Raw genomic sequence first — 57,671 nt, 5'->3', positions numbered from 1 at the left:
CACCCGCGCGAACCTCGTCACGAACTCGAAGGACCGCTACGAACTGCACGACCTCGTCCGCGTCTACGCCCGCGAACTCGCCGGCCCGGTCGAGACCCGTGCCGCCCTGCACCGCGCCGTCGACCACTACCTGCACAGCGCACACCACGCGGACAGCCTCCTCGGCGAGGACCGCAGGCACTTCACGATCGCCGCCGCCCAACCTGGGGTCAGCCCCGAACTCGTCGCGGACGAAGAGCAGGCGTGGCAGTGGTTCGAGACGGAGAACCAGGTCCTGATCGCCATGAGCGCGCTCGCCTCGGCCGAGCGGTTCGACGTGCAGGCGTGGCAACTGCCGTGGTGCCTGCACCTGTACTTCGACCGCGAGGCCCGCTGGCGCGAGTGGAACGCCCTGCTGACCACGGCACTCGAAGCAGCACAACGACTCGGCGACGACGACGCGGTCGCACGCATGCACCACCTCGTCGCACACACGTGGTTCCGGTTCACCGACTTCGACCGATGCACCGCGCACCTGCACAGCGCGTTGGAGCTCTACGGCCAGAACGGGAACAAGAGCGGAGCGGCACGAGTGCACCGCAGCCTCTGCGCGGTGTATGAACGCCTGCGGAACCTGGAGGCGTCGGTTCACCACGTCGAACTCGCGATGGACCTCTTCGCCGAGGTGGACGACCGCATGGGCCTGGCCAGCGCGATGGGCGACTTCGGCTGGAACCTCGGACTGCTCGGCCGCCACGAGGAGGCACTGAGAACGTGCCGACGCGCGATGGAACTCAACCGCGAGCTCGGCAACCGGTTCGCCGAAGCCGAAACACTCGACAGCATCGCCTACAACCTGCGCAAGCTCGGCGAACTGGAGGACGCGGCCCACCACTACCAGCTGTCGGTGGAGGCCGCTCGCACGTCCGGCGACCGCTACGGCGTCGCCGTCACGCTGGTCTCACTCGGCGACGTGCACCTGGACCTGGACAACAGCGAGGACGCCCGCAAGGCGTGGACCGAGGCGTTGCGGACGTTCGAAGACCTCGGACAGCCGGACGCCGACGCCGTGCGCGCCAAGCTCACAGCTCTTTCAGGAGCTTCTTCATCCGGTTGATCTCGTCGTCCTGCGTGGCCACGACGTCGTCCGCCATCTCCTCGACCTGGACGTTGGCGCCGGCCCCGCGCACGTCCGTCGCCATCTTGATGGCACCCTCGTGGTGCTTGATCATCAGCTCCAGGAACATCCGGTCGAAGTCCTTGCCGCGCGCGGCGCCCAGGGCGTTGAGCTGGTCCTGCGTGGCCATGCCCGGCATCGAGGCGTGGTCACCGTGCGTTCCGATGGCGTTGAACGTGCGCTGCCACTGCTTCATCGCGCCGATCTCGGGTTCCTGACTGAACCGGATGCGGTCCGCCAGGCCTTTCACCGTCTCGTTCTGCGCACGTTCGGGAGCGAACCTCGTCATGGCGAGCGCCTGCTCGTGGTGGGCGATCATCATCGCCACGTACTCACGGTCAGCATCGTTCGGCGGCTGCTGGATCACGCTGCTCACGTCCGAAGGCGCCACGGTGGGCGCCGAGCCGCCGGGCGTGTCCGGTGCGATGACCGGCGCCGCCTCCGGCTCCGACGTACAGCCTGCCAGCAGGGCGAATGCCGCCACGATGACGAGAACCCCAGAACGCATGCTCCGGACAATACCCTCCGAAAGACGCTGGCCCTTAGCAAGGCGAAAGGGTCATACTCCCCCTCACCAACCCGTACCGAGGGGGTACAGCTGTGACTTCTAGCGCAACGGCCCGGCGGCGCAGAGCGCCGTTGGCGGTTCTGGGGGCGCTCGCGCTGACGCTGTCAACGTTGACCGCGCCCGCGTTCGCCGAGCCCGACCTTCCCGCTGACGGCAAGGGACTGTCGGAGGCTCAGCTCGAGGCGCAGGCGGAAGGCGTCAACGGCATTCCGGGCGTCGACGAGATCAGTCGTAGCCGCAACATGGTCCTGGTCTCCCACCTGGACAAGCAGGCTCCGCTCGACTCGACCCAGACCGACATCGCGTTCCAGGACAACTACGCGTTCGTCGGCAACTACAACGGCTTCACCATCTACGACGTCCGCAACCCGAAGGCGCCGAAGATCGCGAGCTCGGTCCTGTGCCCCGGTTCGCAGAACGACATCTCGGTGTACGGGAACCTGCTGTTCCTGTCGACCGACTCGTCCCGCAGCGACAACTCCTGCGCGAGCGTCACGAAGCCCGCCACGGAGAAGGACGCGTGGGAGGGCATCAAGGTCTTCGACATCAGCGACAAGAAGGCCCCGAAGTACGTCGCGGCCGTCGAGACCGCCTGCGGTTCGCACACCCACACGATGGTGCCGAGCAAGAACAAGAAGGACGTGTACCTCTACGTCTCTTCCTACTCGCCCAACGCCACGTTCCCGGACTGCCAGCCGCCGCACGACAAGATCTCGATCGTCAAGGTTCCCGTGAAGAACCCGGCCTCGGCCTCGCTGCTCAAGGCGCCGGTGCTCTTCCCGGACGGCGGTAACCCCGGCCAGCCCGGCGACATCGAGACCGGCTACACCTCGGCCACCACCGGTTGCCACGACATCACCGTCTACCCGCAGCTCGACCTCGCGGCCGGCGCGTGCATGGGTGACGGCGTCCTCTGGGACATCTCCAACAGGGAGAACCTGGTGGAGATCAACCGCGTCCAGGACGACAAGCACTTCGCGTTCTGGCACTCGGCGACCTTCAACAACAGCGGCACCAAGGTCGTCTTCACCGACGAGCTCGGTGGCGGCGGCGCGGCGACGTGCAACGAGAAGATCGGCCCGAACCGCGGCGCCAACGGCATCTACGACATCGTGGGCAAGGGCAAGAACCGCAAGCTGGTCTTCAAGTCCTACTACAAGATCCCGCGCATGCAGGGCGACTCGGAGAACTGCGTCGCGCACAACGGTTCGCTGATCCCGGTGCCCGGCAAGGACATCATGGTGCAGTCCTGGTACCAGGGCGGCATCTCGGTGTGGGACTTCACGAACTCGGCCAAGCCGCGTGAGATCGGCTTCTTCGAGCGCGGCCCGATGCCGAACCTCCAGGGCGGCGGCACCTGGTCGACCTACTGGTACAACGGCTACATCTACTCCTCGGAGATGGGCCGCGGCTTCGACGTGATCGACATGCGCGACCCGCGCACGTTCGTGGCGAAGCTGTTCCGCACGGACGAGCTGAACGTGCAGACCCAGGGGAACTTCTACCGCGGGTAGACGCTTCCCTCTCAGATCAGCGCGGTTGCCGGCGTTCGGCAGCCGCGCTGACTGCTGTCAGGACCAAGGTCACCGCCACACCACCGAAAACGGCCCAGACCGGCGAGCCGACGTCCATCGCCCACGCGGCGACGACGGCGGTGAGCCCGTAGCCCGCGCCGGTCACCGCGTACATCATCGAGAACCCCGCCGCGTGCGCGCCGACCGGAAGCCGTTCGCGCAACGCGAGGCTGCGCGTCACCAGCACGCCGGACTGGAACAGCCCGGCCGCGAGCAACGCGCCCGTGATGCCCGGCAGGTTCGGGAACAACGCCAGCGCGCCGACGCACGTCGCCGTGACGACGAGCAGCACCAAACCCTGTGTGCGCAACGATCCCGGCCACGGCCGCAGCCCGTACAGCACCGCGCCGAGCGCGCTGCACGCCGCGAAACCCATGAGCAGCGGTCCGATCCAGCCGATCCCGATCCCCCGGTGCTCCAGCAACGCGGGCAGCACCAGTTCCGCGACCGCCAGCTGTGCCAGCGCCGCCGCACTCACGAGGTAGATCGGCCAGGCCGACGCCACGACACGAGGTTTCGCCGTGCCGGAACGGGACGTCACGTGCCCGCGCGGCAGGATGAACACCAGCCAGGCCGCGACGACGACCAGCGACACCGACACCACGACGGGCGCGCGGTGGTCGACGCTCAGCGCCAGCACGGTGACCAGCGCGGGCGCCACCGCCCACACCACCTGCGTGATCATGGCGTCGAAGCCCATCGCCTTGGGCACCAGCGAGTCCGGCACCAGCCCGAGCAGCATCGCCCGCAGTCCGCCTGGCGTCGTCGACGGCCCGGCGCCCGCGACGAACGCCGCGACCGCCAGCACCGTCACGTTCTGCGTCAGCGCCAGCGTCGTGAACGCGCCCGCGCCGACGACCAGCCCGATCGACAGCTGCCCGCGCATCCGCGACGGGTCGAGGAAGAGCCCGAGCAGCGCGGCGCCGAGGATCTCGCCGAGCACGTAGACGGCGACCAGCGACGCGGCCAGCACGTACCCACCGGGCAGTCCCCTGGTCAGGAACACCATCATCAGCGGCGTCATCGACATCGGTAACTTCGCGGCGACCGTCACCACGGCGCACGCCAGCACGTCCCGGTTCGCGAGGTCGCGGTACCCGGCAGCGGAGATCGTCATCTATTCGCCCAGCTCCTGGAACAACGTCAGCTGCAACCCGGCCGGCGCGGCCAGCCGGGCGTTGAGCGAGTTCCACGGCGTGCGCGTCGGTTCCGCGATCACCTCGGCACCGGCGGCTTCCAGCGCGCGGGTGGCCGCGGCGGAGTCGTCCACCTCGAAGGCCACCCGGACGTGCCCGGCGACGCGCTTGCCGACCTCGACCTGGTCGATGTACTCGGCGTGCGGCGGATCGGTGATCTCCAGCGTGGCCCGGCCGGCCTCCAGGATCGTGACCCGCCCGCCGTCGGACGTGAACGCCGCCCGTTGCTCGAGGCCGAGCACGTCGCGGTAGAAACGCAGGGCCTCTTCGTAGTCGTCAGCGGTGACGACCAGGCGGAGTTCACGGACACCGGTCATGGCGACGATCATCGCACCACTCGTGTCAGAACAAGGCGAACCCGGCGAAGTACCGGCCTGACAGGATTGCTTCTGTGCTGAACGAACTCGATCAGGTGGACTGGGCCCGGCTGACGCACGCCTACGGAGCCGCCGACGACGTGCCCGATCAGATCCGCGATCTGGTGTCGCCCGACGCCGAGCGCCGGCAGGAGGCGCTGTGGGAGCTGCACGGCAACATCTACCACCAGGGCACCATCTACGAGGCCACGGCGTACGCGATCCCGTTCCTGCTGGAAGTGCTGACGGCGCCCGAGTGCGACGAGCAACCGCAGCTGCTGGGCCTGCTCACCTCGATCGTCGTCGGGTCCGACGAGATGTGGCTGCCCGGCGGGCTTCCCGTCGCCGATCACCGCGTGGCGGCCGTCGGCGGCGAGGCGGTCCTGGCCGCCGCACCCCGTCCCGGCGACGACGACTTCGACGAGGACGAGGCGGACTACGGGTACGTCGAGGGCCTGTCCGACGAGGACCGGAACCGAATGTTCGCGCACGTCTGGGTGCGGGCCTACGACGCCGTCCGCGCCGGGGTCCCGTTGTTCCGGGAACTGCTGAACTCGGAACCATCGGTGCGGTGCATGGCCGCGTACGCGCTGGCCTGGTTCCCCGAGGACGCACCGGAAAGCCTGCGAGCACTGGCGAACGTCACCGAGGGCGACGAGGAGGGTGTGGTGGTGGCGACCGCGTCGGTCGCGATGGGCCTGCTCGGCGGCCGTCCCACCGTCACGCTCGACGACCCGCGGCCGATCGCCCGCTGGGGCGCCGCGATCGCTCTGGCCACCGTCGACGGCCGGGATGCGACCGACGACGTCGTGGACGAACTGATCTCAGCCGCCGCCGGTGCGCTTCCCGACAGCGACAGGGTTCCGTTCCTCGAAGGCAACCTCGCCGCCTACGCGGGTGGCGTGCTGCGGCTGACCGGCGACCGGCACGCCGCCAGGACGTTCGACGCGCTGCTGGAGCGCGTCCCGTCGGTGTCCGGCAGCAGCGCCTTCCACGTCGTGAAGGAAGCGCTGCACCTGGCGTTCCCGGCGGGAGCGCTCCCGTCAGGCACCGGCTACCCGTCGCTGGACGACCGGCAGCGCCGCCTCGTCGACGGGCTCGCCGGCTCCCCCGGCACCTGGCTGATCGACGGGCAGAACTTCGGCAACTTCAGCATGCTGGTCCGCGAGTACGGGCTCCCCGCCTCCAGCGAGGCGATGCGGAACTACGCCGCCACGCGCTGATCGGCCGACTGCACCAGCCGCGTCGCGATGCAGAGGACCAGCGCGATCCCCGCCGTGACGTGGATCGGCGCTGGTCCGAACGTCGCCGCCAGCACCGCGAGCGCCCCCAGCGGCAGCAGGTACTTGCGCACCCCCGCCTGCCCGGGGCAGTCCTGCACGTACCAGACGCACAGGAGGAACACGGCCAGCGGCACCGTCGTGAACGCGGCGACCGTCGTGCCCGGCGCGTGCGCGATGTGCAGGTCGTAGTCGACGCTGGCGGCGAGACCCGCGCCGAGGGCGGCGATGGAGCCGAGGATGAACAGGTGCGCGTACCCCCACAGGAACGCCTTCTTCAGGTTGAGCAGGTGGGACGGCGCCTCGAAGTAGATCCACCACACCGAGAACACGATGATCAGCGAGGCCGCGGCGAGCGAGATGAGGTTGACGCCGCTGTCGAAGCCCTTCTGGAACGCGAGGGTGGCGGCCAGGATCGATTCGCCGAGCACGATCAGCGTGAACAGGCCGTGCCTCTCCGCGATGTGGTGCGGGTGCCAGGTCGTGGCGGTCGTCCGCTCGGCCCAGGCCGGGATCAGCAGTTCGGTGAGCATGCCGAGCACCCAGAGCGCGAGCGCGAGGCCCGGCGGCACGAAGAGCCACAGCACCCACAGCACCTGCATGGCCGCGATGCCGCCCGCGTACCGGTACGCGCACGCCTTGTGCGCAGGGTTGTCCCGCGCGGCACGCAGCCAGTGCGTGACCATCGCGAGCCGGATGACGACGTAACCGCTGACGACGATCCGGTAGTCCTGGTGCTCGAAGACCGCCGGGATGCCGGCCGCGATGACCAGCACGCCGGCGATCTGGACCATCGTGATGATCCGGTACAGCGTGTCGTCGTTGTCGAACGCGCTGGCGAACCAGGTGAAGTTCAGCCACGGCAGCCACAACGCGAAGAACGCCATGCAGAACGCCAGCAGGCCGGCGCCCGCGTGGTTCTCGGACACCGCGTGGTGCAACGAGGCGGCGGCCTGGGCGACCGCCACCACGAAGCTGAGGTCGAACAGCAGCTCCAACGGCGTCGCGACCCGGTGGGTCTCCGCCGTGTCGCGCGCGAGGAGCTTCTTGATCATCCCGGCACCACCATGATTCGTGATTCGCTGAGGTCGAGCGCGACCCGCGTGCCGGGCTGGTAGGCGGAGGCGGTGTTGGAGGGCTGGTCGATGCGCAGCACCTGCTCCCCCACCCTGACCGAGATCCGCGTGACCGGCCCGAGGAACGACTGGGTCAGCACGTCGCCCACGATCTTGCCATTGGAGTCGCCGTCGTGCGCGGAGACTCCGATGTCCTCGGGACGCACGATGACACGAACGTCGCTTCCGGACGGCTGGTCGTGCGACGCGGCCACCGTGACACCGTTCACCACGACGGTCTGGCCCTCCGCCTTGGCCTCGACGCTGTTCGTGACGCCGACGAACTGCGCCACGAACGCCGTCGCCGGCTCCCGGTAGACGACGGACGGGGTGTCGAGCTGCTCCAGCCTGCCGTGCGACATGACACCCACCCGGTCGGAGACGGCGAGCGCCTCCTCCTGGTCGTGCGTGACGAACAGAGTCGTCATGCCGAGCTCCGTCTGAATGCGACGGATCTCGTCCCGCAGGTTCACGCGGACCTTGGCGTCCAACGCGGACAGCGGCTCGTCCAGCAGCAGCACGCGCGGCTGGATCGCCAGAGCGCGTGCCAGCGCGATGCGCTGCTGCTGACCACCCGACATCTGGTGCGGGTAACGGCCGCCGAGGTGGGCGAGGCCGACCAGTTCCAGCAGCTCGGAAGTCCGCTTCGTGTCGCCCTTGCGCAGCTTCAGGCCGAACGCGACGTTCTGCGCCGCGGTCATGTTCGGGAAGAGGCTGTAGGCCTGGAAGACCATGCCCATGTCCCGCTTGTTGGCCGGGACCTTCGTGATGTCCTTGCCGCCCACGGTGACCGTGCCGGAGTCGGACGTCTCGAAGCCCGCGACGATGCGCAGCGCCGTCGTCTTGCCGCAGCCCGACGGGCCGAGCAACGAGACGAGCTCGCCCTCGGCCAGTTCCAGATCCAGACCGTCCAGAGCGATGTTGCCGCCAAAGGACTTGCGCAGGCCCTTGAGTTCCAGATGACCCATGTGCTTACTCCTCGACCACGGTCTGACGGCGCCGCTGGCCGACGTAGGAAAGTGCGAACAGGAGGACGAACGCGAAGAGCAGGCACAGCAACGACACCGCGATGGACACACCCGCGTTGCGCTTGCCGAGCAGGTTGACCTGCACCTGCAGCGTGTCGAAGTTGAGCAGCGACGCGATGGTGAACTCGCCGAGCACCAAGGCCACCGACAGCAGCGAAGCACCGATCAGTGCGACGCGGATGTTCGGCACGACGATCTTCCACAGCACCGTGAACCACGACGCGCCGAGGCTGCGCGCGGCTTCGGCCAGCGTCTTCAGGTCGATCGCGGCGAGACCGGCGTCGACCGCGCGGTAGGCGAACGGCAGCACCAGGATCGTGTACGCGAACGTCAGCGTCAGCGGTGAGTCGCCGAGGAAGAAGTTCACCCACGCGTAGAGCGGCGCCATGCCGACCACCAGCACGATCGCGGGGATCGCCAGCGGCAGCAGGCACAGGAACTCGACGAGCCGTTGCAGCTGGGGAAGCCTGAGCCGGATCCACGCCATCGTCGGCACGAGCAGCACCAGCATCAGCACCGCACTCGTCACCGACAGCAGCAGCGAGTTGACGAGCGCCTCCATCAGGCCCTCGTCGTCGACGATAGACGTCCACGACTCCAGGCTGCGGCTGCCGCCCTTGCCCCGCGTGGAGAACTCCGCCATCGCGATCAGCGGCAGGATGAAGTAGACGCCGAGGATCAGCAGGATGATCGTGCGCAGGACGCGCTGCTTCACTAGCGAACCCACTTGGCCACCCTCTTCTGCAGCAGCACGTTCACGCCCATCGCGATGCTGACCACGATCACCATGCCGAGGCCCAGCGCCTTGCCCAGGTTCTCCTGGCCGAGCACGACCTCGCCGGTGAGGAACCCGCGGATCTGCAGCGGCACGATCGGACTGCCCTGCGAGACGAGCGCGGCGGCCGTGGCGTAGGCGCTGAAGGCGTTGGCGAACAACAGGAGCAGCGCACCGAGGAACGGCGGCGTCAGGATCGGGCCGCCGACGTGCCGCCAGTACGTCCAGCTCGAGCCACCGAGGCTCGCGTTCGCCTCACGCCACTGCGGGCGCAGGCCGTCGAGCGCGGGCAGGAACACGATGACCATCAACGGGATCTGGAAGAACGTGTAGACGAGCGTCAGGCCGGGCAGGTCGAACAGCCACGCGCTGCCGGCGAACAGGTCGATGCCAACGTTGTCACGCAGGAACTTCGTGACGAGACCTTCGAAGCCGACCGTCGCGAGGAACGCGAACGCCAGTGGCACGCCACCGAACTGGGCGAGCACACCGCTGCCCGCGACGACGATCCGGCGCAGCATCCCGTCGGGGTTGCCGACCGCGATCGCCCACGTGAGCAGCGCGCCGAAGATCGCGCCGATGACCGCGGTGAGCGCGGACAGCTCGATGCTGCGCACGAAGGCGTCGAAGACGACACCCGTGAACAGGGTCGTGAGGTTGTCGAACGTGAACGCGCCGTTGGAGTCCTGGAAGGCACCGAACAGCACGAGCACCGTGGGGTAGACGAGGAAGGTGCCGACGAACGCCAGGAACGGCACCGCGACGAGCCAGGCGGCCACAGATGGCCGACCGGCGGCCCCACCCTTGTTCGGGGTGGGACCGCCGGGCTTTGCCGCCGCTACGGGAGCGACTGAGGTCATCCGATGGCCTGCGCCCAGGTCGCGGTGAGAACGGCCTTGGCCTTGTCGGCCTGCGCCTGCGTCTGGAACACCTGCTTGCCCTCGGTCTTCGGCAGCTTGTCCTTCGCCGCCTTGTCCGCCTTGTCGCCCATCTTGTCCAGGCGCACCGGGCGGGACATGCCCTTCAGGTACAGGTTCTGGCCCTCGTCGGAGTAGAGGAACTCCTGCCACAGGCGGGCGGCCGCGGGGTGCGGCGCGTCCTTGCTGACGGCCTGGTTGTAGTAGGCGCCGATCTGCGCGTCGGCCGGGACGACGACCTTCCAGTCGAGCTTGCCCTTGAGCTTCTCGGTCTGGGCGGCGTTGGTGTAGTCCCAGTCGATGACGACGGGCGTCTGACCGGACTCGATGGTCGCGGGCGACGGGTCGACCGGCTGGAAGTTGCCGGCGGCCTTGAGCTGCTTGAAGAACTCGACACCGGGGGCGATGTCGTCGGCGGAACCGCCGTTGCCCAGCGCCGCCATCATGACGCCGGAGAACGCGGCACCGGCCTGCGTCGGGTCGCCGTTGAGCGCGACCTTGCCCTTGTACTCGGGCTTGAGCAGGTCCTTCACGCTCGTCGGCGCCGGCACCTTCGCGGCGTCGTAGCCGATCGACATGAAGCCGCCGTAGTCGCCGTAGTACGCACCGTCCGCGTCCTTGAGCTCCGCGGCGATGTCGTCCCACGTGCTGACCTTGTAGGGGGCGAACAGGTCCTTGTTGGCCAGCGCCACGTTGAGCCCGAGGTCGAACACGTCCGGCGCGCGGTCGTTGCCCTTGAGCTGCTTCGCGGCGTTGATCTCCTCCTGGCTGGACGCGTCCGGCTGCGCGGAGTCGACCTTGACGCCGTACTTGGCCTCGAAGGCCTTGATGATCTCGCCGTAGTTCGCCCAGTCCGGGGGCAGCGCGATGACGTTGAGCTTGCCCTCCTTCTTGGCGGCCTCGACCAGCTTGTCCATGCCGCCGAGCTCACTCGCCGACTTCGCGGTTCCGGCAGCACCAGCCGGCGTCTCCTTGGCGGGCGGGGCGCCACAGGCGGCCACCGCCAGCACCAACGCGCCGACGCCAATCAACTTCGTCGTGACGTTCCCTCGCTTCAGCACCAGCGGAGGATTGGCTCGGGATGCTTTCGTTGTCAAGCCAGCCGCGCCGGTTGAGACCTTCTCGACTCCTACCGTGAATTCTCGGCGTCCCGGGGGTTGCCGCCGAATGCTTCGCGGGCTTCACTCAGGTGTTGTGCCGAGATCCCGGTACCGGGATCGACGTGGATGAGCGCGGTGGTCAGGTGCCGTCGCTTGTGGACGAACTCCTCCCGGCGCGCGGAGTGGAGCCCGAAGTCGTCGTCGAACCAGACGAAGGGCCGTTCCCACGCGTAGCGCGCCACCGCGATGGTCGACCGTCCGCCTCACGCGTCAGGTGGACGTTCGCCCGTTCGGGCCACACCACGCCACCGGCTCCGCCACACTGATCGTCGTGACGCAGCCGCCCTACCAGTCCGGACCGCCGCAGGAGCCACAGCAACCGTGGGGTCAGCAGCCGCAGCAGGCATGGGGGCAGCCCCACCCCGGCATGCCGCCGATGCCTCCCGGCCCTCCGAAGAAGAAGTCCCCGGTGGTCTTCGTCGTGCTCGGTCTGGTGGTCCTGCTGCTCGGCACGGCCGGCGTCCTCGGCACGGGCCTGCTCTGGCCGGGCTGGATGAAGTCGAAGCCGTCCACGAACTCCGCCCCGGTCGACCAGTCCACGCCGGAAAGCACCGCGAAGGCCGTCGAGGACGCGCTCAACCGGCGCGACATCGACCAGTTCGTGAACGTGCTGGTGTGCAGGGACGGCCGCAACAAAGCAGAGAACAAGGACATCTCGCAAGCCGAGGAGATCCTGTACCGGGACGTCCAGCCGCTCGACCCCAGGAAGAAGAGCGACGCCAAGCCGGTCTTCAAGGTCGACGAGGTCCGCAAGATCAAGCCCAGCGACCCGGTCTACAACGACGAGAACAAGGACTCGACCGTCGCGATCATGTCCGTCGAGTACCCGACGGACAGCGGACCCGAGAAGCGGCGCGGGGTGCTGGCGCTCTTCCAGGAGGACAACAGGTACGTGGTCTGCGAAATGGGCTTCGTGCCGGTGGCCGACGCCCAGGAACCGCCGCAGGACCCGGACCCGAACAGCCCGACGGGCCGCGTGCAGGCGTTCGCCAAGGCGATCAACGCCAAGGACATCGCGGCCGCCCGTCTCTACATCTGCTCGACGGCCCGCGCGGTCAACACGTGGGCCGAGAAGGCCATCGCGGCGGGCGGGCAGTTGCGGCTGCACGACAAGGTCACCACGACCAAGGCGGAGGACTCCGGCCAGGCCCGCCTGTGGTACACGCTGAACGGCACTGAGACCAGGGCGGGCGGGTTCCTGAAGAAGGAGTCCGACGGCTGGTGCCTCTTCACGTTCAGCAGCGACGCCAAGTAGTCGAAAACGCCCGTTCCTGTTCGTATAGAGGGCATGTTCACCGACGAAGAGATCGCCTACCTGCGCGAACAGCCCCTGGCCCGCCTCGCCACGATCAACGAGGACGGCTGGCCCGACGTGGTGCCGCTGGCGTTCGAGTACGACGGCACGCACCTCTGGGTCGGCGGTGCGGGTGACCAGGTCAGGAACACCCGCAAGTTCCGCAACATCACCGCCGGCCGCCGCAAGGTGTCGCTCGTGGTCGACGACCTGGTCTCGTTCAGCCCGTTCGTGGCGCGGGCGATCCGCGTCTACGGCACCGCCGACGACCCGGAGGCCCGCACCGGCATCGTCGGCCCCGGCGTCTACTGCCGGATCACGCCCACCAGGGTCTGGGCGTGGAACATGGCGGGCGAACCGGCGGGCGAGACCTGGTACGAGCCCCGCCGGTCATGAGGCCCTGCGGGCCGAACACACCGCCGCACTCCCCCACCGGGCGCCGTAGAGCAGCCCAGGCAGCAGTTGCCGGAACCGCAGGTGGACCTCACCGGCCCGGTCCACGGCCTGCTGCAGCCCGTTCGGCTCGACGTCGGACCGCTGCAGCACCCCGTCGAACGCCCGCACGAGCCGCTTGCGGTCATGCTCGAACCGCACCCGCAGGTCGAACACGTCGCACGGACGTACGGGCACGTGCAACACGCACGGGTGCATGGCGTCGCGATGAGCGAACCGGTAGCGGACCGCGAAGTCGTGGGTCTCACCGCGCACCAGTGGCTCGGCCGGCACGAGCGTGAAACCGCGACGGTCCACACCGCCACGTTCCCGCAGCGTGCCGCCGTACAGCAACTGCACGTCCACGTCCCGTTCCAGCACCGGGAACAGCGAGGCGAACTCCAGCGAGTCCACCCCGTCCTGGTCGACGAAGACCTGGTAGCGCTCCAGCACCTCCGGCTGCCCGCGGTCCAGTGTCACCGCGACGCTGAGCTCCACGGTGTGCCAACCGCCGTCGTCGCGCCGCACGGTCGTGGCGGCGAGCTCGGCCAGTTGGTCGACCGCCTCGTCGACGCGGCGGCGCACGGTGCGGGAGTCGCGATCGATCTCCGCCGCCACCCAGCTGACGCGCTCCTGGTAAAGCGGGTGCCGGACGTCGGGGGTCAGGCCGAACGCCGCGCGTGCAGGCAACTGGAGGTCCTCCGGGAGCTGCTCGACCAGCTCGGTGAGCCGGGTGACCAGCTTCTGCTTCGCGGCGATCGACCCGTCGGCCCTGGTGATCCCGCAGGCGGCCGCCAGCGCCGGGCCGATCTTGTCCGCGATCCGTCCGGCGTGCACGCCTCGTCCTTTACGGAGGGTCTTCAGCTCACGGACCAGGTTCTTCATCATCTCCGCTCTCCTCCCCTTGCTCGCTCACGTGCGGCGGAGTCAGGTTGCGGCGGGCGTGTGGACGAGAAGTGGACACACCGTGGATCGGTCAGACGTGCTGCGGTCGCAGGACGGTCCGCGCTACTGAGGACGCCAGCGCGATGCCCAGGCGCACACCGTCGCCTCTGAGGAAGACCCGCGAGCTGCCGATGCGGCCGAGCGCCTGCTGGTCAACCGCCCCGAGCCCGAACGCGACCATCTCCGGGCACAGCGTGGTGGCGGTGAGCCTCGCGAGCGCCGTGGGCCATGCCGGATCGGTCGCCCTGCCGTCGGAGACGAAGAACACCAGCGGTCTTCGCACCTGGACCCGCTGTGTCTTGAGGCGGTTCACGTCGCGCTCGATGATGGTGCGCACGAGGGTGAACGCGGAACCGAAGTCAGAACCCGACTCCTCGCACGGCGTGATCTCCTCGGCCGGGTCGAGCGCGGGCAGCAACGGCCGCACCACCAGCGGGCTTTCCGCGAAAACGACCACGCAGAGCCGAATCTGGGCCGTAGCGTGCCGATCCGCGTGCACCACGCCGCGGAACTCGCGCATCCCGGCGTTCACCTCGTCGATGTGGTCGCTCATCGAGAACGACACGTCGCACACGAGATAGCACGGCAACACATCGAGAACCATCCGACTTCCCCCTCAGCACGATGCGTGGTGCGGACACCGTTACCGGATCGCGTTGATCAAACGTGGACAAAAAGCTGATTCGCTGACACGCCAACGGGCCTTTGCGCGACATTCCACCCAGATGGAAGCTCGTGCACCGGGAGGACGGCGTGGAATTTCGTATGCTGGGTCCGTTGGAATGTTGGCACGGCAACACTTCCGTGACCTTGGGAGACCAGCAACAACGCTTCATCCTCGTCGTCCTGCTGTTGCACGCGAACAAGCCCGTGTCACCCGAACGGCTCACAGAGACCGTGTGGCCCGACAACCCCGAGCGCAGAACGCTGGTCCGCGGTTACATCAACAAGCTGCGCAAGGCGTTCGAACACACTGACGCCACGATCGACACGACACCGACCGGCTACGTGCTGCGCGTCGACGAGACCCAGATCGACACGGTGCGCTTCGACCGGTTGCGCGAGGAGGCCGCACAAGCCCTGCGGAACAACGACCAGCTCAAGGCCGTCGACCTGCTGCGCGCCGCGGTCGACCTGTGGCGCGGCAGGTTCCTGGAGGACATCGACATCGACCGGGTCGGCGGTGCCGCGGTGATCTCACCGGCCGAGAGCTTCGCCGACGCGCTGGGCGACGTGGCCGAACTGCAACTGCTCGTAGGTGACCACCGCTCTGCGCGTGACCGCATGCGCCGAGCCCTGCCGAAAGACCCCGCCAACCAGAGGTACGCCGAACTCCTCATGCGCGCGCTGATCGCGGGCGGTGACGGCGTGGGCGCCATTCGGGTCTACAAGTACGCCTGTACAGCACTCGCAGAAGCCGGTTACGAGCCGGGATCGGCGCTGCGCAAGCTCGCGGCACGGGCAGAGCATGGTGAGCCGGTCAGTTCGCTGCCGTCCCGCCCAGGCGGGTTCACCGGCCGGACCAGCGAACTGGAGACGATCGAGGCGGCCGCCGCCGGCGCCGGTGAACGACGCGCGGTGTGGATCAGCGGCGCGCTCGGCGTCGGCAAGACCGGCCTGGCCGTCGAGGCAGCGCACCGGTTGCGTCCCCGGTTCCCGGACGGCCAGCTCCTGTTGCGGCTCAACGGGTTCACGCCGAACGTGGCAGCGATGTCCGTTTCGGACGCGCTGAGCCAGCTGCTCACCGAACTGGGCGTGCCGGCCGAGCAGATCCCGGACACGGTGGGCCGCAAGGCATCGCTCTACCAGACCCAGCTCTACGGCACGAAAACGCTGGTGGTGCTGGACAACGCGGCGTCGCCCGAGCAGATCCGGCCGCTGCTGCCCGAAGCGCGTGACTGCTTCGCCATCGTCACGAGCCGCAGGATGGGCGAGCCGGACATCAGCGAACACGTGCGGTTGGCCCCGATGCCCGCAGCCGACGCTTCCGCGCTCTTCAGGAGGCTGACCGACCCGTTCCGGGTGCGCGGCAGGGCGGCGGACATCGCGGGCCTGGTGAAGCGCTGCGGGTACCTGCCCGTGTCGATCACGGTCGCGGCGGCGTTGCTGCGCAGGCACGACCGGTGGTCGCTCGACCACCTGCTCGGCCTGATGGACGAGGAGGGACCGCTGCGGGAGGACGCCGCGGTGCTGGCGTCCTACCGGCAACTCGACGACCGGCAGCAGGAGCTCTTCCGGCTCTTCGGACACCTCCCGGGACCGGACGTCGACCTCGTCGGCGCCGCGGCCCTCGCGGGGCTCACCGTCTCCGACACCCGCAGGCTGCTCGACGACCTGCACGAGGTCTGTCTGCTGGAGGAGGTCGCGCCGAACAGGTACCAGATGCTCGACCCGATCAAGGAGTTCGCCGCTCTCGAACCTCCGCCCGCGGACGCTCTGGTGCGCTTGCTCGACTTCTACCTCGTGTCGCTGAGCAGCGCGGTGAGCTCGGCCTACCCGTTCGACCGCACCGTCCAGCCGTCGGTGGACCGCACGAGCCCGCTCGGTCTGCGGTTCACCCGCGAGGACGAGGCGCTGGCGTGGATCACCTCCGAGCGCGACAACCTGATGGCCGCCATCAAGCGTTCAGGCCCGGAGCACGCGTGGCGGCTGGCCGCACTGATCTGGCGACACTTCAACACGGCGAACCGGTTCGAGGACTGGATCGAGGCCGTCGACTCCGTTCGCGCGGAGGACGACCACGGCCAAGCACACGTGCTGTTGCGCCTCTCCACCGCTCACGACCGGCTCGGCAGGCACAGCGAGGCGTTCGAGTTCGCCGAACAGGCGCTGAAGAGGTGGTCCCGGCTCGGCGACGTGGCGGGCGAGGCGGCGACGCTCTGCGCGCTCGCCATGGCCGCGATGCAACTCGGCGCCCACGACGAGGCGGTGCGGCGCTTCGAAGCCGCGCTGACGAGGTACGAGCAGTGCCGGGACCTCCGGGGCCGGGCCCACGCGCTCAGCATGCTGGGCTACCTCAACGAACAGCACGGCAGGTACGACATCGCGGTGCGGCAACACGGCGAGGCCGTGCTGATGTTGCGGGAGATCGGCCACCTGCAGGGATTGGCACACGCGTTGAACAACCGCGGCGCGAACCGGCAGCACCTCGGAATGCTGGAGGAGGCCATCCCCGACCACCTGGAGGCACACGAGATCGCGGTCGGACTCGGCGATGCCTGCGTGGCCGCCTACGCGTTGACCAACATCGCCGACGCCCACAGGCTCGCCGGTCGGCTGGGCGAAGCCCTGCGTCACCACGAACTGGCCTCCGCCGCCGCGGTAGGACAGGCCGACGCGGACCTGCGCGCGAGGCTCCTGCGCGACCGGGCCGCCACGGCACGCGACGGAGGCGACCTGGCCGGCGCGCTGCGCCTCTATCGGACGCTGCTGGACGTGGCCACCGGCACGGGCAACCGCACGCACCGGTCCCACGGCGAAATCGGTGTGGCACGGACGATGCACGCGCTGGGCAGGCATTCCGACGCGGTGGCGCACTGGAACGCGGCCGAGGCCGTGTTCACCGAGCTCGACCAGCCGGAAGCGCAGGAGGTGCCGGCCGAGCGTGCGGCCATGGCATGTGTGTGCGGTCAGCGGTAAGTCAGGAGCCGTTTCAGATCGGGGTAGACCTCTCGCACCGCGGCGTGGTTGTGCCACCTGCCTAGGGTCCTGGCCAGTTGCCGCAGATCCGTCCGGACGGTGGCCGAGTCGACGTGCGCCGCGTCGTCGATAGTGGCGGTGAGCGTCCGGCAGCTCTGGTCGACGTCACCCGACAACGCCTGGGCGAGCGCCTTGCGCGTGCCGAAGCGCGCCCTGGTGCGGCGTGACGTGACCGGTACGACTGCGAGTTGCCGCTCCAGCACGACGGCGGCCTCGGCGTTGAGCCCGAGATCGCTCAACGCCCATCCCCTGGCCAGTTCGAGCGGATCGGGCGCGCTGGGGCCGAGCGCCGGATAAGGGCTGTCCAGCGGCGCGGAGTCCATCAGTCGCACGGCACGGTCGAACGCGCTCTCGGCGGCATAGCGGTCTCCGGCGAGTGCGTGTCCCTGTGCCTCACGTCGTGCGGCCAGTGCGAGGACACGTGAGCCGGCGTTGCCGATCCACTGCGCCTGCTGGGCGAGGTTGATCGTGCTCCGGGCGTCCTGCCGGTAGAACGCGATGCCCGCCTCCCGCACGAACGAGTAGCTCGCGATGTCCGGATCCCCCGCCGCGCGCGACAGTTCGGAGGCCTGCCTGGTCCACGACAGCGCCGCCTGGTCGTCGCCTGCCTCCTGGCTCATCCATCCCGTGTACTCGGACAGGCGCGCGGCGAGCCTCAGCAACCCCGTGCCGATCGACCCGGTGTTCTCCCGCGCCATCCCGTGCACCGTGTGCTGCAGGGCTTTCAGCGGCTCGATGATCACCATCGGGCTGGTGCGCAGTCCCAGCGCCCGCAGGTTCTCGAACGAGGTGCGCATCCCCGCGATCACCTGAGCGTCCGGGGCAAGTCGGAGCCCGTTGCCGGCGAGCGCGCCGACACCGAGCATCGTGCCCGCCACCAGCACCTGACGCCGGGCGAGCGCCGGGGTGCCGTGCATCGCGGCCTCGATCAGGCTCCCATCCACGTCGAGCACACCGTCGCACAGGCGGGCCACCGTCGGCGTCGGCGGTTTCAGGTCGTTCTCGATCTTGCTCAGATAGCCCTTGCTGTAATGAATCAACTTCGCCAGCTGCCCCATCGACAGCCCTGCGGCGATGCGGTGTTCACGCAGCAACTCACCAAAACTTCCAGCCACGATTGCCTCCCGTTCCGGCGTCAGCCGAGTACATCACCAGAATCTGCACGACGCAATCGCCCTGGCCATGACAAATAATGGCCAGGGCGCAATTGCGGTTATGTCATCCGTGCCACGGGTTGCCGCCGCCGTCCTGCGTCTCCGTGGTGGTCGTGGTGGTGGGAGGCGGCGGCGGGTTGTCGTCCGCGTTCGCCGTGCCGCCACCGGAAACAGCGGCGGCGACGGCGAGCGCGGTCACCAGAGTGGTGGCACCGGCGACGAAAGTGGACGCGATTTTGGACATGACGAATCCTCCGAAGGAAATCGCAATTGATTTCGGGATTTCGCCCGCCGTTCTGCGGGCTACTTCGAGGATTCATCTTCAGAATTCGTGATGACAGGTGTTTCCCGTTGCCCACCGAGGTGGTCAACACGTCCACTCCTCATCCACTTCTGGTCAACATCCGGAGTGGATGCTGCGCGCACCCGGCCGGTGGCCGGTCAACACCTGAGGAGGCTGGAGTGACCGAATCCGCGACCTACGACATCGCCGTGTCGTTCTCCGAAGAGCAGCGCACCGTGGTCGACGAGGTGGTCGAGGCGTGCCGGCAACGCGGCCTGACCGTGCTCGAGGGCGACGGCCTGCCCGAGGCCCGAGTGCGTTTCTTCGTGCCGTTCGTGTCCAGCGTGGACGAACTGGCAGTGAACGGTGACGAGCACGTGCTGCCGGTGCTGACAGGTGACGCTCCCGCGCCGTCATCGTTCCTGCGCACCGACGAAGGTCTGGTGGACGCTCTCGTCAGCCGGGTCGAGGCGGCCGAGACCGCGGGCAGGGAACGGGTGTCCGTCGCTCAGGTCGCGACCGAGCTCGAGGTGGCGCCCACGACCGAACAGGCCTCCACCACGAGCCCGTTGCGTTCCCTGGCCGAACAGTTCGCCACCGCGGGCGCCAAGCGCGATCTCGCCGGCACGCTGCACCTCGGTGACACCACGATCGCTGTCCGCGTCGAACGAGCCGGCGACACCGTGTACGCGGTGGAAGTCCGCGACGAGACCGTGAACTTCGTCGTCCTGGGCGGCACCACCGAGCTGCTCTCCACGCTGCACCAACGGATCGAGGACATGCTGGCCTCGTAACGCGAAAAGGGCGGCGCCCCCGTCGGGGGCGCCGCCCTTTCTCACTGCTTCCTGGCTCGCTCGACCACTTCCTCGAGCCGCAACGGGCTCGGAGGGTGATGACTCAGGCACAACGGCGCCCGCATCCGCCGGAACCCGAACGTGTCTCCGGTGACGTAGAACTGCCCCCGCTCCAGGCGGGAGATGTCCGCGATCGAACTCCCCTTGGCCCGCGCCATGTCCGTGGCCGCGGCGATCTGGGCCGGACTGTTCAACCGCCCGAAGAACTGCGTGGTCGCATTGCCGGTGACCTGGTTGTGCACGCCCTTCGGGGCCTGGGTGGCGAGCAACAACCCCAGCCCGTACTTGCGCGCCTGCGACGCCAGCAGGATCGTGGTCTGCGTACTGGCCGTCGCCTGGCCGGACGGCGCGATCGTCTGCGCCTCGTCCATGACCATCAACCCGCCGAGCGGCCGATCGACCGCCGGATTCCGCTTGATCCAGGCGAACACCTCCAGCTGCAACTGGCTGATGAACCCCTGCCGTTGCTCGTCAGACGGCAACCCGATGAAGCTGATCACCGAGACCCTGGCCCGCTTCCCCTGGGAGGGCTCGAACAACTCCCCGGGATCCGTGGCTTCTCCGGTACCGGCGAGGAGAGGATCGTTGACCATCGCGGCCCTGAGCGTCTCCGCCAGGTCAGCCGCAGTAGCCGTTGCCGAGTACAGCTTGCTCACACCGTCCGGCAACTCTGCCAACAGATCCACGAGCCCGTTCAGATCCCGCCTGTCGTTGCGCGCGTAGTGCTTCAACGCCTCCTTGAGCACCGCCCGCCCACGAACAGCGAACTTCGTCTCGTTGGCAATCCGCGCATGAGGCACCAACCGAGCCACAGCAGCCTCGACGGCCGCCCCGAACTCGTCCTCGTCCCCTCGCACCAAAGCGAAGTCGGGCAGGGGATGAAAACTCAACGGTCGCCCGGCAGCCCGTCCCGGCGTCCACACGACCACCTCGGTGCAGGCCAGGTACTCGGCAGCAGCCTCCCGATCCCCGGGCCGCCAGTCCTCCGGCGGCTCCGGCCACGCGTCCCCGAGCCGCGCCAAGTCGTTGTTGGGATCCAGCACGATCGCCGACACCCCCTGCAACGCACACTCCTCGACGATCCGGCGCAACAGCACCGTCTTGCCGCTACCGGACCCGGCGAACACGATCGCGTGCTTGCGCAACGACTCCAGCTCGATCCGGATCTCCCCGTCCATCCCGAGCACGATCTCGCCATCGCCCTGTTCCTGCGGCGGCTTCGGTTTCACGGGCTGGTTCTCCGGCTTCGCCGGCTGCGGCTCTTCTGGCTGCGGCATCGCCGGCCGTGGCATCTCCCGCGGCGGTGGAGGAGGGCGCGTCTCCTGGTGCCCGCTCCTCGTGGTGGTCCGTCCCGGACGAGGCATGATCTGCTGCAGGAACGTGGTGCTGCTGGCGGGTTTGCGTGCGGCGAGCCACGCGAACAGCTGGTAGCTCTGCGTCGACCACATCTCCTTGAGCGCGCCGAAGGTCCGCAGGTCGTCGTCGGAGACGTCGATGCTCCTGCCGCCAGCACGTTCGAACTCGGCGACCTCACCCCGGGTCTTCGCGCCGGTCCACCCCTTGGAGCCGTTGCGGATCAGGATCAGGTGTCGGCCCCGAACGTTCGCCGCCGCGGCACGCGCGTCCCGCAACCTGCGCAGCACTCGGTTGCCGTGACTGCTGGCGATGAGCCGGAACACCCAGCGCTCCTCGACGTCCTTCTCCTCATCCACGGTGTGGCGCAGTCCCGCGTGCAGGCTGTTGTCGTCAGCCTGGGGTTCTGGATGCCAGGTGAGGTCGTCGTTGCCGATCTCGGTGACCCACGACCTCAGACCTGCCAGCAGCAGCGCCGGCATGACCTCGTCCTCGTTGTGCGGCTTGACGTCCGCGGCCGCCATGCTGGGCAGCGCACGCAGTCTCTCGAACTCGGCGTCGAGCTCGGCCAGGTCGTCGGGCTCCTGCTGCGAGGGCGTGCCAGGAGCCTGTGCAACGGGCTGCTGCGCCGTTTTCCTGGCCGACTTCTGCACCGCCTTCTGGGGCGGCTGCTCCTGAGCCGGCTGTTCGTCGAACGAGCGCAGTTCCCTGATGTCGCCGTGGAAACAGCTTTCAGCGTGTGCGTGGATGCGCTTGAGCAGCTCTCGCGGAGTCATCGGCTGCCAGGAACCGAACGCCTCGGGAGCGACTGGCCACGTCGGGTGCGGTGGCGTGATCCCCTTGCGCTGGTAGATGGCGCCCAGCCACTTCTCCACGAGCACGCGGGCGAGCTCCGCGTCCGTTATGGCGACGAGGATCGGAGTCGTCGTGAAGCGGTCGCCCACGGTGTCGCTCGCGATCGATCCGAGCCTCACCCAGGTGTTGGGCAGGCACGCCACGACCGTCAGCGTTCGCCTCGTCGTCTCGCGGAGTTGCATCAGCCCGTCGGAGATGAGTGCGATCTCCTGTGCGAGCTCACTGTTCGTCGTCTCCTCGTCGAAGGCTTCCTGGCTCTTGTTGACGAGCGTGTCCAACTGGTCGACGGCGACCACACACGGACCCGTCAGCGCAAGGATGCGGGAGATGTCCCGCACGAGAGTCTGGGGGCGCTTCGGCTTGACCGGCAGGCCCCAGTGACGGCGTTCGTCCTGCGACTCCTCCAGTCCTTCCAGATAGGCGCGACCGACGTCCGCGTGCTCGGAGGCGTACAACACCAGCGCTTTGACCGTGTCACCACATTCGACCGCGATCCGGCCTTCCACCTGGCGCAGGCCGTTGAGCAACACACGGAGGTCGTCCGGAATCAACGGAGCCTCACCCAGGACCGCCCGCGTGACCTCCTCCGAGGCGTTCGCCCGCTCGCACAACTGCTTCAGCAACACCGTCAGCTGAAAGTCACCGTCATCGTTGGTCCTGAGCAGTTCGCTGCGCATCGCGTCGGCGACGTCGTCCCAGAACATCTGGCCGGACGTGAGCTCGATCAGGAAGAAGTACCCGCCCTCCCGCTGAACCATGCGGCGCACCGAGCCGAGCAGGTGGGTCTTCCCGATGCCCTTGCGCCCCTGCAGTGCGAGCCCGATGGGGCTGGGACCGTCGCTCGCCTTGGCGTCCGCGATACCGGCCCTGATGCGGTGCTCCGCCCTCGGGTGCAGACCGTCGACGTGGGACGGCGAGGTCTGCCAGACGTCGTCGGGCGTCTCGGCGGAGTTGAAACGCAGCGCGGCCAGCGCTTCCCGCAGCTGGGCGGTCATGACGACTCCTCGATCGCGATGAGGTGCAAGTCCTCACCACCGATCCGAACCGCCGAGGCACGGTCTTCTGCGGTGAGCATCTTGGTGTTCGAGTCCGGGGCGAGGTGGACGGTCCCGGTCTTCATCATCTCCAGCAACACGTCGTCCACCTCGTTCTTGCCGGCGCCGTTCAACCGGGAACGGACGCGGGCCAGCCGGATCCAGTCCTCCGGCGCGGTGGCCAGATCGGTGTAGGCCGCGCGGATCAACGACTCCAGGTCGCCCGAACGGACCGCCTCGGCGAGCAATCCCCGCCTGTGGAGGAACCCGATGACACGGCGGAGCATCTCGGCGTGTGCCCGCGCCAGCGGCCCCGACGGAGACGGCGGCTCGCCACCCACCAGGTCGTTCATGCACCACTCGACACCTTTGTCGGTGATCTCGTGCACCAGCCTGCGGCCCTCTTTCGACGTCGACATCAACTCGTCGTCGTTCAGCGGACCGCGTTCCTTGGGCGGCAGCTTGATCTTGAAGCGGTCGGTCAACTCCTTGTGCGCAATGGCGCGGTCTTCCAGCATCAGCTGCATTAGTGCCGCCCGTGCCTGAGGGCCGTACGTCTCCGGCATCACGCCGCCTTTCAGTCCGTGAACGCGTTGATTCGTCGATCGATCCGGGTGAGCAGGACGCCCACCTCGGCACGTAGTCGCGCCGGTACCGCGATCCCGGCCCCGTCGCGGTGGGACTTGCTGAGCAGCAGCAGGTCGGCGGATCGGTCGCGCAGCAGATCCATGTCCCCGTCGTCGAGCGCCGAGGACATGCCGAGCACCGTTTCGTCGATGAGCGCGAACCTCCCCTCGTATGGCAGCAGCTCCGGCAACTCCCGCAGAGCCGCCTCCGCACCGCGCAGGGCTTCGAGGTCCGGTTCGGTCTCAGGGGCCGGTGTCGCTCTGATGAGGTCGTGCAGTTCCCGCGCCACCCGGACGGGACGTGAGGTCCGGTCGAACTCGAGATGCCTCAGGCTGCGCAGGAAGCCGGGCAACCGCTCGCGGTCCGTGCCGCGAGTCAGCAGGCAGAACATCTGCCGCTGGGCGCCGTCCGGCCCGAGCGTGCGCCGCATGAACCGTTCCGCTTCGGTCAGCTGCCACCGGCTCAGCTCGCCGTCGACCACGAGACAGAGGTGCTCGGCGGGGTCACCGGTCTGATCGAGGAACTCCGGGTCACCCGACACCGACCTGTCCGCCGTCACGCCGAGCAGCCGCAGCTCGGTGATCAGCTCCGTTCCCGTGCGCCACAGCGTTCGCGGGCTGGACACGAGGAGATCCCAGTCGAACTTGCGCCGCCGCGTGCGAGCGGCTGCGACGTAGGCGTCGCGGTTGTCGGCCAGCAGGTCGGTCCGGTCGAACTCGTGTGCCATCACCGCGGCGACGGTCTCCAGGGCGAAGGAGATCTGGTCCGGCGACGGAGGGCGCTCAAACAGCACGGGAAGCAGTTCGCCGAAGCTCCAGTAGGAGATGTACGGAACCGTCAGATGCCGCACCATCTGTTCCGGGGTGACGCCCTTGACCAGCCAGTTGTCGAACAAGGGAGCGACGACCCCCACGCACTTCTGCTGCCACTCCTCGGCCCGTTGGTACTCCATCCGGTTGTCCAGCCGGGAAAGCACCGGCATCACCTGGTGACGCGGCCGGTCGTAGGGCAGCCGATCCCTCGCCATGTCCGCGAGGTAGGCGATGTCCACCACCTCGTTGAGGTTCTGCTCGTTGGCGGTGAACACCACTACCAGGCGGTCCGGGAGCTGCGCGGTGCAGATGCCCGCGATGTCGGAGACACCGGTCCGGCTGTCGATCAGCACGAAGTCGTACTTCGCGGTCCACTCGTCGCGGCGGTCTTCGAGGAACTCGGCGAACCCCTGCTCGTAGAGGTGCGACCAGTCGATCTCCTGCATCCGGTACGTGTAGGAGGCGTCGAGCTTGTTCCCCACGACCTTGCCGGCGGCCATCAGGTCCAGCACGCCGCCCTCGACGTCGACCCGGACGGTGTGCGATCCGGGTGCTTCGACCTTTCTGATGAAGTCGTAGGCGAGATCGACCACGCCGCTGTCGGGCATCTGGGAAAGGTGCGGGCGGAAGTAGAGGTGAAGACCCGGTGCCTCCAGGTCCCAATCGATGGCGAGCACCCGGTAACCCCAGCGAGCGAGCAACACCGCCGTGTTGGCCAAGGTGAAGCTGCGCCCGACGCCGCCTTTGTAGGAGTAGAACGTGATCACGGTTCCGGACATGGCTTGAACCTCGGCAAGGGCGTTCGCGGAGTGACGATCGGGTCGGGACGTTCGACGATCGGCCAGTCGGGTTCCCAGTCAGGAACCTGGTCCGCCAGTTCGACCAGATCGCGCGCCAGCTGCTTCACCTCTTTGTGAAACTGGAAGTAGTGGACGGTCTGCTGATAAACCGGATCGGGATGCGCGTATTCCTTGAAGTCGTGCCATTTGCGCATTTTTTCCTCCATCGGGAAGTTCTCCGAATCCGAGTAGAGGATCGGGTAGATCAAGCCCTGGGGGATCTTGGGACTCGCGAAGCCGAGCAGGTCCTCTCGCGCCCTCATGCTGTAGAGCTCCGCCATGCACCAGCCGGACGTGAAGTAGTGCGGCGTCATGACCTGGATCATGATCTTGCTGCGCCGCAGCGAGGTCTCCAGGTTGTGCGACCACTCCACCGCCTTGGGCATGAACCGGTCCATGTAGACCCTGGGCGTGGGCGCGCACTCATCGGCGAGGCACTCGACGAGTTTGTTGTAGAAGTGGTTCAGCAGCCATTTCTGCACACTTCCCTGGCGGCTGTAGCTGATGAAGAAATCGAACTGATAGCCGGACACAGCGACCAACAGTAGATGCGACCTTGCCGCGATAAAAGACAAAAAAGTGGGCATTTTTCGCCCTACCGACCAATAACTGGACAAAAACTGGGCGACGGACGAGAAGTTGCCGTGAACGCCAAGAAGCCCTCGATCATGTTCGATCGAGGGCTTCTTGGTTGAGTGGACGATACAGGGATTGAACCTGTGACCCCTACCGTGTCAAGGTAGTGCTCTCCCGCTGAGCTAATCGTCCGAGCGGATGACGAGACTCGAACTCGCGACCCTCACCTTGGCAAGGTGATGCGCTACCAACTGCGCTACATCCGCGTGCTCCGCCGGTTTCCCGTGGTGCGAGAGGAACTTTATCCGACGGTCCCCGGAAGTTCCAAATCGGCTGATCTTGAGCCTGTCGGACTGCGCCGAGCCGGCCAGAAAGGCGCGGAAACGCCAGCGGGGCCAGGTGCACTGTGCACCCGGCCCCGCTGATGATCCAAAGTGGACGATACAGGGATTGAACCTGTGACCCCTACCGTGTCAAGGTAGTGCTCTCCCGCTGAGCTAATCGTCCGAGGCGGAGACGGGAATCGAACCCGTGTACAGGGCTTTGCAGGCCCTTGCCTAAGCCACTCGGCCACTCCGCCAGGAGCATGACTCCACGACGGCTAGCGCCGGGGAACCACAGAGCGGATGACGAGACTCGAACTCGCGACCCTCACCTTGGCAAGGTGATGCGCTACCAACTGCGCTACATCCGCGTTCATCACTGACTTCATGATGTTGAAACAAAGCTTATACGAGGGGTTCAAGCGGGTTTCACCGGGGGGTCCCGCATCGCCATCGCGGGCCCCCTACCTCGGATTATTCAGCTGAGGTCGTTCGAGATGAGGTGCGTGAGCGCCTCGTCGACGTTGACCCAGAGGTGCTCGTTGCCCGGCACGACGACGTCGTAGGTCCGGTCGAGGAAGTCGGCGAGTTCCTGTGCGGACGCCTCGAACATGGCGTGCCCGGAAGGCGAGCTCAGCTCGATCACGACGACCTCGGGGTCGTCGGCGGCGGGGCGGATCCGGACGTCACCGTCACCGGCGTCGGCGATGAGACCGTCGGCGAGCAAGTCGCGGGCGTAAACCCACTCGACCCAACCGGCGCGGCCGGTGCGGAACGCGGCGACGACCGCGTACGGGTCCTTTGTGTCATATCGCAGCTCCACTTGAACCGGGACCGCAGGGGTCCTCGGTGCCAGCAGGTCGAAGACCGCTGTCGAGCGGAGCGTCACGTGATCGTTGCGCATCGTCGTTACCCTCTTCTCCCTTCCCGGTCAATGAAACGACCGAGCACCTTAGTTGTGACGTGCATGTGGCGAGGAACGCTCGCGAATCGGGCCCAGATCACCCCATCGGGTCAGCTTGACTCCGCAACGCGACCGTATGCACGCGCTCCGTGTCCTCCTCGCTCGTTAGCCGACGTTCAGCGACTCCCATCTTGCTGGGTCTAACCTGAACCCGGTACCGGCTGTTGCGCGAATGTTGGACGTGAGGACATCTCTGGTGGCTGACTCGCCCGGCCCAACCGTCGCGTCGAGCGACGGCCGGCCGACCGATTTCGAGCTCGTGCAAAGACTCGCACAGGGCGATCGGCCGGCGTTCGGTGAGCTGTACGACAGGTACGGCACACCAGCGTATTCGCTGGCCAGGCGCATCTGCGTGGACCCGGACCTGGCCGAGGACGTCGTCCAGGAAGCCTTCCTCGCGCTCTGGCGGAACCCCGCCAGGTTCGACCCCGCCCGCGGAAGTTTCGGCACCTGGTTGATGACTTTGGTTCACCACCGCGCGGTGGACGCCGTACGTAAAGAGAACACTCAGCGTCGTCGGACTGTTCCCCTCACCGACGATGTCTCCCCTCCTGCCGAGGGCTCCGACCACGCAGCGTTGGTCAGCGTGGTGAGCGCCGAGGTCAGAGCGGCCCTGCACACGCTGCCGGAAGAACAGCGCCAGGTAATAGCGCTCGCCTATCTGGGTGGCTACACGCAGTGCGAAGTGGCAAAGCTGACAGGCGTACCCCTGGGCACTGTGAAATCGCGCACGTTCGCGGCGATCAGACGCCTGAGAGGCACGTTGGGGAACTTGTGGGCCGGAGAGACCGGCGAGACGACGGGAGTTCACCGGTGAACGGCGACCTGTGCGCTCAAGAGGAGCTCGCCGTCGGCTGGGCGATGCACTCCTTGGAGCCAGACGAGGAAGCACTGGTTCGCGACCACCTGCCGACCTGCACCACGTGCCAGCGCACCGTGGAGGCGACGCAGGAGGTGCTGGCGGGCATCGGCGGCGCGGTCCGCCAGGAACAACCACCACCCCGCCTCCGCGCGAGGCTGATGGAACAGATCGAGCACATCCCCCAGGAAGTGCCGGCACAACACACCCCGCGCCACGCGGCCCCGATTCCGCTGCGCCCGCAACACCGCCGCCGCACCGGCCGCGTGCTGCTGGCCGCCGCGGCAGCGTTGGTCGTACTGGCAGGCGGCGGCTACCTGGGCGTGCGCGTGAACCAACTCTCGAGCGAGGTCACGGCCGCACAGACACGCACCGACGAGCTGAACAAGGCCCTCTCCCTCGCTGCGGACCCGACGACCAACAGGGCGGTCCTGCGCACCGGATCAGGCGACGAAGTGGCCGTGGTTCTCTCGAACCCGACCTCGGGCGCCGTGATGCCGATGAACCTCAAACCGAACGACACGGGTCACGTTTACGTAGTTTGGGGTGCGAGCACCAAAGCGCCGGTACCGTTGGCGGTGTTCGACGTGCGCGCAGGCTCCACAGACCCGCAACTGCTGGCCTGGTCCGCCGACGCGCACAAGCACACGACCTTCGCGGTGTCGCTCGAACCAGGCCGCCAGGCCCCGCCGAAACCCTCGGAGGTGCTGGCAGGAGGTCAGGTTGCACCCGCCTGAATCCCAACAGGATGATCGACACATGACGAAGCCCGAAGTGAAGCCCGACGAGCACAAGGGCTGGCGCCACTGGTTCCACCGGAACCCGGCGCTGAACCTGGCCTACCGAATCGGCGTGGGCGTGATCGGCGGCCTGGTGCTGATCGCGGGCATCATCATGATCCCGTACCCCGGCCCGGGCTGGCTCGTCGTCTTCGCGGGCCTCGCCATCCTGGCCACGGAGTTCGAGTGGGCAGGCCGAGTCCTGAAGTTCGCGAAGCGCTACTACGACCGCTGGGTCGCGTGGCTCAAGCGCCAGCCGCCGTGGGTCCGCGGCCTGGTGATGGCGGGCGTCTGCGCCATCGTCCTCGTCACCTGCTACTTCCTCAACGTGTTCGCACTGGTGGGAGGCTGGTTCGGCCTGGAGTGGTCCTGGTTGCAGAGCCCGATTTTTGGTTCTCGTTGATGATGTTGTAGGCTATGGCCACACCGCGAGAGCGGGGCAACACCACAACAGAACACGGGCGTTTAGCTCAGCGGGAGAGCGCTTCGTTCACACCGAAGAGGTCACTGGTTCGATCCCAGTATCGCCCATGATGTGTTTTACCAGGTCAGATGGGGTGTCGACGATCTTCGTCGACACCCCATCTGCGTTGCGTGGGAGCAAATTGGGAGCAGAAGTCCTCCCTCAACCCACTAGATCTACGCGAAGTCTTGTCGCCGAGATTCACAAATCCGCAGGTCAGCGAATTGCGGCTCATCGACTTGCTCGTGACCTCTTCGCCGCCACCTAAGAGGTCACCAGGTGTCAGGCTCGTTTACCTCGGCATCCCTTCCAAGGAACCCACACAGTACGACCTCAGACCCGATCATTGGACGATTGGCCCTTTGGACTACAGCACTGCCCTCATGACCGGCATGCCCCTCCGCGAAGGCGCCAACACCTTAAGACGCTGCGACGGTGAACACAGCGGTAGGGGTCGGTGGTCCACCAGCGATTACCGACCCCTACCGCGAGACAGCAGAACGAGCTTTACTTCTCGCGGTCTCCTGTACCGCCGTTGCCGCCGCCACCACTGTTTTTGTTCTTTTCGACGTCCATGGTCAGGACCTTTCTGCTGCAACTGTCGGCGAAGTGCGACGCCGAGCCGACCGGAGGGAATCGAACAGTGCACGCGCCACCCAGAACTTGAAGCGACCAGGCGACGTGACACCCACAATGTGGAAGCGCGCCAGAATCATGAAGCAGCACACCACCAATGATCCCACCCGGCCCGCCGAACGCCCGAATGTGTTGCCCTGGCCACCACGGTGGCCATGTGACGTGGCGGACCTGAGAGCGCGGTCGAGGCTGGAGTCGCGGCAGGCCGCGATACGCAGATGGGGACGCCGTCGAACCGATCCGGCGCTTCGCGCGCTGTACCGGGCCAGAACGAACCCGCACATCCACATCCTGACCTGAAGGCCAGGCACGTCGCCGTCCGCCAGTGGACTGTCTCGCATTTTCATGCTTCTCCTCGTGCATGTCGCTTGGACGCCACAAGACTGGCGAATCGCCGTTGACCGAGCGTTGACTGAGCGTTGACTCACCCCGTTCGAACGACGCGATTGCCCAGGTGGATTTACTCTGGGTAGGTTTACTGTCGTGTCCGCAGACAGAATCCAGGTGAGCGTCCTGGGGCGAGTTACGGCAATTCTTGACGGCAGGGAATTGCGCATGCAGGAGCGTCAGCGTGCCATCCTCGCAACGGCCGTTCTCGCCGATTCCTTCTCCGTGACGTACGCCCGGTTGCGCGAGGTGTTCGGCTCAAGCCCGGCCGACGGGACCTTGCGCACTCACGTGTCGCGTCTCCGCTCTGCACTGGGCGCCGATGCTGTTCCCGACACTCAGGATCGGATTGTGCACCTGTGCATCCCGAAGGAGAACATCGACTACTGGCAGCTTCGGCAGCTCTCCGCGCGAGCAAAAGGGATGCTTCCCCAGGAGCGAGTGGTGCCGCTGCGTGAGGCGAGTGCCTTGTGGACTGGCCAGGATCCACTGTCCAATGTCGGCACGGTACGGCTGGACGCCGAGATCGAGGACTTGAACGACCTCGGACGCAGGGCGTTCGCCGACCTGATCAGAACCGAGTTGCTGCTGGAAGAAGCCGAGGCCGCCACGGTCAGCGCGGCGAGCGCGGTCGAGTTCTGGCGTGCTGACGAGGAGTTGGCCGGCCTTCTGTGGAAGGCGCTGGCAATGGTCGGTCGCAGCCATGACATCAGGCGTGACGTCGAGAAGCTCGAACGCGCGGTCTCCCGGAACGGCGGCAGTCTGAGCAAGGAGATCCGCCGGGAAGCACGCGACCTGGAGGCCTTGGCTCTCACGCGGGACTGTGAGGCGCGCCCGACGCACTCACCGGTACCGCGCCAACTGCCGATGGCATCGGCGACACCCGTCCACGGGCGGGCCGCGGAACTGGCCCGCCTGGACGCTCTGCGTGCAGAGGAGACCGGGCCACGGCTCGCAACGGTGTCCGGCATGCCCGGGGTGGGCAAGACGCAGCTGACCACGTACTGGGCCCGGACGTCGGAGCACCACTTTCCAGACGGGACTCTTTACGCGGACCTCCACGGCTATTCGGCGAACGAGCCGCAGGCCGTCGAGGGCGTGCTGGCCCGGTTCATCCGGGCGCTCAGGGGTGATCCCCGGCAGTTGTCCGGCGACGAGTTGACCGCCGAGTACCGGTCTCTCGTCAGCGAGCGTTCCGCACTGGTGATCCTGGACAACGCGCTGAGCCTCGACCACGTCCGCTCCCTGCTGGCCACCGGCGCCAGGAACATGACTGTGGTGACGAGCCGATCAAGGCTGCTCACGCCCGACACGATCGCGCAGGTTCGTGACATCGTCCTGGCTCCGGTGGAACTCGAAGCCGGTTTCGAAATTCTCCGCCACACCGCCGGTTCAGACCTGGTCGACAGCGATTCGTTCGCAGCACGTGCCCTCGCGCGGCGCTGCGGCGGACTGCCACTGGCCCTCACGCTCGTCGGTTCCCAAGCACGGCGACGACACCCGCACGGACTGAAGTTCCTGGCGGAAGAACTCGATGCCGGACGCCTGCTGATGGACATCGGGGCGAGTGCCGGCACCGCCGGTCTACGAGAGGTGGTCGACTGGTCGATGAAGACACTCACTCCCCAAGCCCGCAGAGTGCTCCAGGTCATGGCAGTGCACCCCGGTCCATCGGTCCGCGCGGATCAACTCTCGTACCTGGCGGACCTCAGCACTCACGAAACGCTTCGCGCGGTGGACCAGTTGCTGGACAGCAGTCTCGCGATCGCGGCCCCGCCGAACCGCTTCGCGCTGCACGACGTCATCCGGGAACGTCTCACTGACCTGGTTCCGGGAGCAGAAGCGACCATCGACGTGACATGCGTACGTGACCGCTTGCTCGGCTACCTCCTGTGGGCGGGCGTCATCGCGGACAAGGCCCTCAACTCCGGCCGTGAACTCCCTGTCCCCGCTCCGGATCCGAACGCGCCGCTCCCCGAGCTTAAAGACGAGAAGGCGGCGATGGTTTGGTTCGATCAGGAACACACGACCTTCCTCAACGTCCTTCGTTCACCCGCGTACGACCAGCAGCCGTTCAACTGGCTCCTTCCCGCTGTTCTGTGCGCCTACCAGACCCGAGCAGGTCACTGGACCGCCGCCGAGGGGCTGCTGAAGTCGGCCAGGGACGCCGACAAGTCGACCCTGGCCGACCCCGAACGCCTGTGGGCGGACGCGGTGACGCTTCGCTTGCTCGCACTGATCCAGCGCAAGCGGGGGTTGCTGGAGCCCGCGGCCAAGAACCTGGAGTCGTCGATCCTGCGTTGCCAGGAAGGCCGATTCGGGCTGGACGAGGCTCACGCGCACCAACTCCTCAGCGTCGTCCGCGAGGACCTCGGGCAATGGGACAGCGTGGTGACGCACTCCACCATGGCGTGCGAGCTCTACCAAGAGCACCAGGATCACCGCGGGGTCGCACACGCCTTGAACAGCCTGATCAGCATCGACCTCGGCAACGGGGAGCCCGGGCGCGCAATCGCCCGCGGACCGGCCGCCCTGAGCGCGGCAGAACATGCGCGGGACAACTACGGCATGGGCGCGATCCACCGCAATCTCGTGCGTTGCCTGCAAGAGCTGGACCGGCACACCGAGGCGATCTCCCACGCCGAGGCGGCGATCCGGCTCTACGAGGTGGGCGCCCCGGCCAACGAGGCCCACGTCCAGGCTCAACTGGCCGAGTCCTACCGCCGGCTGGGCAGGCGCGCTGAACAACGATCCGCCGTAGAGCGCGCCGTGGCTCTGCTGGACAGGTTGACGGACAAGCGAGATCGCGACCGGGAGCTGCTGCGCGAGCTGAAGCATGACTTGGCGCTCCTCGGTTGCGGCGACAGTTGAGTCAGTCGTCGGCTTCCTCCTCCGTAGTCGCCTCGTCCTCGTGACTGGGGTCCTCGGCCGCTTCTTCGTCCTCCTCCAGATCGTCCTCGGAGGTCCCCAGAGGCAGCACGTACTCCTGTGCGAGCGCAGCAAGATGCAACGGCAGTGGAAGCCTCAACGCATCCAGATGATCCGGTGCCTGGCGCAACTGGTGCACGGCCATGGCGATCGACTCCGGAACGTCTCCGGGGTGGCATCCGACCACAGCGATCTCCAGGAGGTTCGGATTCCACCCCGGCACCGCGGTGTCGATCGTCAGCTCCCCTTTGCGCTCTCCCCTACGAATCGTTCTCAGCGTCAGCTTGTCCGCCTCCACCGCAGAGTCCTTGAACGTCGCCGGCTTGGCCGAGGTGCTGTAGAAGACCCGCGCGTCCGCGGAATCGTCCGTGCGCTCCCAGAATCCGGCGGCAAGCCCGTTGACCTCTGACGGGTTGTCGATGCCCCACCACTGCGCGGTCTCACGCTGATCACCCGTGCGCACCCGTACAAGCCTCAGCCACGGCCTCAGCTCCATCTCAGGCGTGTGACCCGTCCGGATCATGTCCTTGACGACTACACCGTCCTGCATCCAGGTCCACAGCTGTCTGGCGTTCTGCGAGTGGGCGAGCAACACCGTGGGACGGGACTTCACCTCGGGCGAGAGCAGAACCTTCTTGACGAATCGTTCTGTCTCACGACGACGCAGTTCCATCTTCTTGCGATGAGCGGACCACGACACCCACTCCTCGTCTTCGGCGTTGACGACGTCTTCCGGGCGAACGTTCGCAAGCTCAGGCAGTCTCGTGAGGAACCTCGGGTAGCTCGTCCACGCCCCCACTCCCTGGAACGCGGCGAGGTCCCACCCGAGGACCGCGTCGGCGCCGACCGAGTCCGGGCGGACCAGCACCGCGATCGGGAACCGCCGGGCAGGTCGGCCCGGACCATCCCTGCGCAGGCTCGCCATCCAAATCGCGAGATACTGCGTCTCTGCGGGAAGGCCTTGTGACACTTGAGGAATCGGGACCACACTCGCACCTCGTTGCCGAAGCCCGTCCATCCACACCGCGATCGCGCGACGTTCGTCCTTCTTCGCGCTGTGGAACTTGGCCGACACGCGATCGGCGATGAACTGGGTATAGACACCGACGTCCGCGCTCCCGAGACGCAGAGGGAACTTCGGATCGTTCTCACGATTGCGGAAGACCTTGCGCGGGGCGAGTTCCACGACGGCGAGGTCCGGCGCTGCGATGCTCGCTCCGTCCTCGGTGAGGAACTTCGCCATTCGTTGTCGGCAGCGGGTGAACGCCGCCACGTGATCATCGCGCCTGGTCTTCGACTTCTGGTCGACGCCGAGGCCGTCGCCCAGACCGTGAACGAGCCGGACACAGCGCAGCCGCACGGCCAACTCCTCCGTGTCCCAGGTCAGCTGCAGCGGCTGGTCCAGGTCGGCGTGAACGTCCGACCCTGCGGCACCGCCGTCGCCCGTCAGGCCGAGCGCGGCGATCAAACCGTTGATGGCGAGTGTCTTCGTCTTCTCCGACTGCCACAGCAGCCTCGGTTCGAAGACAGGGATGCCGGACTCGGTCCACTTGGCACAGGTTCGCCCCACCGATATGCGCCGCGCGCGAGCGTTGCGCTCCTCCGCTCTTGCGCGAGCCTCGCCGGACGAGTCCTTCCGCTTGTTCGCTGGAGCGTCCGGGCCGGATCGCGACCGCAGGAGATCCGGAACGCGGACGAGTTCGGGGAACAAGGCCTGTTCTGCCCACTCCACGATCCGCGATCGCTGGTGCGACATCACCCCGACGGCGACGCCGTGCTTGGTGCGCATGCGGTTGTTGTGCACGACGAGCGCGTCGATACCAGACTTCCTGCGGATCCAGCGGTCTGGGCGGCTCAGCAGGTCGGAGACCAAGGGAAACGGCCGGTTGAGAGCGAGTCTGCTCAGCAGGCCTGCCGGGTCTCCGTGCCGCCACCGATGCTCCCCGGCATCGCGGTCCCAGGTGAGCCTGGCAATGCCGTACCGGTCGCTGATGGGAGCATCCGGCAACCAAGGTGCGGTCGGACGCAGGTAGACCGAGGTGTCGCAGCCGAAACCCAGCCGGAGCTTGCCGCTGTCCACGTCCGGGATCGTCGCCCAGCGGCGCAGGCCCAAGTGGAGGTGAAGGGTGGGCACAGAGTCGAACGGCACGGTGTGCAGGGTCAGGTTGATGATCACCGAGAACCACCAGGTGTTGCCTCCGCTCTCGTACGGCAGAGGCTGGGACATCAACTCCGCTCCCTGCTGCCTGGGCCCTCTTGCCACCGCGCGGAAGCGCAGGAGGTCAGTGCCCGTGTCGTACGGCTCCAGTTCCTGGATTCGCCGCGCGAAGTAGTCGGTGGCCAGCAGGTACTGGAGCTCGTTGGGTTGTGCGGTACCTCCATCGCTCTGATGGGTACGCAGCAGCGGAACGTCGACATCGGGCCAGATCGGCGGCAGCTCCCGGAGCTCCGCCACCAGCTCACGCACGTCACCGCCGAACTCTGCCTCGGGCCGGAGGTCGTACGCCCAGGCCTCGAGAAGGCGGTGGAACACCTTCTCCGGCAAGGGATTGGAGCGATCCGCCGGGCAGTAGAGCCACTGGGGAACCAGGCTTTCGCGATCGGCGGGCGGGCGGCGCAGCACCACGACGTCCGAGGCCAGCGTCTGCAGCAGTCCGTTCAGCCGATGAGTCGGCGCGGTCCGGAACGGCTCCTTGTCCACTCGCCCGAGGTTGCACACCCTGAGCACACCGGATGCGAGCTGCTCCGGAAACGGGAGGCTCTGGTACGAGGCGGTCAACGGCACGTCCATCAGCGCTGGGACGTACGCGGCGCGACGAATGTTCCGATAGGCGAAGAACAAGATCAAATCCTCTCGGGGAGGTGCTCGGCCTGCGGCGCTGGCTGGTCGAGCAGCCTGCACAACGCGCCGTGGACGGGCTGGTAGAGCTTGCGCACCAACTCAGGAGCGGCCGGGTCCTCGGTGCCGGCGAAGACCGTCCAGTCGGCGTGCGGCGAGAAGTAGGGAGCGAGGACGTCCCGCATGGCGACCAATAGGCTGGTTCGGTCCGTGTCAGGACGGATCCGGCGCCCTTCGGCGGCTCCGGGCGCTTTGGCCAGCGCGAGGTTGGGCGCGAACTTGGCGTCGACGAACACCACCCTCGCCGGTACACCACCGCGCACGAGTCGGCCGATCACCTGCCACATCGTCACCAGCTGGTCCCACGCGAACGAGCGCCGTTCGGCCGGTGGCAACGCCCGGTAGATGTACCGCCGGACGAGCAGCCGGCCCCACCGGCTCCGTGCGAGCTCCCGGAACTCCTTCCCCGCCTCGTCGAGGGTCTTGCCGGCCACGAACTCGTCGAAGGACCTGAGCGTCCTGTCGTCACGGGGCTCTCCAGCGAACCCGCGCACGAACCGGGCTGCCCAGTCGTTGATGGCGAAGACGGACAAGCTGATGTCACCGGGCACGGGGTGTGGCCTGGCCAGGAACATCACGGTGCCGAACGCGGCTTTGCGTTGCCAGTTGAGGATGTTGTGCCCGCGTTCCAACGCGAGCAGCGGTGCCACCAGCACGAACGCGTCCGGGTCGTTCGCGAACGAGGCCACGTCGCCTCGCCGGATCGCGCCTGGGCCGGAGTCCCCGTCCCCCGTGGCCTCCTCGAGGTCGGCGTTGTCGGCGATGAGCACTCGAACGTGCGCGTGCCACTCCTTGATGCCGTCGAGTTGACGCGCTGCGACCTCAGCCTCGCGATAGCTGCCCACGAGGAGCAGAATGCGACGCCGGCTGTGCTCGATCGCATCGAATTCCCGTCTCAGCGGGCTCAAGCCATCCGACTGAGGGCGCCCGAGAAGGTTGATCATCTTCCGCAGCACCGACGGACGGACGTCAGGGTCCTTGCCGGACAGGCTGATCGGCCTGTTCTCCTCGTCGTACAGGAACAGCGTGTCGAACGAGGACTGGAGAACTGCCGCGAGAGACTCGTCAGAGGGCCTGAGCACGGTGCGTACCGGCACCGGAACATGAGCACGGGTCGAGGTTCCAGCCCAACTGGTGCCGGACATCAGGACGACGTGCGGGCCTCTTCGACCCTGAGCCCGGTCCGTCCCCACGTTCGTCAGAGTGGCCAGGAGCTCTCTTCCGGATCCGGCGCAGCGGAAGAACCGGAGGGTTCCCGTCACCTTCGCCTGCTCCTCGCGCTCCTTGCCGTTGTCTGGCAGGTACTGGAACCCGAGCACGTTGCCCATCGGTGCTTCGGGCACGAGCGGGAGGTAGTCGAGCGGTGGCCGGCGCACCAGCTCGTTGTCCGTGGATTCGAGCCGAAGCGCGGCTTCCACCTGCGGCCACAGGAAAGTCAGGCGGTCCAGCCGCTGATGCAACGCCGCCAACATCAAGGTGAAGTGCAGCTTGCGCACCGTGAAGCCGTCCGGCTCGTCGTCGGCGTCCGCTGATCCGTAACGCAGCAGCTTCACCAGCGCGGCGACTTTTCGCCGGGCACCGCGCGGCTCCTGGGTGATCAGCAGATGCTGAACGACCGAGGCCATGTCGTCCGCTAGTGAGTCGTGTGGGCCGTCATCACCTGTCGGGTCGTCCCGAAACTGGTCGAAAGCCGCTTCGATCGTCCTGCGTCGCGACGGCGGCTCGTCGCTGACCGCTCTGGGACGAGCATCGGACTCCTCGTCCTGAAAGACCTCGTCGTCCCACAACTCGTCGTCGTTCTCGCGACCGAACTCCGCGGACGGGCTTTCCGGGAACCACTCGTCGAGGACCTTCTTCTGCAAGGTCCAGGAGTTGAAGAACCTGACCCCGACCCACTTGCGCATGTCCTTGTCGTCGTTCAGCACCGGAAAGAGCCGGTTCGTCGCCAGCGACGCCACGGACAACGAAGCCTCCCAGTCCGCGACGCCGTAGTCAGACAGCTGGATGCGGCCGTCGCGGGCCAGTTCGCGAATGTTGTGCACGTGCAGGAGGTCGAGCCACGACGTGTCCGACCCCTTGGTCACCAACGTGGCCGAGGGAGCGAACATCTCGTCGAGGTTCATCATGACCCGGTCGGCCTCGTCCACGATGACGATGTCACTGCGCAGGCACGCGAGTTCCAGGTGTCGCAGCTTGTCTCCACTGACGTGAGACGACACCGGGCTCGTCACCAGCGACGCCATGTTGGCGATCCAGATGTCCGCGGTGGGGAGAGCGCGAGCCGCGTGGTTGCGCGGGCAGCCGTGCCACAGTGGACATCCGCGTGCGTCACGACGTTCAGGCACCTGTTCGCCCTCTTCGTCCGCGTCCTCGGAAACCGGATAAAGATCGTGACAGGGCGCGTCGAGCAGGCTGGGCGCCGTTAGGGCCGTCTGCGGTCTCGTCGCGTCCAGCGGACAGGCAGTGCTCAACGAGTCGAACCCGTCGTCCGCGCAGTGGTGCAGGACTGAGGTTTTGCCCTGCGCGGCCAAGCGGCGGTGCAGACTTTGCACGTGTCGTCCCCTGGTCGAATGCCCGATGACGGGCGCAGCCGCTCCTTCTCCCAACAACGCGCGAAAGTAGGTCGTCAGCTTCAGCTGCTCCGCGACGTCGCCCACGACGAGCGTGACGCGCAGCTTCTGCCTCCGTCTCGCCGCCCACACCGCGATCAGGGTCATGAGAGTGCTCTTGCCGGCGCCGACCATGCCCACCATGTGCAGCATCCCGTCGAGCCGCAGTTCCTGGTCGTCCTCCTGGAATCCGGAGCCATCGCTCGCCCAGTTGTCGAACTTCACGTTCTCCAGGTCGGCTGACCAGTCCCTCACGGGGAACGCCGGATATTCGGCATTGATCTCCCGTTCGCGCTGTTCCATCCACTTGGCGATCCGTTTCAGTTCCTTCCTGGGGACGGAGACCGGACAGCCGTTGGACCGCGTCGGCCGGTCGACCCGGTGCCGGACTTCGACGACCGGCAGCTCGGTCAGCTCATCGGTGATGGTGATGTGGGCGCGGTTCCCTTTCTCGAAAAAGTAGTGCGGTCCTGGTTCCGCCAGGCGCACCTGATCACTGACCAGTCCGGGAAGCTCGCGCAGCGCGCGATCGTAGACATCCGTGCGGTTCTCGGCCGAGGACAGCTGGATCGGACGGGCCGGGCCGAGATCCGCGGGCACGTCGAAGCCCCGCAGCGCGACATCGAGTCTGCGGTAAGCCTTGAGCGCCTGCCGCCAGACATGCCGGCGACGCAGTCCGACCAACCGATGTCGCGCACATGTCAGCATCCACTCGTGATCCTCAGTGGACGCCAGGCCGGCAGCCCGCGCGAAGGGGTATCCGCTGAACAGGGTCCACGCGCCGGCCGCGGGTTCATCCGGGCTCAGCCGGTACAGCAGGTGGAGTCCCAGTTCGACCTGACACAGCAGTGACGGTGAGATGCCGTCCTCGGCATCAGGCCAACGCTCCCGCAGTTTCCGAGTGACCGGCGCGTACCACCGGTTCCGGTCTCGCATGCGTCCTCACCATTCCTTCAGGTCGCCGAGGCGCGACCTCGCTTCGCTCAGGACCTGGTCGCACGTGCGGAGGAGAGCGCCTCGCGCCGCTCCTCCGGCGAAGTCCGCGAACGAGTCGCGATAGCCGGGATTCCCCATGACCCGGTGATCAGGTACGACCCAGACCGCCACGTCCACCGGCAACACAGATCCGCTCAACGAACCCGTGGCGTGCCCCAGCAGAGCTGCGTTCTCCCAATCAACGACGCGCAGTCCCCAGGTCTGTCCGTCGGGAAACGAGATCTTGAGATCGCACGCGCCGAAGTCCGGCCACAGCTCGACCTCGCCATCGTCGGGACTCAGCCCCATCGCGCTCAGCCGTTCGAACAGGGCAAGGGTCACCCGCCCTGGCGCCCCCACGAACTGGCGATGCCATCGATCCAGTTGGGACAGTTCCCCGTGAGGTGCGGCCCAGACTCTGCCTGTGACACCGGCATCTCGGATCCTGCACTCGCGCCTCTCGCACCACCAGTCCGTCTCCAGCGGCATCATCAGATGTCCACAGCCAGGACATGAGCGGCACACGCCACGGTCGTAGAACCGAATCGGCACCTGGTGGTACAGCCTCGGGATCATGGTGTCGAGCTGACCGAGTCCGCTGGAACACCACGCTTCGGTCAGGCCCGCGTTGTCCAGCACCGGCCTCTGCGCGAGCAGACGCCGCAGATTCTTGTAGGACGCCTGGTCGCGCTGCATCCGGGCGGCCAACGCCGCTTCGTCGATGACCGCGACGGCCTTGCGGAGAGGGTCCGACGATGCGCTGACCAAGGCGAGTTCGTAGCAGAGTTCCGTGAGCACACCGGCTTCACCGTCCAACAAGAAGCTTTCCTCGTCGAACAAGCCTTCGGGCGTGGCCAGCGGCCACTGCGGCAACGAGCGTTCGTGGCACCACTTCACCATTCCGGGCAAGCTGTTCGGAGGCTTGGCCTCGTCCAGCAGACAGCGCAGCACGACCTCGTTGAGCGTGCGTTGAGCCAGAAGCGGGTACGGATGCTTGAACGCTGCAGGGTCAGGAATTTCGTCGAGTTCCACGAGCATGCGCGCGATCGAACCGAACAACCCCAGGTCGACGTCACCATCAATCACTGGCGCTCTTCTCCGCACCTTCACTCGTTCGTCGCACGTGTTCCCTGCCTTCGGGGCACCACCTGAGGACTTCGCAACTTCGGCAGTCCCTGCCGGGAGAAGCCTCGAACCTGGTGTCCGCGAGAAGCGGAACGAGAAGGTCCTGGACGACGCTGCGCGCCTCGGCGACCACCGCCGGCTGCGACACGTCGAGTTCCTCCACCGCACGGTCGTCGACCTGGAGATGTTCCAGCTCGACACGACCGCTGGACGTTCGCGAGTCCACCGCCCCCACAGCGAGGAACAACACGCCGAGGGCCAACTGCGGGTATCTGCGGAGCAGGGAGCGCCCTACCCAGAGCGGTTTGCTCGAAGTCTTCGTCTCACGCCAGACCCAGCCTCCGTCCTCGACGTAGAGCAGGTCCGGAGTCCCGACGAAGACGACGTCGAGATGCGCGTCATACGCGGAAACGGTCCGCTGAACCTGAGGCAGGCTGTCCACTTCACTGGTCAGCGGACACGAGCCCGAATGTTGCGCGAGCATCCTTCCTGCCCGATCACGCTGTTCAGCGGCGAGCTCGATCGTCGAAAGCGGCCAGGAGTCATCTGGCCGGCATCGGACGGCGCCAACGCCGCCATGTCGCTTGTTGAGCAACGCGTCGACCCCACGTCCGAGCGTGATCTGGGTCCCCTCGACCCAGTTCGGATCCCGCAGCTTGAGTTGCCTGACGAGGTGGTACTTCTTGGGACAGATGGAATAGGTGCGCAAATCCGTCGCCGACACGGTCCTGGTCCGCAGAGCCCGGGAAGGTGCGAGATCAGGCAGGAGACGAACCCGCACAACTGATCCGCAGTCCGGCAACTCCCCACACCCAGCACAGTCACCGCCGGGGACTCGTACATCGGTGTCGATGACGGCGGCGAGCGCTTCCTTCGCCGCGTCGGCGAAATACTCCCCCACTTCGACGCCGGAGCGCTGGTCGAGCACGCGCGCTTGTCCGGTGCCCCCGAACCCGACCAATCGGACGAGCCGCGGCATGGCCGCGCCCACCTTGCTCGTGGAGACACCCGGCACCTGCCCGTGAGCGGCGACGTAAGCGCCCAACGCCAACTGAGCGACAGATCTGTCCTTCACCGCGCCCAACGACAGCAACCAGATCTCCCGCACCGAGCCGTCCGCGGACTCGTAGCGACGCCCCCAGCAGAACCGTTCGTAGATCCTGAAGCCGCGTCGATCGACGCGGTTCAACTCTGTGCGCACCACCCACTCCCCGCGTACCGGAATCGGACATGACGGCCCCTGCCGGGCGAGGTGGGTGTCGCGCGCCGCCAGGTAAGCCTTGACCAGGTCGATCGTCCAGTCGACGAGTCCGGGGTGAACGAGTTCACCTCGGAAGTAATATTCTTCCCGAGTCAGAACAACTCTCTCCAGAACTCGCTCCATTCCGCGAGTGCCGAATTCCACTTGGTCCAGCAAGTTCATCAACGGCCCGAGCGCGAAGTCGACGAGCAATCCTCCGCCAGTTTCCATCCGACTTGGCCACGAACGTCCCCCACGGACCTTCACAGCCCGAGCGGTGGGGCACCCTCCCTTGCCGAGATGCAGATCGGACAACCCGATTCGAATATCCGCAGGCTCGCGCTTCAACTCGTCATCCTCGCAACGTCGTGCGCATCCGAACACTAGCCACCTCACCCCCGCGGAAACTCGGCGAGACAAGGCGACGGCATACTAGCGGCCACTTCGATCACCTTGGCAACCCGCTCGCTGAACACCCGGATCCGGATCACGCAGAAAGGCCAGAAGTGCGGAAGGGCGACATCCTCGACGACACCTACGTACTGCGGAGACCACTGGGGGAAGGGGGCATGGGCCGCACGTTCCTCGCCGAGGACGTGCGATCCGCACAGCCCGAGACCTGGGTCGTGGTCAAGACGCTCAAAGAGGAGCAGCTGCAGACCATCACCGACCAAGCGCGCACCAGGGCACTCGGAAGGTTTCGACGCGAGTCCCTCATGCTGCGAGGAATCCACCACGGCAACATCCCCAACGTGTTCGCCGTCAACGAATTCCGCGGCTTGCCCTACTTCGTCATGCAGTACATCAACGGCACCTCACTGTCAGACTATTTGCTCAACAATCATCCACCTCGCCGAGAAGAAGCCGTAGCCCTGGGAATCCAGGTCACGCGAGCGCTCAGCGCGACCCATGCGGCTGGCGTGGTTCACCGGGACCTAACACCGGGAAATATCATGATCACACATCGCGGATGGGTCTACCTCATCGATTTCGGCATCGCGCTGCCCCTCGACGGAGACCCCACTCGCTACACCGGAAGTTTCGTTGGAACTCCCGGATACGTTGCACCGGAACGGATAGCGCACCCCGAAAAGAGAGCTCTCCCGCCGGCCGATCTCTACAGCCTCGGTTGCGTGCTCTACCTGATGCTCGCCCGACAGCTCCCGTTCTCCGAGGAGACGAATCCCACCAAAGACGTCGGCGCGCAACACCTGGAAGACATCCCCGCCCCGTTGCCCCGCGACGTACCCGCCCCGCTGAACGACCTCGTGCTCGGACTGCTGGCGAAGTGCGCCGACGACAGACCGGCCTGCGACGAGGTGATCACCACGCTGGCCGACTACGCACCTCGACCTGGCGATCACGAGCCCAATCCCAGCTTCGACCCCGATCTCACCCTGCCGTTCCGATTCCCGGGAGAGGTCCATCCACCCGAAGCAGGTCACCTGCAGCGCGGACCGAGCACCAGGAGATTCGACCGTGGACGCTCATCGGGCTTCATCTCTCCCGATGACGTCGCCCAGCGGATACGACAGGCGGAGGACCTCGCGAGCACCGGCGACACCAGCGCGGCGAAGGGGGTGCTGACGGCGCTGCTCGCCGAAGCGGTTCCAGCCTTCGGCAAACGCCATCACATCGTCCTCCAGGTCAAAAGCGCACTGATCGACCTGGATTGACGAGCACAGCACCAAGGCTCGCGTGCAGCGGCAGCGCCGGGGCACATCTGGGCAATTTTGGATTCAAACAGATTCACCCGAGCAAGCCGTCTGTCAACCCCTTCGGAGGCGAAGACGCCAATCGAGTGAAACCCTCCGCTGCCGTTAACATCGCGGCCAGGCTCTGCGACCTCCAGGCACGGAAGTCAACAGCACGCTGCAAAGCGTTCTCATTCGATCAGCAGGTGTACCGATGAGTGCTGAGCCGAGAGCCTTCGCCTGGACGACTGTTCACCCGTACATCTCGGTGACCGTTCTTCAATGCACGGCAGACAATCTCGCCATCGCGTTTGATGGCCTCAGGAAGCAACTCCTGAAGCCGCGTCGTGCCCATACCGGACGCCAAGTCGCAGTCGTGGCGTCCGGTGCCGAGTACGACCTCGGAGAGGACGTCGACCAACTGACCGGATTCGTCACGGAACTGCGCGACCGTCCCGCCTGGGCGACGGAGGAAGCAGGCTTCGAGGACACGGAACACGTCCTGACTGTCGCGCTGCGACGCCGGCGACTGGTGGCGGTGCGGTGCGACGAAGCGACAGAGCGACGACTGCAACGCTGGTTGGACAAGGCGCCGAGACCGCCGTTCACCCGCATCCCCGCGCGGGCGCTGGAAAGCGCGTTGCACCGGGGCGACGCCAAGAGTCTCTGGCTGCGTGGCGTCCATCGCCCGCGCACCACGAAACCGGACATCATGAACACAGGTGGCCTACGGCTGCAGGACGCGATCAACCCAGCCGAGAGCTCGACCTACGCGGTGGGTGCGGCCCGATCCGAACTTCCCGATTCACCGGACCGACAGGCCTTGACAGGCACCATCGGCAGCGCACCGGGCTCGTCGTCCGTCTGGCTGAGACCTTCGTCCGACTTCGCCGACTTCCTGGCAGCGGTGGTCGAACTGCTGGAACTGATCGAGAAAGAACTGGCTGCGGGCTCGAGCGACGAAGCGTTCCCTCACTTCGCCCGGGAAGTCTTTGATCTCACCGCGGTGACCGGGGCATACGAAATCAGCGCAACGCCCGCGGCCCTGCTACCACCCTCTGCGGACGACGAACTGTTCCAGGCCGCTGAGCTGCTCGAGGACGCGCTGCTCGACGTGGCGCCACGGCCGCGGTCAGCAGGCTTCACCATCGACGTCGGGTTGAACGGCAAGATCAGTGGTCGATTGAGGGGAAAGCCGATCCCGTGCGATCCGGGCTTCCCACTGGACATCGGGTACGACGACGGCACCCCCGCCGATCCGGAACCGGTGAAGCGGGTGCTGGGCGCGCTGCAGTACGCGAACGAACTCGCCCGCGTCTACTACAGCTCCGGTCACGTGATCGCGGACGGGCGCATCTGGGAGAACCGCCCGCGCGACTTCCCGTTCCCCGGCTGGAGCTTCGAGGACTTCGGTGCTTACCAGATCGATCAGGAGAAGCCTCCGTTCCCGGCAACGCAGGAGATCCACGACAAGATCGCAGAGAACAACGACAGGTCTCTCTTCACGTGGGTCGTCGACAACCACAGCGACGGCTGGTTGATCTGCGACGACGGTCCAGGCGAGACCGCGGACTTCGTCTACGTGCCGGCCGACGGCTCCGTCCTCAAGCTCATCCACGTGAAGGGAGCGAGCAGCCGGTCCCAAGCCAGGCGGGTGGCACTGGGACCGTTCGAGGTCGTCGTCGCGCAGGCTCTGAAGAACCTCGTCTACACCGACCGCGATCTCCTGCTGAAGAGGCTTTCGAACACCACCCTCGAACGTCCGGCCTGTTGGGATCTCGGAAAGCGCACGGCCTCGAGAGACGAGTTTCTCGACGCACTGAGGTTGATCGATTCCACGGCCCGAACCGAAGTCGTCATCGTGCAACCTCACCTGAGCAAGGCGATCAACGATCGTCTGAGAGGACAGGACGCGCCCTCCGCACCAGTTGAGGATCTTCTCCGGCTGCGACTTCTCGACGAGTTGCTGAACGCCGCACGATCCACTGTCACCGAGGTCGCCAACGAACTCGTCGTGATCGGCAGCCTCAAGTAACAACGGTGGTGAATGGTCAAATGACGGCCTCCGGTCGCTGAACACTTGATGTACCGGACTCATCCGCCTCGCCGCCACGATCAGCCAGGCACCGGCATCCCTTGCGAGATACTGCTGCGATCCTCGATCTGCCCGTCCAGAGCAGCGACGCTGCCAGCCTGCCGCGCGAATCGTGCACGGTACGTGGTCTCGACCTGGTACTCGCCCACGATGAAACGCTGCGGTCGTTTGTGCCCGACCAGTACCGTGACTCTCATGTTCGACGCCTACTCCCAGAACGACCTGCTGCTGTCGATGTTGACGACCATCGCAGGCGAGAAGGTCGACCTGAAGGTCGCCGAGAAGGCGTTCGCGGCGACCAGGGGTGACTTCCGGGCGAAGTTCACCGCCGCGATGGAGACGCGGATGGCTCAGTTGGCAGTGCCCGAGGTGTTCGTGGAACTGCCACTGGATCCGGCGGTGCTGCTCAAGGCAGATCTGGAGAAGCTGGTACGCCCTGTGGCGGCCAGCTTCCTCCGCTCGCATCCGAGCAAGGACGAACTGCTTGACCAGGCGACGCGCATCCGCCTGAGACAGGAACGGCGCCCCGCCTGGATTCCCCGCCTGGACACCGACCGCCGTCCCATCCCCTCGCGCCCCTCGTCCGGTGATGACGAAACGCCACCGGAACGGCTGCTGGTGGTGGCCACGCTGCCCGAACTCGGCGAGGTGACCGTCCGGCTTCCCGAGTCCTGGGCGGAACGTCCCGAACTGTCGATGTCCCCTGGCGGCATCGGCGAGTGGGAGGCCGCGTTGTTCGCCCTCCTCGGTGTGGCCGGCGAGCCCCCGCCTTCGGAGACGATCACCATCGACGCCTCCGCGAACGAGGCCCTGGTGCCTGAGGACGTGCGGTGGTGGTCAGCGACGACGCCCCGGTCCATGGCTGCTACGGAGGACTGCGGTGTGGCGAGCGAACTGCTCGCGACGAGCGATGTACTGGGCGGAGTGCGGGTCACGGACGACTGTCCCGAAGCACGTGACGTCGTCGCCGAAGCTTTGCTGAGCGCCGGCGACTGGAGGTACAGCCCGCGGTGGTCGCTCACGAGTTGGACGCCCGGTGACGGCACGCCCACGGCGTCCGTCGCTCGCGCCGCCATGGCCGGATGGGCGAACGAACACCGCAGCGGTGTGCTCATCCACGTCTACGGCGGCGCGGCGAGCGGCAGCGACGGCCTGTTCAGCACTCCGATGCCCCTGCACAGCTATCTACTCGCCGTCACCCGGTCCGCACAGGGCGATGACACCGTCGAAGCGGTGCACAGGATCGCCCTGTCGTGCCCAGGAGAGCAGTGGTGCCACGGGGGCGGCTGTCCCGATGTCGACTTCTTCGAGGCGTCAGTGCTGCTCACTCCGATTGTGACCGCGGGGCACGCGGCAGAGGCCGCCGCGGCCGAGGAGTACTTCCGGCTGTTCTACGGCGACGGAAACGGAGACGGCTACCCCGACACCGTCCTCGAACAACTCTCGATGATCCTTCTGGGCGCCGGGTGGGTGGAGTTGGAGGAGTCCGAATGGGAGGGTGGCGTCCAGGAGTCACTGCTGCGCCGGGGCGCGCACTGCGTCCTGGCCTCCTACGATCCCGTGACGCGGCAGGTCTGCCTGGCCGACGGCAGAAACGAACTCGAGCTCACCCTGGACCTGCTGTCCGACGACGGAATCCTCGGCGATGACGGAATCGACCACGACGCGGGCAACGAACGCTGGAATGCGGACCTGCTCACGGCGGCCGACGACTACCTCAAAGGCCGGCTCAGCGAAGTGGTCCAGCTGGCCACCGCGATCCAGGTCACCGTTGTCGGGCTCCACCCGAGCGCTGATGGGACGCTGCGCGGACCGCTCTCGGCCGAACTGGCCGAACGTCAGCTCCACGCGCTCGCCTGCACCGCCGGCCTGCTGACACCGGTGGACGGCGAACAACCCGGTGACTCGTGAAGCGCGCGTTGGACAGGCTCGGATCACCTGCCCTCATGCCCTTGTGGAAGGCCGTGCACGACCGGATGTCGTCCGGCCGTCAGGTCAGCCGGGTGAAGACCGGCCCTCTCGACGAAGAGCAACGGGCAGCTGTGGCCGATCTGCTGGGAACCGATCGCCTGCCGGGCGAGTACGCGACGGTGTCGGTGGCCGCACTCGATGAGGTGCTCCTGTCCGCGGTCGGCGCCGGGGCACGGGAGGTCGTCGTCGCCCTGCTGGGACCGCTGGACGACCGGGCGGGACAGCGGGCACTGGCCGACGCCGCCCGCGCCGAGCTCTGGACGTGGCTGGACACGCATGCCGTGGTCACCGCGCAACCGGCGTTGCGAGGATGGGCGGACTCCGTCCGGCGGGCTGGGCTCGTCGCTAGGTCTGTCGAGCGCACCAGGAATGAACTTGAGCGTGCCTTGCGCGTTGTTGCCGCGTTGCCGGCGGCAGGTGTGCCACTGCCGGTGCTCGCGGAGAACCTGCTTGGCGATCCGCACTCCCTGGACGAAGGGACACGGGGCTCGGGGCTGGTCCTTCGGGCGCTGGCGGAGTTGCACGGTGTGGAACTGCCGGAGAACGCCCAGGAGCGACGGGCGCTGTGGGAGAGCGCCGGGGTGGTCGCGGACGAGCTCTCGTCGGTCGTTCTGGCCGCCGGGCTGCGGTTGGGCGGTGTCGGTGGCCGGGTCCTGGGGATGTGCGCGGACGCGGGGCACGTCGCGGCGCTGACGTTGGCGCAGGTGCGGGCCGCCTCGTTCGTCGGCGCGCCACGGGAGGTGTGGGTCTTCGAGAACCCGAGTGTGCTCGCGGTGGCGGTCGCCCGGTTCGGGCCTTCCTGTCCGCCGATAGTGTGCACGTCGGGGTGGCCCAACAGCGCGGTGATCGCCCTGCTGCGCGGGCTGGCTGTGGAAGGTTCGGCGCTGCGCTACCACGGTGACTTCGACGGCGAGGGCGTGCGGATCGCCGCGCACGTGGTCGCACGCACTGGGGCCACACCGTGGCGCATGGCGACCGACGACTACCTGCGGGCGCTGGGTGACGGCACTCCGGTGGGACGGGTGACCGAGGCGCCCTGGGACGACGGGCTGGCGAACGCGATGCGCGAGCACGGGTCGGCGGTTCCGGAGGAGCGCGTCACCGCTCACCTGCTGGAGGAGATCGAGGAACGCGGGCGGACTGTCGGTGGTCTGCCGTAGCGTGGTCGTTTGAGGGAGGATGATCACCTTGGCGGCCATGCGCGTGCCGGCGGAGATGTTCCGGTTCACCACGGGCGAGCGGGCGGAGCTGTACGTCGCGGTCCTGCAGGCGTTCGGTGAGGCCAACGAACGGCTGGAAACGGCTCTGGGGCTGGACGACGTGCGGTCGAGACTTCGCTCCGTCGGCTGGCTCGACCCGCTCGACGACCAGGATCTCACCGACGCGCTGGGCAGTCTGCGCGGCTGGGGGCTGCTCGACGTCACCCAGAACCACGCCGAGAACTACCGGACCGCCGACGAGTACGAGCGGCGCAACGTCCAGTACTCGCTGACCAGACGAGGCGAGGCCGCACTGGCCGGCGTGGTGCACGCGGTGGGCGTGCTGGCCTCGACCGGCGCGCTCCAGACCGCCGTGCTCGACGCGATCGCGGACAGGCTCGCCGAACTGGCCGCGCACCTGGGTGACCCCGCCGCTCCGGATCGCCGGGTGTTCAGCACACTGGTCGAACTCGAAGGCCACCTGGAAGCCTTGCGTGGCAACACGAAGCAGTTCAACGGTGAACTCCAGCGGCTGCTGCGCACCGAAGGTGCCGACCAGGACACCTTTCGTGAGGTCAAGGCGGCGACCGTGGCCTACCTCCAGGAGTTCACCACGAATCTGGAGCAGCGCACGCACGCGATCGCCGGCCGGATCGCCGTGGTGGAGGACTACGGCATGCCTCTACTGCATCACCGGGCGCTGCTCGGGGCCGAGCTCCCGCCCACCGCGGGCGAAGGCGCGGACGTGGCGTGGCTGGAGCTGCGCAGGGCCAGGTGGGAAGGGGTGCGGGCGTGGTTCCTCCCGGTGGACGGCAGCACACCCCGTGCGGAGCAGCTGTTCGCGGTCGCACGGCGCGCGATCATCGCGTTGTTGCAGGTCCTGGACCGGATCACCGAGTCCCGGCGCCGGTCGACCAGTGCGGCGGCCGACTTCCGCGAGCTGGCCCGCTGGTTCGCCGCGGCGCCCTCGGAGGAAGACCTGCACCTGTTGTGGGCCACGGCTTTCGGCTTCGGTTCGGCCCGGCACGCCCATCTGGCGCACGCCGACCCCGAGCTGGTCAGCTCGTCGGCCGGGTGGTCCGAGGCGCCGCCCGTCGAGGTGTCCGCTCTCCTGCGCAGCGCGGGCCGGACGGAGAGGTTCAGCCGCACCGGGCGGGTGCGCGACGTGGCGGCGGTCAAGGCGGCGCGTGCCGAACGGGCTCGTGCCGAACGGGCCGCGCTGAAAGCCGCCTGGGACCGGCTGGACACCGGAGGCGGTGTCCAGCTCTCCCGGTTCGCGCGACTGGAACACGAGGTGCTCGAACGGCTGCTGGAGCTGCTCGGACGAGCACTGGCCGCGACACCGGACCAGCACGGCGTTCACCGGACCACCACGGGCGACGGACGGGTGGAGATCCTGCTGACCCCACCGCGGGAGTACCGCGAGCACGCCGTGATCCGGAGCCCGCGCGGAGTGTTCGTCAGCCCGGACTACGACGTCGAGATCCGCGCACAGGGTGGCCGCGCGACACGGCCCCGGGAAGCGGGGGTGGGATGAGCAATCTGGCGAACCAACTGGTCATCGCCGAGCGCGAGGAGGTCGCGCGGGCGATCCGCCTGCTCCTCGCCGCACCGCTGATCACTGCCAGGACCGCACCGGCAACCTTCGACCTCGTGCGCAGGCGGCAGACTCCGGTCGAGAAGTGGTTCGACTACTACTGCGGGTGGTCGCTCGTCGTCGAGCCGCGTCTGGGATACGCCCGGCTGGCCAAGATCAGGGTCGCCACCGATCCCACCCGTCCGGCACGACGGCACCGCGGCGGCCGTGCCCCGTTCGACCGCCGCCGGTACACGCTGATGTGCGTGGTGGCCGCCGAACTGCTGGCGATTCCGGTGACCACCATCGGGCTGCTGGCGGATCGCGTCGTTCAGGCGTGCGCCGCGGACCCCGCGTTGCCTCGGTTCGACACGGCCAGTCGTGCCGAGCGGATGGCGTTCGCTGACGCACTGCGCCTGCTGGAGTCGTCCGGCGCGGTCGAGGTGGTGGACGGTGCCACCGACGCGTACGTGGACTCCGCCGCGGCGAAGGTCCTCTACCGGGTGGATGCCACGCTGCTCATGCGCATGCCCGCGGCTCCGGTCGGCGCCTCGCAGGTGGCGGTGCCCGCCGAGGAGGTCCCGCTGCGCTTCCCCGAGCTGCTGACGAAGCTGTCCCGCGAACGACGTTACGGGGACGCCGACGACGAGGTGTCCGACGCGCGACGCAATCTGCGGCTGCGGCACTCGGTGTTCCGCAGGCTGGTCGAGGACCCGGTCGTGCATCGCGACGAGCTGACGCCCGCGGAACTCGCCTACCTGGAATCCCCGACCGGCGGGCAGCTCCTGCGCCGGGCCGCGGACCAGGCGGGTTTCGTGGTGGAGGAACGCGCGGAGGGTGTCATGCTGATCGATCCGGACGGCCTGGCCACCGACAGCCGGTTCCCGGACGACTCGAGCAACGCCAAGGTCGCCGCACTGCTGCTCCTAGACCGGATCGTGTCCGCGCCCGGACCTGTCGCCGTGGAACAGCTGCACGGCGAGGCCGACGCGCTGCTGAGTCGATTCCCCAAGTGGGCCAAGGGTTATCGCGGCGAGAACGGTTCCGGCCGGCTGGTCGCCGACGCGCTGGACGTGCTGGTCGCGTTCGGCCTCGTCCGAGCCGGCAACGGAGTCGTGCGAGCCCGTCCCGCGGCCGCCCGCTACGCGGTGACCCGAACCACCACCGACGACGTCGAGGACGAGCCATGACGGTGACCGAACTGCACAGCGCCGCCGGCACCGTCACGGAACCCGCCGCGGTGGCCAGGTGGACCCCGGAACGCGCCGGGATCCTGAACGTGTGGCGCTACTACGACGAGATCTTCCGTTTCCACAAAGGACGGTTGCTGTTGCGGGGCCCCAACGGCACCGGCAAGTCGAAGGCGCTGGAGCTGCTCCTGCCCTTCCTGTTCGACGCCAGCCTGCGCGCCAACCGGCTCTCCACGTTCGGCACGTCCGAGCGCACCATGCACTGGAACCTCATGGGAGACGGGACGTCCGGGACCACCAGGGTCGGCTACGTATGGCTGGAGTTCCGTTTCCCCTCCACCAGCGACTCACCGGACAGGTGGTTCTCCTGCGGCGCACGGCTGGCCGCGACCAGGCACACCACCACAGTGCACCCGGACTACTTCACCACCGAACTGCGCATCGGCTTGCCGGACGGCCTCTCGCTCACCGATCCCCACGGCGCGCCTCTCACGACCAAGGCCCTGGAAACCGCGCTCGGCGAGCACGGGGTGCTCCACCAGAACGCCGCGGACTACCGGGCCACCGTGCGCTCGACCCTGTTCCAGGGGTTGAGCGAACAGCGCTACGACGCGCTCATCACGGCCCTGCTCCAGCTCCGCACACCCAAACTCTCCCAGCGGCTCGACCCCGCGCTGCTGTCCGCGCTGCTGTCCAAGGCGCTGCCGCCGCTGGGTGACGCGGAGATCAGCGATCTGGCCGAGGGCTTCGAACGCCTGGACCGGCAACGTGAACAGCTCAACCGCATGGACGCGGAAGTCGAAGCGGCGCAGCGCCTCAGCGCGAGGCAACGCGCGTACGCGCAGCGCGTGCTGCGCGCCACCGCGGCGAAACTGATCGCCGCGACGACGGAGCTCGGCAACCTAGCGGAGGCCGCGAAGCTCTCGGCGGAAGAGCACGACGCCGCGGCGCTGCGCAAGCACGAAGCCGAAGTGCTCGACGGCCTGCTGGAACGGCGGATCGTCGACACCGAAGGACGGGTCCAGGGCCTGGTCGGTGGGGAGGCGTACCAGAAGGGCGAACAGCTCGACCGGCTGCGAATCCAGGTCCGCAAGGCGCGTGAGGCCGCCACGAAGAGACGTACCGAAGCGACCCACCATCGCGAGGCCGCCCAGACCGACGCGGAGGCCGCGGGCATCGCTGCCCAGCACGCACAGGCGCGAACCGAGACCACGGCGGCGCTGGCCGACGGCGCCTCGGCCGAGGCCGGCCGTGTCGGTCTGGTCTCCGTTCACGCGGAAATCTCCCGGTCGCTCGCCGACCCGTCACGCTCACGGGCCTTGCTGCGCGCCGCCGTGCAGGCACGGGGCGAACAGGTGGAGGCGGTGCGCGCCGCGTTGAGCGAGCACGGGAGCGCGGTCGCCGGCAGGGAGGAAGCGGAGCGGATCCTCGACGACGCCAGGAACACACTCGCGGAGGCAGCCGAACAACGCGTGCAACACAGCGACCGCCGCGAGGAAGCACTCGCGGACCTGCAAGCCGCCATCACGGCCTGGGCAGAAGGCTGCCACGAGCTCGCCTTCCCCCAGCCCGGCGCGCTGGCGGGCCTCGCCGCGTCGGAGACCGCCCTGCTGGGCGAGATCAACGCCGCCGCGAGCCGGGTGCTGGACGCCATCACCAGGGAGGAGACCCTGGCCGAAACAGCTCGGGGAGAAGCCGAACAGGAACGCGGCGCGCTACGCGAGGAGGTCCGCCGGCTGCTGACCGAACAGGACCTGCCTCCCCTGTCACCACGCACGCGCACCTCTGACCGCGCGACGATGACCGGCGCGCCGTTGTGGCGGCTGGTCCGCTTCGCCGACTCGGTGCCCGAGAACGTCCGCGCGTCGGTGGAGGCCGCGCTCGAGGCCTCGGGCCTGCTGGACGCCTGGATCGGCAACGACGGCGCGATCACCGGGCATGACACCTTCGCCGTGCCCGGCTCCGTCCCCGCGGCTCCAGGCCGATCGCTCGCCGAAGTGCTCGTGCCCGAGCCGGACGCGTCCGTGGCCGTCGACGTCGTCAACCGCCTGCTGAGTGAGGTGGCCTTCGGGACACATCTGCCGAACGGGCACCCCGCGGCGATCGGTGCCGACGGCGGCTGGCGGCTGGGCGCGGTGAATGGCACGTGGCAGAAGGCCGAGGCCGCGCACATCGGCGCGGTCGCCCGGCAACGGGCCCGGCAGTACCGGTTGGCCGGCCTGCGCGAGCGGATCACGTCGTCGGAGAAGCTCATCGAGGCGCACACCGCCACGCTGCGAGTACTCGCGTCACGGAGGTCGGCTGTCCAGGCCGACAGAGACGCACGGCCCGGCCACGCCGAGGCGAACGCGGCGCTGGAAGCGCTCACCAGGGCGGAAGCGGCGGTCTCCACCGCCGACGGTGTGGTCCGGCGCTCGCTCGACGCGCTGTCGAAGCACGAGCAACGCGTGGAACACGCCCTGCGCGAGCTGACCGCGACCGCGGCCGAACACGGTCTTCCCACCGAGCACAAGGCGCTCAGTGCCGTTGCGGGCGCCGTGAACGCCTTCCGCGCGGCCGCAGACGCGTGGATCGATGAGCACACGGCCCTGACCGCGGTGCGGCGCGAAGCCGACCGGACCGCCGAGCAGGAACAACGCTCGCGGCTCGCCGCCGAGCAGCGAGAGGACGAGGCGGACGAGGCCGAAGCCGTCGCAAGTGGGCTGGACAACGAGCTGGACGCGGTCGAAAGCACCATCGGCGTCGACTACCGGCAGGTGCTCGACGAGCTCCGCGCGCTGCGGGAGGAACTCGACGACGTCAAGCGCGAGGCGGCCAGGAACCGCAAGGAGATCAGCGTCTTGGCCGTGCGACTGGGTGAGCTGATCACCCGGCGCGCCACCGACGCGGCGGTCCGCGACAGCGCCACCGCCGTGCGCGACCAGGCGGCGGCCCGTTTCCGCCATCTGGCGAACGGCAGCTTCCCCGCCGACGGCGGCGTGCACGTTTTGGCCGCGTTCACCGGAGCTCTCAGGACGTCCACCGGTGTCCGGGCGGCCCTCGACGCTGCGAGGACGGTCGCGGCCGCGTGGCCGGCGCTGCCCCACTCGCCGAAGAACCTCGGCGACGCCGCGCATCGGCTGGCCGAGGAGGTGCACGCGTCCCGCGAGGTGCTCGGCGGTCGGGCTGACCTCGAACTCGACTCCGACGAGGACGTCCAGGTCTTCTCTGCCATGGTGGACGGGACACGCATCGGCGCGACGGCGTTGTTCGACAGGCTCCGATCCGACGCGGAACGCAGCCGGGAGGACATCACCGCACAGGAACGCGAGCTGTTCGACCGAACCCTCACCGGCGACACGCGCCGTCACCTCGCCGCCCGGATACGGCAGGCACACGAACTGGTCGACGGCATGAACGCTCGTCTGGAGCGCGTGCGCACGGCGTCCAAAGTGGCGGTGCGGCTGGTGTGGGAGGTCTCGCCCGACCTGCCGACCGGGACGAAGGCCGCACGCGACCTCCTGCTCAAGGATCCGGTGCGGTTGAACGAGGCCGATCGCGAGTCGCTGCACCGGTTCTTCCGCGAGCGCGTCGAGCAGGCCAAGGGCGACGAGTCCGCCGCAGGCTGGGAACAGCAGCTGGGGCAGGTGTTCGACTACACGGCCTGGCACCGGTTCGTGGTGAAACTCGACCGCATGAACGGCACGGGCTGGCAACCGTTGACCAAGAAGCTCCACGGAGCACTCTCTGGCGGTGAGAAGGCGATCGCCCTGCACCTGCCCCTGTTCGCCGCCGTGGCGGCCCACTACCAGGCGGTCGCCCTGGCACCTCGGGTCATCCTGCTGGACGAGGTCTTCGTCGGCGTCGACACCGTGAACCGCGGCCAGGTCTTCGAACTGCTGTCCGCACTGGACCTGGATCTCGTGCTCACCTCCGACCACGAGTGGTGCACCTACCGTGAACTGGACGGCATCGCGATCCACCAGCTGATCACGGGTGGCGACGGAGACGAGGCCGTCACCACCGCCCGGTTCGTGTGGAACGGGACCGAGGTGCTCGACGAGCGGGAAGCAGACGACTGACCTGTGGTCCTGACATGCCCACGAGAGTCGGCGCCGGCAGGTTCGACGGGGCCGGGATCGCGGTCGACGCTGCCCAACCCGAACAGGCCATCGCGTGATCGAGGAAGCGCCTGGCGGCTTCCCCTCGTCAGCGTGCATGAGAAGGGAATACCAAAGCGTGCCCACGTCGCGCCAGTTGAACGACGACAAGGCCTTCGTGGCAACTTCGACCACGCTTTCCGGGTCGCGGCCGCGATTCGCCGACAGCACCACGCAGGTCGCGCTGAGTCGCTCGCCCGGGACCGGAACCCTTGCGGCACAACGGCATAAGCACCCTGCCTGGGGCTTCCCGCGACATGGACCAGACCGTCGAGGTCCGGCCCGATGATGTCGGGCGAGGCGACAGAAAGCATGTCACGCAAGTACTGAGGGCGACTTTGTCCGCCTCGATCCTCCGGCCCAACACGCCGGGCGTGCACGTCGGCCTCCACCGACACAGAGCGAATGAGCCTTGGGAGCACGGAGTGGGGAGCAGATTGGGAGCAACTCCGTGCGCTGAACATGCCAGAACGGTCCTCAATGGACCCGAACGGACCGCACTGACCTGCAGGAGTCTTGTTTCCACAGGTCAGCGCGGTATCGCGGCCATAGTTCACACAGAAGGAGTCCTCGGATCGACCTGAACTGCGCCCCAACTGTTCCAAATCGCAGGTCAACGGCCCCGAACGGACGCGTACGGCGATCACGGCACAGGTGAACACTTATTGCTTCTCTGCAAGTAGGCGACACGGCCGGATCTGGCCGATCCGAACGCACGCTCATGCCGATGAAAGGACGTTCGGGACGTTGCCAGCGCCCGGGCTCCCCCTGCTCAGCCAATTCCCAACAGCGAGAACGATCGGATAGCCTCGATCACCCCAACGACCACTGAACTGTCACGTTGTCCGTGACGATCATTCCTGCCCTCGCCCGTGCTGGATCTGCGACACCCACAACGCCGCAGGCTGGTATCAAGGGCACTTGTGAAAAAGACCGCCCTACCCGAACTTCGGCCGATGTCGTGGTGGTGGATCGCGCTCGCACTGCTCAGCATGGCGGCGATCGGCATCGGCATCCACGTCTGGGCCAGCAGCTACGTCGGAGCGACAGACCCCGCGTCGGTGCGAGTCGACGTCCTGCGATTGAGCTTGACGACTGCCGCCGGCACCGGCGGAGGTCTCGCACTCTGGCTCGCGTTCCGTCGCCAGCAGTCGTCCGAGATCACCGATCGGCACACCATTCACGATGCCACCGAACGCCGGATCACCGAGCTGTACTCGAGTGCTGCAGAACAGCTCGGCTCGGATCAAGCGGCAGTGCGACTAGCCGGGCTGTACGCACTCGAACGGCTGGGCAGGAATTCGAACGACCGAACATTGCGACAATCGATCATCGACGTCGTGTGCGCGTACCTGCGCATGCCGTTCCGAGAGGACGCCTCTTCTCCGGGGGTCAACCGGGAATCCGAGCTTGAGGTCCGCCGTGCCGGTCAACGACTGATCATCCGACACTGCTACACGGTCGGGATATCGGATCGGGATGGCGAGGAGATCTTGAGCGAGGACTTCTGGCCCAACCTGGACATCGACCTGTCCGGTGCCTCGCTCGACGAGTTCGAACTGGTGTTCTGCGAGTGCCGGTCTCTGACGTTGGACAGAGCGACGATCGCAAGGAAGACGGCACTCGATGGCACGAAGGTTCGAGGAAAGGTCAGCTGCGAGGGGACGAAGTTCCACGGCCAGGTTGTACTCTCTGGCTTTGAGGCAACGTTTACCAGTTTCAATGGTGCGACGTTCGA

The 57,671-nt window shown here is 67.3% G+C and carries 42 protein-coding genes and 6 tRNA genes (2 of these 48 only partly in view); 20 read left to right on the top strand and 28 right to left on the bottom strand.

The features are described from left to right. Positions 1–1,096, top strand: the 3' end of a protein-coding gene (locus OG205_RS45685; RefSeq protein ID WP_330273962.1) for an ATP-binding protein. The gene continues 1,280 nt to the left of window position 1, outside the view; 1,096 of the gene's 2,376 nt are visible here — the last part of the coding sequence; the start codon falls outside the window, past its left edge; it ends in the stop codon at positions 1,094–1,096. Here OG205_RS45685 and OG205_RS45680 read toward each other — a convergent pair. Continuing rightward, entirely contained in the window at positions 1,062–1,664 is a 603-nt protein-coding gene (locus OG205_RS45680; protein WP_330273961.1) for a DUF305 domain-containing protein, read from the bottom strand. The two genes, OG205_RS45685 and OG205_RS45680, sit on opposite strands and share 35 nt — an antisense overlap. A gap of 302 nt (positions 1,665–1,966) precedes the next feature. On the opposite strand from OG205_RS45680, the gene OG205_RS45675 reads away from it, so the two are divergent. Then, the gene (locus OG205_RS45675) at positions 1,967–3,238 is read left to right on the top strand and encodes an LVIVD repeat-containing protein (RefSeq protein WP_330278377.1); all 1,272 of its coding nucleotides are present in this window, start codon (positions 1,967–1,969) and stop codon (positions 3,236–3,238) included. Between the two features lie 16 nt (positions 3,239–3,254). Here OG205_RS45675 and OG205_RS45670 read toward each other — a convergent pair whose 3' ends face one another. Both OG205_RS45670 and OG205_RS45665 read right to left on the bottom strand, forming a co-directional pair. Beyond that, entirely contained in the window at positions 3,255–4,415 is a 1,161-nt protein-coding gene (locus tag OG205_RS45670) for an MFS transporter (RefSeq protein WP_330273960.1), read from the bottom strand. Then, positions 4,416–4,811: a VOC family protein gene (locus tag OG205_RS45665; RefSeq protein ID WP_319979067.1), complete on the bottom strand. Its 396-nt coding sequence runs from the start codon at positions 4,809–4,811 to the stop codon at positions 4,416–4,418. Between the two features lie 74 nt (positions 4,812–4,885). Between OG205_RS45665 and OG205_RS45660 the strand changes: the two genes are divergently transcribed. Further along, entirely contained in the window at positions 4,886–6,073 is a 1,188-nt protein-coding gene (locus OG205_RS45660) for a HEAT repeat domain-containing protein (protein WP_330273959.1), read from the top strand. Here OG205_RS45660 and OG205_RS45655 read toward each other — a convergent pair. From OG205_RS45655 to OG205_RS45630, 6 genes are all read right to left on the bottom strand, one after another. Continuing rightward, the gene (locus OG205_RS45655; RefSeq protein WP_330273958.1) at positions 6,055–7,185 is read right to left on the bottom strand and encodes a low temperature requirement protein A; all 1,131 of its coding nucleotides are present in this window, start codon (positions 7,183–7,185) and stop codon (positions 6,055–6,057) included. The genes OG205_RS45660 and OG205_RS45655 overlap by 19 nt on opposite strands. Beyond that, positions 7,182–8,213, bottom strand: coding sequence for an ABC transporter ATP-binding protein (locus tag OG205_RS45650; RefSeq protein ID WP_330273957.1), 1,032 nt, complete (start codon positions 8,211–8,213; stop codon positions 7,182–7,184). The genes OG205_RS45655 and OG205_RS45650 overlap by 4 nt, the downstream gene beginning before the upstream one ends. A gap of 4 nt (positions 8,214–8,217) precedes the next feature. Further along, positions 8,218–9,000, bottom strand: a complete 783-nt coding sequence (locus OG205_RS45645) for an ABC transporter permease (RefSeq protein ID WP_245822219.1) — start codon at positions 8,998–9,000, stop codon at positions 8,218–8,220. Next, a complete protein-coding gene (locus tag OG205_RS45640) occupies positions 8,988–9,908 on the bottom strand; it encodes an ABC transporter permease (protein ID WP_330273956.1) in 921 nt (306 codons plus the stop codon). The genes OG205_RS45645 and OG205_RS45640 overlap by 13 nt, the downstream gene beginning before the upstream one ends. Then, positions 9,905–11,026, bottom strand: a complete 1,122-nt coding sequence (locus OG205_RS45635; RefSeq protein ID WP_330273955.1) for an ABC transporter substrate-binding protein — start codon at positions 11,024–11,026, stop codon at positions 9,905–9,907. Before OG205_RS45635 ends, OG205_RS45640 begins: the two co-directional genes overlap by 4 nt. A 68-nt stretch (positions 11,027–11,094) precedes the next feature. After that, a complete protein-coding gene (locus OG205_RS45630) occupies positions 11,095–11,307 on the bottom strand; it encodes a hypothetical protein (RefSeq protein ID WP_330273954.1) in 213 nt (70 codons plus the stop codon). Between the two features lie 89 nt (positions 11,308–11,396). Here OG205_RS45630 and OG205_RS45625 point away from each other — a divergent pair, with 89 nt between their 5' ends. Together OG205_RS45625 and OG205_RS45620 are read left to right on the top strand one after the other, a co-directional pair. Then, complete coding sequence (locus OG205_RS45625) at positions 11,397–12,380, top strand: hypothetical protein (RefSeq protein ID WP_330273953.1); 984 nt, start codon at positions 11,397–11,399, stop codon at positions 12,378–12,380. A gap of 33 nt (positions 12,381–12,413) precedes the next feature. Beyond that, complete coding sequence (locus tag OG205_RS45620) at positions 12,414–12,815, top strand: PPOX class F420-dependent oxidoreductase (protein WP_330273952.1); 402 nt, start codon at positions 12,414–12,416, stop codon at positions 12,813–12,815. Here the strand turns inward: OG205_RS45620 and OG205_RS45615 are convergent. Together OG205_RS45615 and OG205_RS45610 are read right to left on the bottom strand one after the other, a co-directional pair. Continuing rightward, positions 12,810–13,739, bottom strand: coding sequence for a hypothetical protein (locus tag OG205_RS45615; protein ID WP_330273951.1), 930 nt, complete (start codon positions 13,737–13,739; stop codon positions 12,810–12,812). The genes OG205_RS45620 and OG205_RS45615 overlap by 6 nt on opposite strands. A gap of 88 nt (positions 13,740–13,827) precedes the next feature. Continuing rightward, a complete protein-coding gene (locus tag OG205_RS45610; protein WP_330273950.1) occupies positions 13,828–14,400 on the bottom strand; it encodes a vWA domain-containing protein in 573 nt (190 codons plus the stop codon). A 200-nt stretch (positions 14,401–14,600) separates the two neighbouring features. On the opposite strand from OG205_RS45610, the gene OG205_RS45605 reads away from it, so the two are divergent. Further along, positions 14,601–17,435, top strand: coding sequence for an AfsR/SARP family transcriptional regulator (locus OG205_RS45605; protein WP_330273949.1), 2,835 nt, complete (start codon positions 14,601–14,603; stop codon positions 17,433–17,435). On the opposite strand, the gene OG205_RS45600 is transcribed toward OG205_RS45605, so the two are convergent. Together OG205_RS45600 and OG205_RS45595 are read right to left on the bottom strand one after the other, a co-directional pair. Further along, positions 17,426–18,610, bottom strand: a complete 1,185-nt coding sequence (locus OG205_RS45600) for a helix-turn-helix domain-containing protein (protein WP_330273948.1) — start codon at positions 18,608–18,610, stop codon at positions 17,426–17,428. The genes OG205_RS45605 and OG205_RS45600 overlap by 10 nt on opposite strands. 103 nt (positions 18,611–18,713) lie before the next feature. Beyond that, complete coding sequence (locus OG205_RS45595) at positions 18,714–18,893, bottom strand: hypothetical protein (RefSeq protein ID WP_330273947.1); 180 nt, start codon at positions 18,891–18,893, stop codon at positions 18,714–18,716. 218 nt (positions 18,894–19,111) lie between these two features. Here OG205_RS45595 and OG205_RS45590 point away from each other — a divergent pair, with 218 nt between their 5' ends. Beyond that, positions 19,112–19,726, top strand: a complete 615-nt coding sequence (locus tag OG205_RS45590) for a hypothetical protein (protein ID WP_330273946.1) — start codon at positions 19,112–19,114, stop codon at positions 19,724–19,726. A 41-nt stretch (positions 19,727–19,767) separates the two neighbouring features. Here OG205_RS45590 and OG205_RS45585 read toward each other — a convergent pair whose 3' ends face one another. The 10 genes from OG205_RS45585 to OG205_RS45540 all read right to left on the bottom strand — a co-directional run bounded on the left by OG205_RS45585 (position 19,768) and on the right by OG205_RS45540 (position 27,109). After that, positions 19,768–22,989, bottom strand: coding sequence for an ATP-binding protein (locus tag OG205_RS45585; protein WP_330273945.1), 3,222 nt, complete (start codon positions 22,987–22,989; stop codon positions 19,768–19,770). Beyond that, entirely contained in the window at positions 22,986–23,594 is a 609-nt protein-coding gene (locus OG205_RS45580; RefSeq protein WP_330273944.1) for a hypothetical protein, read from the bottom strand. The genes OG205_RS45585 and OG205_RS45580 overlap by 4 nt, the downstream gene beginning before the upstream one ends. Positions 23,595–23,605: 11 nt before the next feature. Further along, on the bottom strand, positions 23,606–25,246 hold the full coding sequence (locus tag OG205_RS45575) for a KGGVGR-motif variant AAA ATPase (protein ID WP_330273943.1): 1,641 nt from the start codon (positions 25,244–25,246) through the stop codon (positions 23,606–23,608). Beyond that, a complete protein-coding gene (locus OG205_RS45570; protein ID WP_330273942.1) occupies positions 25,231–25,893 on the bottom strand; it encodes a TIR domain-containing protein in 663 nt (220 codons plus the stop codon). Before OG205_RS45570 ends, OG205_RS45575 begins: the two co-directional genes overlap by 16 nt. A gap of 109 nt (positions 25,894–26,002) precedes the next feature. After that, positions 26,003–26,074: transfer RNA gene (locus OG205_RS45565), tRNA-Val, on the bottom strand. 1 nt (position 26,075) lies between these two features. Beyond that, positions 26,076–26,148: transfer RNA gene (locus OG205_RS45560), tRNA-Gly, on the bottom strand. A gap of 169 nt (positions 26,149–26,317) precedes the next feature. Next, positions 26,318–26,389, bottom strand: a tRNA-Val gene (locus OG205_RS45555). Position 26,390: 1 nt separating this feature from the next. After that, positions 26,391–26,462 (bottom strand) — tRNA-Cys (locus OG205_RS45550). 41 nt (positions 26,463–26,503) lie between these two features. Further along, positions 26,504–26,576: transfer RNA gene (locus OG205_RS45545), tRNA-Gly, on the bottom strand. Positions 26,577–26,683: 107 nt separating this feature from the next. Further along, positions 26,684–27,109, bottom strand: coding sequence for an SsgA family sporulation/cell division regulator (locus OG205_RS45540; RefSeq protein ID WP_030477975.1), 426 nt, complete (start codon positions 27,107–27,109; stop codon positions 26,684–26,686). Positions 27,110–27,365: 256 nt separating this feature from the next. Between OG205_RS45540 and OG205_RS45535 the strand changes: the two genes are divergently transcribed. From OG205_RS45535 to OG205_RS45515, 5 genes are all read left to right on the top strand, one after another. Beyond that, positions 27,366–27,986 (top strand): RNA polymerase sigma factor, encoded by a 621-nt coding sequence (locus tag OG205_RS45535; RefSeq protein ID WP_330273941.1) that lies wholly within the window; start codon positions 27,366–27,368, stop codon positions 27,984–27,986. Next, positions 27,983–28,765, top strand: coding sequence for an anti-sigma factor (locus tag OG205_RS45530; protein ID WP_330273940.1), 783 nt, complete (start codon positions 27,983–27,985; stop codon positions 28,763–28,765). Before OG205_RS45535 ends, OG205_RS45530 begins: the two co-directional genes overlap by 4 nt. A gap of 22 nt (positions 28,766–28,787) precedes the next feature. Further along, on the top strand, positions 28,788–29,210 hold the full coding sequence (locus OG205_RS45525) for a TIGR02611 family protein (RefSeq protein WP_330273939.1): 423 nt from the start codon (positions 28,788–28,790) through the stop codon (positions 29,208–29,210). Between the two features lie 56 nt (positions 29,211–29,266). Further along, positions 29,267–29,338: transfer RNA gene (locus tag OG205_RS45520), tRNA-Val, on the top strand. Positions 29,339–30,461: 1,123 nt separating this feature from the next. Beyond that, positions 30,462–33,164, top strand: coding sequence for an NB-ARC domain-containing protein (locus tag OG205_RS45515; protein ID WP_330273938.1), 2,703 nt, complete (start codon positions 30,462–30,464; stop codon positions 33,162–33,164). Between the two features lies 1 nt (position 33,165). On the opposite strand, the gene OG205_RS45510 is transcribed toward OG205_RS45515, so the two are convergent. Genes OG205_RS45510 through OG205_RS45495 form a run of 4 tightly spaced genes read right to left on the bottom strand, consistent with a single transcriptional unit; the run spans position 33,166 to position 42,417 of the window. Next, complete coding sequence (locus tag OG205_RS45510; RefSeq protein WP_330273937.1) at positions 33,166–36,063, bottom strand: pPIWI_RE module domain-containing protein; 2,898 nt, start codon at positions 36,061–36,063, stop codon at positions 33,166–33,168. A 2-nt stretch (positions 36,064–36,065) separates the two neighbouring features. Continuing rightward, complete coding sequence (locus tag OG205_RS45505) at positions 36,066–39,665, bottom strand: hypothetical protein (RefSeq protein WP_330273936.1); 3,600 nt, start codon at positions 39,663–39,665, stop codon at positions 36,066–36,068. 6 nt (positions 39,666–39,671) lie between these two features. Then, the gene (locus tag OG205_RS45500; protein WP_330273935.1) at positions 39,672–40,790 is read right to left on the bottom strand and encodes a restriction endonuclease-related protein; all 1,119 of its coding nucleotides are present in this window, start codon (positions 40,788–40,790) and stop codon (positions 39,672–39,674) included. Continuing rightward, positions 40,783–42,417 (bottom strand): PD-(D/E)XK nuclease family protein, encoded by a 1,635-nt coding sequence (locus tag OG205_RS45495; RefSeq protein ID WP_330273934.1) that lies wholly within the window; start codon positions 42,415–42,417, stop codon positions 40,783–40,785. Before OG205_RS45495 ends, OG205_RS45500 begins: the two co-directional genes overlap by 8 nt. Positions 42,418–42,437: 20 nt before the next feature. Between OG205_RS45495 and OG205_RS45490 the strand changes: the two genes are divergently transcribed. Then, the gene (locus tag OG205_RS45490; protein ID WP_330273933.1) at positions 42,438–43,745 is read left to right on the top strand and encodes a serine/threonine-protein kinase; all 1,308 of its coding nucleotides are present in this window, start codon (positions 42,438–42,440) and stop codon (positions 43,743–43,745) included. A 394-nt stretch (positions 43,746–44,139) separates the two neighbouring features. Then, a complete protein-coding gene (locus OG205_RS45485) occupies positions 44,140–45,798 on the top strand; it encodes a hypothetical protein (protein ID WP_330273932.1) in 1,659 nt (552 codons plus the stop codon). Between the two features lie 80 nt (positions 45,799–45,878). Here OG205_RS45485 and OG205_RS45480 read toward each other — a convergent pair whose 3' ends face one another. Continuing rightward, positions 45,879–46,007 carry a hypothetical protein gene (locus OG205_RS45480; RefSeq protein WP_330273931.1) on the bottom strand — a complete coding sequence of 43 codons (129 nt, stop codon included), beginning with the start codon at positions 46,005–46,007 and terminating at the stop codon, positions 45,879–45,881. 46 nt (positions 46,008–46,053) lie between these two features. On the opposite strand from OG205_RS45480, the gene OG205_RS45475 reads away from it, so the two are divergent. The 6 genes from OG205_RS45475 to OG205_RS45450 form a co-directional block, all read left to right on the top strand. Then, positions 46,054–47,769 (top strand): hypothetical protein, encoded by a 1,716-nt coding sequence (locus OG205_RS45475; protein WP_330273930.1) that lies wholly within the window; start codon positions 46,054–46,056, stop codon positions 47,767–47,769. Between the two features lie 35 nt (positions 47,770–47,804). Continuing rightward, positions 47,805–48,989 carry a TIGR02679 family protein gene (locus OG205_RS45470; protein WP_330273929.1) on the top strand — a complete coding sequence of 395 codons (1,185 nt, stop codon included), beginning with the start codon at positions 47,805–47,807 and terminating at the stop codon, positions 48,987–48,989. Positions 48,990–49,008: 19 nt separating this feature from the next. Further along, the gene (locus OG205_RS45465) at positions 49,009–50,565 is read left to right on the top strand and encodes a TIGR02677 family protein (RefSeq protein WP_330273928.1); all 1,557 of its coding nucleotides are present in this window, start codon (positions 49,009–49,011) and stop codon (positions 50,563–50,565) included. Continuing rightward, positions 50,562–51,794, top strand: coding sequence for a TIGR02678 family protein (locus OG205_RS45460; RefSeq protein WP_330273927.1), 1,233 nt, complete (start codon positions 50,562–50,564; stop codon positions 51,792–51,794). Before OG205_RS45465 ends, OG205_RS45460 begins: the two co-directional genes overlap by 4 nt. Then, positions 51,791–55,855, top strand: a complete 4,065-nt coding sequence (locus OG205_RS45455; RefSeq protein WP_330273926.1) for a TIGR02680 family protein — start codon at positions 51,791–51,793, stop codon at positions 55,853–55,855. Before OG205_RS45460 ends, OG205_RS45455 begins: the two co-directional genes overlap by 4 nt. A 1,001-nt stretch (positions 55,856–56,856) precedes the next feature. Beyond that, positions 56,857–57,671 carry the 5' portion of a pentapeptide repeat-containing protein gene (locus OG205_RS45450; RefSeq protein WP_330273925.1) on the top strand. 286 nt of this gene lie beyond the right edge of the window, so only the first 815 of its 1,101 coding nucleotides appear in the window; its start codon is at positions 56,857–56,859; the stop codon falls past the right edge of the window.

Source organism: Lentzea sp. NBC_00516 (assembly GCF_036346835.1).
Classification (GTDB): Bacteria; Actinomycetota; Actinomycetes; order Mycobacteriales; family Pseudonocardiaceae; genus Lentzea; species Lentzea sokolovensis.
Note: the sequence above shows the minus strand (reverse complement) of the source record. Positions and strands in the feature narration are given on the sequence as shown.

Bases quoted from the DNA above. Each gene is read 5' to 3' on its own strand.
- OG205_RS45680 (WP_330273961.1), bottom strand. From the start codon at position 1,664: ATGCGTTCTGGGGTTCTCGTCATCGTGGCGGCATTCGCCCTGCTGGCA.
- OG205_RS45675 (WP_330278377.1), top strand. From the start codon at position 1,967: ATGGTCCTGGTCTCCCACCTGGACAAGCAGGCTCCGCTCGACTCGACC.
- OG205_RS45670 (WP_330273960.1), bottom strand. From the start codon at position 4,415: ATGACGATCTCCGCTGCCGGGTACCGCGACCTCGCGAACCGGGACGTG.
- OG205_RS45665 (WP_319979067.1), bottom strand. From the start codon at position 4,811: ATGACCGGTGTCCGTGAACTCCGCCTGGTCGTCACCGCTGACGACTAC.
- OG205_RS45655 (WP_330273958.1), bottom strand. From the start codon at position 7,185: ATGATCAAGAAGCTCCTCGCGCGCGACACGGCGGAGACCCACCGGGTC.
- OG205_RS45650 (WP_330273957.1), bottom strand. From the start codon at position 8,213: ATGGGTCATCTGGAACTCAAGGGCCTGCGCAAGTCCTTTGGCGGCAAC.
- OG205_RS45640 (WP_330273956.1), bottom strand. From the start codon at position 9,908: ATGACCTCAGTCGCTCCCGTAGCGGCGGCAAAGCCCGGCGGTCCCACC.
- OG205_RS45620 (WP_330273952.1), top strand. From the start codon at position 12,414: ATGTTCACCGACGAAGAGATCGCCTACCTGCGCGAACAGCCCCTGGCC.
- OG205_RS45615 (WP_330273951.1), bottom strand. From the start codon at position 13,739: ATGATGAAGAACCTGGTCCGTGAGCTGAAGACCCTCCGTAAAGGACGA.
- OG205_RS45610 (WP_330273950.1), bottom strand. From the start codon at position 14,400: ATGGTTCTCGATGTGTTGCCGTGCTATCTCGTGTGCGACGTGTCGTTC.
- OG205_RS45595 (WP_330273947.1), bottom strand. From the start codon at position 18,893: ATGTCCAAAATCGCGTCCACTTTCGTCGCCGGTGCCACCACTCTGGTG.
- OG205_RS45585 (WP_330273945.1), bottom strand. From the start codon at position 22,989: ATGACCGCCCAGCTGCGGGAAGCGCTGGCCGCGCTGCGTTTCAACTCC.
- OG205_RS45580 (WP_330273944.1), bottom strand. From the start codon at position 23,594: ATGCCGGAGACGTACGGCCCTCAGGCACGGGCGGCACTAATGCAGCTG.
- OG205_RS45575 (WP_330273943.1), bottom strand. From the start codon at position 25,246: ATGTCCGGAACCGTGATCACGTTCTACTCCTACAAAGGCGGCGTCGGG.
- OG205_RS45570 (WP_330273942.1), bottom strand. From the start codon at position 25,893: ATGCCCACTTTTTTGTCTTTTATCGCGGCAAGGTCGCATCTACTGTTG.
- OG205_RS45540 (WP_030477975.1), bottom strand. From the start codon at position 27,109: ATGCGCAACGATCACGTGACGCTCCGCTCGACAGCGGTCTTCGACCTG.
- OG205_RS45525 (WP_330273939.1), top strand. From the start codon at position 28,788: ATGACGAAGCCCGAAGTGAAGCCCGACGAGCACAAGGGCTGGCGCCAC.
- OG205_RS45515 (WP_330273938.1), top strand. From the start codon at position 30,462: ATGCAGGAGCGTCAGCGTGCCATCCTCGCAACGGCCGTTCTCGCCGAT.
- OG205_RS45505 (WP_330273936.1), bottom strand. From the start codon at position 39,665: ATGCGAGACCGGAACCGGTGGTACGCGCCGGTCACTCGGAAACTGCGG.
- OG205_RS45475 (WP_330273930.1), top strand. From the start codon at position 46,054: ATGTTCGACGCCTACTCCCAGAACGACCTGCTGCTGTCGATGTTGACG.
- OG205_RS45470 (WP_330273929.1), top strand. From the start codon at position 47,805: ATGCCCTTGTGGAAGGCCGTGCACGACCGGATGTCGTCCGGCCGTCAG.
- OG205_RS45465 (WP_330273928.1), top strand. From the start codon at position 49,009: ATGATCACCTTGGCGGCCATGCGCGTGCCGGCGGAGATGTTCCGGTTC.
- OG205_RS45460 (WP_330273927.1), top strand. From the start codon at position 50,562: ATGAGCAATCTGGCGAACCAACTGGTCATCGCCGAGCGCGAGGAGGTC.
- OG205_RS45455 (WP_330273926.1), top strand. From the start codon at position 51,791: ATGACGGTGACCGAACTGCACAGCGCCGCCGGCACCGTCACGGAACCC.